Annotated in this window: 51 protein-coding genes (1 of these 51 running past the window's edge); 28 read left to right on the forward strand and 23 right to left on the reverse strand. The window is 73.1% G+C overall.

Features of this window, described 5'->3' with window-relative positions:
• Window positions 1-77: 77 nt before the first annotated feature.
• From BLT82_RS36200 to BLT82_RS02670, 3 genes are all read right to left on the reverse strand, one after another.
• Window positions 78-1007, reverse strand: coding sequence for an LPXTG cell wall anchor domain-containing protein (locus tag BLT82_RS36200; RefSeq protein WP_107490224.1), 930 nt, complete (start codon window positions 1005-1007; stop codon window positions 78-80).
• 591 nt (window positions 1008-1598) lie between these two features.
• Complete coding sequence (locus BLT82_RS02665) at window positions 1599-2591, reverse strand: GDP-L-fucose synthase family protein (RefSeq protein ID WP_093652117.1); 993 nt, start codon at window positions 2589-2591, stop codon at window positions 1599-1601.
• The gene (locus BLT82_RS02670; RefSeq protein ID WP_244291797.1) at window positions 2588-4171 is read right to left on the reverse strand and encodes a tyrosine-protein kinase domain-containing protein; all 1584 of its coding nucleotides are present in this window, start codon (window positions 4169-4171) and stop codon (window positions 2588-2590) included. Before BLT82_RS02670 ends, BLT82_RS02665 begins: the two co-directional genes overlap by 4 nt.
• Before the next feature lie 210 nt (window positions 4172-4381).
• On the opposite strand from BLT82_RS02670, the gene gmd reads away from it, so the two are divergent.
• From gmd to BLT82_RS02690, 4 genes are all read left to right on the forward strand, one after another.
• The gene (gene gmd / locus BLT82_RS02675) at window positions 4382-5422 is read left to right on the forward strand and encodes a GDP-mannose 4,6-dehydratase (protein ID WP_093652119.1); all 1041 of its coding nucleotides are present in this window, start codon (window positions 4382-4384) and stop codon (window positions 5420-5422) included.
• 4 nt (window positions 5423-5426) lie between these two features.
• Complete coding sequence (locus BLT82_RS02680; RefSeq protein WP_342029389.1) at window positions 5427-6356, forward strand: glycosyltransferase family 2 protein; 930 nt, start codon at window positions 5427-5429, stop codon at window positions 6354-6356.
• A gap of 96 nt (window positions 6357-6452) precedes the next feature.
• Entirely contained in the window at window positions 6453-7946 is a 1494-nt protein-coding gene (locus BLT82_RS02685; protein ID WP_143041467.1) for an O-antigen ligase family protein, read from the forward strand.
• Window positions 7947-7964: 18 nt separating this feature from the next.
• The gene (locus tag BLT82_RS02690; RefSeq protein ID WP_093652121.1) at window positions 7965-8726 is read left to right on the forward strand and encodes an FkbM family methyltransferase; all 762 of its coding nucleotides are present in this window, start codon (window positions 7965-7967) and stop codon (window positions 8724-8726) included.
• On the opposite strand, the gene BLT82_RS02695 is transcribed toward BLT82_RS02690, so the two are convergent.
• From BLT82_RS02695 to BLT82_RS02730, 9 genes are all read right to left on the reverse strand, one after another.
• Window positions 8727-10343 carry an oligosaccharide flippase family protein gene (locus tag BLT82_RS02695; RefSeq protein ID WP_167745940.1) on the reverse strand — a complete coding sequence of 539 codons (1617 nt, stop codon included), beginning with the start codon at window positions 10341-10343 and terminating at the stop codon, window positions 8727-8729.
• Window positions 10340-11419, reverse strand: coding sequence for a glycosyltransferase family protein (locus BLT82_RS37020; RefSeq protein WP_167745941.1), 1080 nt, complete (start codon window positions 11417-11419; stop codon window positions 10340-10342). The genes BLT82_RS02695 and BLT82_RS37020 overlap by 4 nt, the downstream gene beginning before the upstream one ends.
• Before the next feature lie 68 nt (window positions 11420-11487).
• Window positions 11488-12330: an FkbM family methyltransferase gene (locus BLT82_RS02700; RefSeq protein ID WP_143041468.1), complete on the reverse strand. Its 843-nt coding sequence runs from the start codon at window positions 12328-12330 to the stop codon at window positions 11488-11490.
• 133 nt (window positions 12331-12463) lie between these two features.
• Window positions 12464-13351, reverse strand: coding sequence for an FkbM family methyltransferase (locus BLT82_RS02705; RefSeq protein WP_093652124.1), 888 nt, complete (start codon window positions 13349-13351; stop codon window positions 12464-12466).
• Window positions 13338-14543, reverse strand: a complete 1206-nt coding sequence (locus BLT82_RS02710; protein WP_244291798.1) for a glycosyltransferase family 4 protein — start codon at window positions 14541-14543, stop codon at window positions 13338-13340. The genes BLT82_RS02705 and BLT82_RS02710 overlap by 14 nt, the downstream gene beginning before the upstream one ends.
• Window positions 14537-15775, reverse strand: a complete 1239-nt coding sequence (locus tag BLT82_RS02715; protein ID WP_093652125.1) for a glycosyltransferase family 4 protein — start codon at window positions 15773-15775, stop codon at window positions 14537-14539. Before BLT82_RS02715 ends, BLT82_RS02710 begins: the two co-directional genes overlap by 7 nt.
• Window positions 15776-15874: 99 nt before the next feature.
• A complete protein-coding gene (locus BLT82_RS02720) occupies window positions 15875-17212 on the reverse strand; it encodes a glycosyltransferase family 4 protein (RefSeq protein ID WP_093652126.1) in 1338 nt (445 codons plus the stop codon).
• On the reverse strand, window positions 17209-18072 hold the full coding sequence (locus BLT82_RS02725) for a WecB/TagA/CpsF family glycosyltransferase (RefSeq protein WP_244291799.1): 864 nt from the start codon (window positions 18070-18072) through the stop codon (window positions 17209-17211). The genes BLT82_RS02720 and BLT82_RS02725 overlap by 4 nt, the downstream gene beginning before the upstream one ends.
• A 59-nt stretch (window positions 18073-18131) precedes the next feature.
• Window positions 18132-19130: a UDP-glucuronic acid decarboxylase family protein gene (locus BLT82_RS02730; RefSeq protein ID WP_093652239.1), complete on the reverse strand. Its 999-nt coding sequence runs from the start codon at window positions 19128-19130 to the stop codon at window positions 18132-18134.
• A 200-nt stretch (window positions 19131-19330) separates the two neighbouring features.
• On the opposite strand from BLT82_RS02730, the gene BLT82_RS02735 reads away from it, so the two are divergent.
• Together BLT82_RS02735 and BLT82_RS02740 are read left to right on the forward strand one after the other, a co-directional pair.
• On the forward strand, window positions 19331-19972 hold the full coding sequence (locus BLT82_RS02735; RefSeq protein ID WP_167745942.1) for a sugar transferase: 642 nt from the start codon (window positions 19331-19333) through the stop codon (window positions 19970-19972).
• Window positions 19973-20014: 42 nt separating this feature from the next.
• Window positions 20015-21841 carry a DUF4012 domain-containing protein gene (locus BLT82_RS02740; RefSeq protein WP_093652129.1) on the forward strand — a complete coding sequence of 609 codons (1827 nt, stop codon included), beginning with the start codon at window positions 20015-20017 and terminating at the stop codon, window positions 21839-21841.
• A 106-nt stretch (window positions 21842-21947) separates the two neighbouring features.
• Here the strand turns inward: BLT82_RS02740 and BLT82_RS02745 are convergent, their stop codons facing one another.
• The 3 genes from BLT82_RS02745 to BLT82_RS02755 form a co-directional block, all read right to left on the reverse strand.
• Entirely contained in the window at window positions 21948-22553 is a 606-nt protein-coding gene (locus BLT82_RS02745; protein ID WP_280142441.1) for an arsenate reductase/protein-tyrosine-phosphatase family protein, read from the reverse strand.
• Between the two features lie 416 nt (window positions 22554-22969).
• A complete protein-coding gene (gene aceB, locus BLT82_RS02750) occupies window positions 22970-24592 on the reverse strand; it encodes a malate synthase A (protein ID WP_093652131.1) in 1623 nt (540 codons plus the stop codon).
• A gap of 362 nt (window positions 24593-24954) precedes the next feature.
• Entirely contained in the window at window positions 24955-25566 is a 612-nt protein-coding gene (locus BLT82_RS02755) for a nucleotidyltransferase family protein (protein WP_208867651.1), read from the reverse strand.
• Window positions 25567-25966: 400 nt separating this feature from the next.
• On the opposite strand from BLT82_RS02755, the gene BLT82_RS02760 reads away from it, so the two are divergent.
• Both BLT82_RS02760 and BLT82_RS02765 read left to right on the forward strand, forming a co-directional pair.
• On the forward strand, window positions 25967-26278 hold the full coding sequence (locus BLT82_RS02760) for a DUF5955 family protein (protein ID WP_093652132.1): 312 nt from the start codon (window positions 25967-25969) through the stop codon (window positions 26276-26278).
• A 61-nt stretch (window positions 26279-26339) separates the two neighbouring features.
• Complete coding sequence (locus tag BLT82_RS02765; RefSeq protein ID WP_244291800.1) at window positions 26340-27137, forward strand: class I SAM-dependent methyltransferase; 798 nt, start codon at window positions 26340-26342, stop codon at window positions 27135-27137.
• A 373-nt stretch (window positions 27138-27510) separates the two neighbouring features.
• Here BLT82_RS02765 and BLT82_RS02775 read toward each other — a convergent pair whose 3' ends face one another.
• Window positions 27511-28314 (reverse strand): IclR family transcriptional regulator, encoded by an 804-nt coding sequence (locus BLT82_RS02775; RefSeq protein WP_093652133.1) that lies wholly within the window; start codon window positions 28312-28314, stop codon window positions 27511-27513.
• Window positions 28315-28645: 331 nt separating this feature from the next.
• Here BLT82_RS02775 and allB point away from each other — a divergent pair, with 331 nt between their 5' ends.
• Window positions 28646-29998 carry an allantoinase AllB gene (gene allB / locus BLT82_RS02780; RefSeq protein ID WP_093652134.1) on the forward strand — a complete coding sequence of 451 codons (1353 nt, stop codon included), beginning with the start codon at window positions 28646-28648 and terminating at the stop codon, window positions 29996-29998.
• A 4-nt stretch (window positions 29999-30002) separates the two neighbouring features.
• Window positions 30003-31124: an allantoicase gene (alc, locus tag BLT82_RS02785; RefSeq protein WP_093652135.1), complete on the forward strand. Its 1122-nt coding sequence runs from the start codon at window positions 30003-30005 to the stop codon at window positions 31122-31124.
• 209 nt (window positions 31125-31333) lie between these two features.
• Here alc and BLT82_RS02790 read toward each other — a convergent pair whose 3' ends face one another.
• On the reverse strand, window positions 31334-32557 hold the full coding sequence (locus BLT82_RS02790) for a DUF418 domain-containing protein (RefSeq protein ID WP_093652242.1): 1224 nt from the start codon (window positions 32555-32557) through the stop codon (window positions 31334-31336).
• A 294-nt stretch (window positions 32558-32851) separates the two neighbouring features.
• On the opposite strand from BLT82_RS02790, the gene BLT82_RS02795 reads away from it, so the two are divergent.
• The gene (locus tag BLT82_RS02795) at window positions 32852-33472 is read left to right on the forward strand and encodes a dihydrofolate reductase family protein (RefSeq protein WP_093652136.1); all 621 of its coding nucleotides are present in this window, start codon (window positions 32852-32854) and stop codon (window positions 33470-33472) included.
• Between the two features lie 139 nt (window positions 33473-33611).
• On the opposite strand, the gene BLT82_RS02800 is transcribed toward BLT82_RS02795, so the two are convergent.
• Window positions 33612-35168, reverse strand: coding sequence for a glycerol-3-phosphate dehydrogenase/oxidase (locus BLT82_RS02800; RefSeq protein ID WP_093652137.1), 1557 nt, complete (start codon window positions 35166-35168; stop codon window positions 33612-33614).
• Complete coding sequence (locus BLT82_RS02805; RefSeq protein WP_093652138.1) at window positions 35165-35764, reverse strand: TetR/AcrR family transcriptional regulator; 600 nt, start codon at window positions 35762-35764, stop codon at window positions 35165-35167. Before BLT82_RS02805 ends, BLT82_RS02800 begins: the two co-directional genes overlap by 4 nt.
• Before the next feature lie 73 nt (window positions 35765-35837).
• Here BLT82_RS02805 and BLT82_RS02810 point away from each other — a divergent pair, with 73 nt between their 5' ends.
• Window positions 35838-37433, forward strand: coding sequence for an FAD-binding oxidoreductase (locus BLT82_RS02810; protein ID WP_093652139.1), 1596 nt, complete (start codon window positions 35838-35840; stop codon window positions 37431-37433).
• A gap of 28 nt (window positions 37434-37461) precedes the next feature.
• Window positions 37462-38343, forward strand: coding sequence for a YegS/Rv2252/BmrU family lipid kinase (locus tag BLT82_RS02815; protein WP_093652140.1), 882 nt, complete (start codon window positions 37462-37464; stop codon window positions 38341-38343).
• Between the two features lie 66 nt (window positions 38344-38409).
• Here the strand turns inward: BLT82_RS02815 and BLT82_RS02820 are convergent, their stop codons facing one another.
• Window positions 38410-39669, reverse strand: a complete 1260-nt coding sequence (locus tag BLT82_RS02820) for a saccharopine dehydrogenase family protein (RefSeq protein ID WP_093652141.1) — start codon at window positions 39667-39669, stop codon at window positions 38410-38412.
• 140 nt (window positions 39670-39809) lie between these two features.
• On the opposite strand from BLT82_RS02820, the gene BLT82_RS02825 reads away from it, so the two are divergent.
• Window positions 39810-40505, forward strand: coding sequence for a TetR/AcrR family transcriptional regulator (locus BLT82_RS02825; protein ID WP_093652243.1), 696 nt, complete (start codon window positions 39810-39812; stop codon window positions 40503-40505).
• Between the two features lie 27 nt (window positions 40506-40532).
• Here the strand turns inward: BLT82_RS02825 and BLT82_RS02830 are convergent, their stop codons facing one another.
• Window positions 40533-40766, reverse strand: a complete 234-nt coding sequence (locus BLT82_RS02830; protein WP_093652142.1) for a hypothetical protein — start codon at window positions 40764-40766, stop codon at window positions 40533-40535.
• Between the two features lie 144 nt (window positions 40767-40910).
• Here BLT82_RS02830 and BLT82_RS02835 point away from each other — a divergent pair, with 144 nt between their 5' ends.
• From BLT82_RS02835 to BLT82_RS02845, 3 genes are read left to right on the forward strand one after another with little or no spacing between them, the layout of a single operon-like run.
• Entirely contained in the window at window positions 40911-42140 is a 1230-nt protein-coding gene (locus tag BLT82_RS02835; protein ID WP_093652143.1) for a sensor histidine kinase, read from the forward strand.
• The gene (locus tag BLT82_RS02840) at window positions 42137-42808 is read left to right on the forward strand and encodes a response regulator (protein ID WP_093652244.1); all 672 of its coding nucleotides are present in this window, start codon (window positions 42137-42139) and stop codon (window positions 42806-42808) included. Before BLT82_RS02835 ends, BLT82_RS02840 begins: the two co-directional genes overlap by 4 nt.
• Window positions 42809-42817: 9 nt before the next feature.
• A complete protein-coding gene (locus BLT82_RS02845) occupies window positions 42818-44041 on the forward strand; it encodes a cytochrome P450 family protein (protein ID WP_093652144.1) in 1224 nt (407 codons plus the stop codon).
• Window positions 44042-44063: 22 nt separating this feature from the next.
• On the opposite strand, the gene BLT82_RS02850 is transcribed toward BLT82_RS02845, so the two are convergent.
• The gene (locus BLT82_RS02850; RefSeq protein WP_093652145.1) at window positions 44064-45068 is read right to left on the reverse strand and encodes a Gfo/Idh/MocA family protein; all 1005 of its coding nucleotides are present in this window, start codon (window positions 45066-45068) and stop codon (window positions 44064-44066) included.
• Between the two features lie 155 nt (window positions 45069-45223).
• Here BLT82_RS02850 and BLT82_RS02855 point away from each other — a divergent pair, with 155 nt between their 5' ends.
• From BLT82_RS02855 to BLT82_RS02875, 5 genes are all read left to right on the forward strand, one after another.
• A complete protein-coding gene (locus tag BLT82_RS02855) occupies window positions 45224-45943 on the forward strand; it encodes a GntR family transcriptional regulator (protein ID WP_093652146.1) in 720 nt (239 codons plus the stop codon).
• A 211-nt stretch (window positions 45944-46154) separates the two neighbouring features.
• Entirely contained in the window at window positions 46155-47150 is a 996-nt protein-coding gene (locus BLT82_RS02860; RefSeq protein ID WP_093652147.1) for a sugar ABC transporter substrate-binding protein, read from the forward strand.
• Window positions 47151-47245: 95 nt separating this feature from the next.
• Window positions 47246-48259, forward strand: coding sequence for a sugar ABC transporter substrate-binding protein (locus BLT82_RS02865; protein WP_167745943.1), 1014 nt, complete (start codon window positions 47246-47248; stop codon window positions 48257-48259).
• Window positions 48256-49311, forward strand: a complete 1056-nt coding sequence (locus tag BLT82_RS02870; protein WP_093652149.1) for an ABC transporter permease — start codon at window positions 48256-48258, stop codon at window positions 49309-49311. The genes BLT82_RS02865 and BLT82_RS02870 overlap by 4 nt, the downstream gene beginning before the upstream one ends.
• Complete coding sequence (locus tag BLT82_RS02875; protein WP_093652150.1) at window positions 49308-50120, forward strand: ATP-binding cassette domain-containing protein; 813 nt, start codon at window positions 49308-49310, stop codon at window positions 50118-50120. Before BLT82_RS02870 ends, BLT82_RS02875 begins: the two co-directional genes overlap by 4 nt.
• 238 nt (window positions 50121-50358) lie before the next feature.
• Here the strand turns inward: BLT82_RS02875 and BLT82_RS02880 are convergent, their stop codons facing one another.
• A complete protein-coding gene (locus tag BLT82_RS02880) occupies window positions 50359-51300 on the reverse strand; it encodes a YhjD/YihY/BrkB family envelope integrity protein (protein ID WP_093652151.1) in 942 nt (313 codons plus the stop codon).
• Window positions 51301-51537: 237 nt separating this feature from the next.
• Between BLT82_RS02880 and BLT82_RS02885 the strand changes: the two genes are divergently transcribed.
• From BLT82_RS02885 to BLT82_RS02910, 6 genes are all read left to right on the forward strand, one after another.
• A complete protein-coding gene (locus BLT82_RS02885) occupies window positions 51538-52212 on the forward strand; it encodes a GAP family protein (RefSeq protein ID WP_093652152.1) in 675 nt (224 codons plus the stop codon).
• Window positions 52213-52380: 168 nt separating this feature from the next.
• Window positions 52381-52845, forward strand: a complete 465-nt coding sequence (locus BLT82_RS02890) for a DUF6325 family protein (protein ID WP_208867654.1) — start codon at window positions 52381-52383, stop codon at window positions 52843-52845.
• A 109-nt stretch (window positions 52846-52954) separates the two neighbouring features.
• On the forward strand, window positions 52955-53293 hold the full coding sequence (locus tag BLT82_RS02895) for an SHOCT domain-containing protein (RefSeq protein WP_093652153.1): 339 nt from the start codon (window positions 52955-52957) through the stop codon (window positions 53291-53293).
• Window positions 53294-53305: 12 nt separating this feature from the next.
• Window positions 53306-54703 carry a chloride channel protein gene (locus tag BLT82_RS02900; protein ID WP_093652154.1) on the forward strand — a complete coding sequence of 466 codons (1398 nt, stop codon included), beginning with the start codon at window positions 53306-53308 and terminating at the stop codon, window positions 54701-54703.
• A gap of 8 nt (window positions 54704-54711) precedes the next feature.
• The gene (locus BLT82_RS02905) at window positions 54712-55626 is read left to right on the forward strand and encodes a cyclase family protein (protein ID WP_093652155.1); all 915 of its coding nucleotides are present in this window, start codon (window positions 54712-54714) and stop codon (window positions 55624-55626) included.
• A 171-nt stretch (window positions 55627-55797) separates the two neighbouring features.
• On the forward strand, window positions 55798-57001 hold the 5' portion of the coding sequence (locus tag BLT82_RS02910; RefSeq protein WP_093652156.1) for a GMC oxidoreductase. The gene runs 380 nt beyond the window's last position; 1204 of the gene's 1584 nt are visible here — the first part of the coding sequence; it begins with the start codon at window positions 55798-55800; its stop codon lies beyond the right edge, outside the window.

Consider the following 57001-nt stretch of genomic DNA (forward strand, 5'->3'; position numbering starts at 1 on the left):
CGGACAGGGGCGAGCTCCCGGACGGCGTGGCGCCGTCCGGGAGCTCGTCGTGCCTCTGTACGAAGCGGTCGGCCCGCTCAGCCTCGCTGAGAGGCGTTGCGCCGGCGCTTCGCGATCACCAGCGCGCCGCCGCCGAGCAGCAGCAGACCGCCGGTCGCGGTCAGCAGGGCCGCCGTGCCGTCGGACGATCCGGTGTCGGCGAGCGAGTCCTTGTCGTCGTCCGAGGAGTCGTCGTGGTCGGACTTTCCGCCGTCCCCGTCGTCGTCGTGGTCATCGGAGTCGTGGTCGTCGTGGTCGTCGTGGTCGCGACCGTCGTGGTCGTCGCTCCCGTTGTGGCCGTGGTCGTCGTCACCGCCGCCGGGGCGCCCGTGGTCGCCGTGGCCGTCACCGGGGCGCCCGTGACCGCCGTCCCCGTCCCCGTCGTCGTCGCCATCGCCGTCGCCGTCGCCGTCCACGGTCACCCGAACGGTGAGGACGAGCTCAGACTCCTCGCCGGCGAGCTGGAAGTAGTACGTGCCCTCCCTGGTGCTCTCGGGGATCGTGGCCGTCGAGTCCACGACCCCGTTCGCGTCGGCGGTCCACGTTCCGAGCGGCACGACGGGACGGTCGCCGTCGCCGTCACCGTCGCCGTCGCCGTCACCGTTCAACATGGTGTTGCTCGGGCTGGGAGAGGGAGAGGGCTTGGGCTTGGGGTCGGCAGCCGTGAAGGTCTGCGGGACCGCCGCGGACCGGCCGAGTGCCGCCGCGCCACCCGGTCCGCCGGCGCCACCGCCACCTCCGCCGACCGGCACGAGACGACCGGTGGTCTGCTCGAGCGGCTGGAAACCCCGTCCGAGGAAGTCGACCACCTGGCCGGGCTCCAGGACCAGGTCCCCGTCTTCGACGGTCAGATTGGGGGCGGGCGGGTACTGGGCGAATGCCGGCTGGGCGGCGATCAACGGAGCTGCGGCAACGAGGCTTGCGGCAGCGGCGGCCACGACGAGTCGCCGTACGGAGCGTCTGGGCATGGTTTCGGACTCCTTAGGGAGGACGCTTGACGAGTGGTGATCGTTGTTGCTTTTCGAAAGAGAAGTTCGAACCGCTTTGCATGACGGGTTTGTTCGCCGCACCCGCGGCGGGGCGTGGTCACTGCGGCGGCAGCCGGAGGGCGACCACGAGGCGGGCGAGCGCGCTGTGCCCGACCACCGGGGGCTCGTGGGCACCGGACCGGGCCCGTGTGCGGGTCCCGGGTCAGGCGCCTTCGGTTCGCCGTCGTTCGTTCACGTAGGTATGTCAAGAGCAGACACTGGCGTGCCCTCCGCACCGCCTCCACCGACACTCGTGCTCGTATTCCGTCAGACCGTTCGAGAAGATCAAGCGCTTCGATCCGTAGACATGAACCGGCCCATCCGAAACAGGCGCACCACGGTGTTCGGCAGGACGGTGTACGAGCAGCACTCGGATGGCCCTGACCGGTCGGCACGACGGGCCGGACCGCGGGTCCGTGAGCGGGGCCTTCGCACCGGGCGCGTGAGCGCGGGGCTGTGAACGCGGGTCAGCGAACGCGGGTCCGCGGGGCCGGTCCCGCCCGAGCCGGCGGGACCGGACCTCGCGGAAGGTCAGCGCCGCAGCGCGCCGGAGTCGAGGTGGTCCATGTACCAGGCGTACGTGTGGGCGAGGCCTTCGCGCAGGCCGATCCGCGGTTCCCAGCCCAGCGCGGTGATCCGGGAGATGTCCAGGAGCTTGCGGGGGGTCCCGTCCGGCTGCCCCGGGTCCCACTCGACGGACCCCCGGTAGCCGACGACATCCGCCACCAGCTCGGCGGCGTCCCGGATCGTCAGGTCCGTGCCGGTGCCGACGTTGACCGGGCCGTCCGCGTCGTAGCGCTCCAGCAGGTGGAGGCAGGCCCGGGCCAGGTCGTCCACGTGCAGGAACTCCCGGCGCGGCGCCCCGGAGCCCCAGTTCACGACCCGCGGTGCTCCCTCCTTGCGGGCCTCGTGGAAGCGCCGGATCAGCGACGGCAGCACATGGGAGTGCTCGGGGTGGAAGTTGTCACCGGGGCCGTACAGGTTGGTCGGCATCGCGCAGATCCACGGCAGTCCGTGCTGGCGCCGCACCGCCTGGACCTGCTGGATCCCGGCGATCTTGGCGATGGCGTAGGCGTCGTTGGTCGGCTCCAGCGGGCCGGTGAGGAGGGCTTCCTCCCGGATGGGCTGGTCGGCGAACTTGGGGTAGATGCAGCTGGATCCCAGGAACAGCAGCCGCTCGACCCCGTGCGCCTGCGCGGCGTCCAGCACATTGACCTGGATCCGCAGGTTGTCGGAGATGAACGCGGCGGGCCGGGTGGCGTTGGCCTTGATCCCGCCCACGCGTGCGGCGGCCAGGACCACCACGTCCGGACGGGCGGCGGCGAACCAGTCGAAGACCTGGCGGCGCTCGCGCAGATCCAGTTCCGCGGACCCGGGCCCCACCAGGTCGGTGAAGCCCTCCCGCGCCAGATGCCGCCAGACGGCCGAACCGACCAGTCCACGGCTTCCGGCCACGAGCACCCGGGCCGAGCGGTCCAGGGGGCGGTCGGCGACCCCGTACGGCTCCGTCACCACGGCGGTCATGACTGGACACTCCCTTCGACGGCCACCGGGCGCGGCGGTTCGTCGGCGAGCGCCGCCACCGGAGCGGTGAGCCGGGCGTCCGGTCCGCCGCCCGGAGTCGGCAGCGCCGGTGCGGTGCCGGCGGACGGCTTGCGCCGCAGCGCCCGCGCGATCCGCGCCAGGCGCGGGAGGCGGAGGATCCTGGCCAGGCGGGCGAACCGGCCCGCTGTGTGGCACTGCGGCCGGTACTCGTAGGCGTACCCGTGGGCGCCGCGGTCCTCCTTCGGCGACGCCATGTTCAGGACCGTGCCGACCACGGAGGCACCCACGTGCCGCAGGGCGCGCAGGGCCTCGGCGATCTGGTCGCGGCTGGTGCGGGAGGCTCGTACGACCAGGAGGTAGCCGTCCACCTCGGAGGCGATCACGGAGGCGTCGGCGACGGGGAGGACCGGTGCGGTGTCCACCACGACGTGGTCGAACTTCTCGGCGAGGCTGCGCAGTACGGCCTTCAGCTGGGCGCTGCCCAGCAGCTCGGTGGGGTTCGGCGGCACCGCGCCGCTGGTCAGTACGGAGAAGGACCCGGCGGACTGCAGCAGTTGCTGCACCTCGGCCCGGCCGATCAGCGCGGTGGTGAGCCCGGCGTCCCTGATCAGACCCAGGGCGCGGGCGGTGGAAGGACGGCGCAGGTCGGTGTCGACCAGGCACACCGAGGCACCGGTCTCGGCCAGGGTGGCGGCGAGGTTGACCGCGACACTGGTCTTTCCCTCGCCGGACAGCGGGCTGGTCACCGCGATCACCTTCGGCGGCCGGTCCACGTCCACGAACTGCAGGCAGGTGCGCAGCCGCCGGAAGCCTTCGGCGCGCAGGCCGTGCATGTCGTCCCGGAGCGCCAGCGGCCGGCTGGTCGCCTGGGGGTCGTGCACGATGCTGCCGAGAACGGGCGGTCCGCCGAAGCCCGCCAGCGCGTCGGTGAGCGCCTTGGACGTGCGTACCGACGAGTCGAGCGTCTCCCTCGCCAGGGCGAAACCGGCCCCGAGGATCAGACCGGCCAGGAGTCCGAGTGCGACGTTCACGGCAGGCCGCGGCGAGAAGGGCGCGGTGGGCACGGAAGCCGGCTCGGTGACGCTGAGCCGCACCGGCGACGACTCGGCGTCGACCGGGCGCTCGAGACCGCGGATCACCTCGGTGAACCGTTCGGCGACGGCGTTGCTGATCTGTGCGGCCCGGGCCGCCCGGGTATCGGTGACGGTGAGCTGGAGCAGCACGGTGTCGGGCTGGGCGGCCGCGCTGATCTTGCCGCTCAGCGCGGCCGGCGACATCTTCAGCTTCAGCTGCTTCACGACGTGCCCGGTCACCAGCGGGCTCGTCGCCACCTCGGCGTACGACCGCACACGGGCCTGGGTGAAGAGATTGCCCTGGGCGAGCTGTGCGGTGTCCTCGTCGGTGCTGCCCTGCAGCGAGACGAAGAGCTTGGCGGTGGCCCGGTACTCGGGGACGGCCGTGTAGGTGAGGAGTACACCGGCCGCCGTGCCGAGCAGCGTCAGCACGGTGATGGCGCGCCAGCGGCGAGAGAGGACTCGTAGGTAGTCGCGAAGGTCCAAGGTGACCGTCCCCGATCGGATCCGGTGAAGGGGTGGGTGGTGATGGGTGGGGCGGTGCCCCACCTTACGGCGAAAGGGGCGAAAGGCGACATAACGCCACATTGCATAAGAAATGCAGTAATTGTTCCCTACACTGGTGAGGTGCCGGGGCGCCCACCTGCAATGGAGCCTTCCGACGCCTCTTGAAACCACATCAGCCAAGGAGCGCGTGTGACCGCCAAAACGGCACTCATCACCGGCATCACGGGCCAGGACGGCTCCTACCTCGCCGAACTGCTGCTGGAGAAGGGGTACCGGGTGCACGGCATCGTCCGCCGCGCCTCCACCTTCAACACCGAGCGCATCGAGCACCTCTACCGCGACCCCCACGACCCGGAAGCGCGCCTCTTCCTGCACTACGGCGACCTCACCGACGGGACCCGGATGACGGGCCTGCTGGAGCAGGTGCAGCCGGACGAGGTCTACCACCTGGCCGCCCAGTCCCATGTGCGGGTGTCGTTCGACGAACCCGAGTTCACCGGGGACACCACGGGCCTGGGCACCACCCGGCTGCTGGAGGGCATCCGGAGGACGGGCCTGCCCTGCCGCTTCTACCAGGCGTCCAGCTCGGAGATGTTCGGCGCCGCCCCGCCGCCCCAGGACGAGGCCACCCCCTTCCATCCCCGCTCGCCCTACGGGGCGGCGAAGGTGTACGCGTACTGGGTCACCCGCAACTACCGCGAGGCGTACGGGATCCACGCCGTCAACGGCATCCTGTTCAACCACGAGTCCCCGCGCCGCGGCCCCACGTTCGTGACGCGGAAGGTGGCCGTGGCCGCCGCCCGGATCAAGGCCGGACTGCAGGACGTGGTCCACCTCGGCAACCTCGACGCCCGACGCGACTGGGGCTACGCCGCCGAGTACGTCGAGGCGATGTGGCTGATGCTGCAGCAGGACCGGCCGGACGACTACGTGATCGCCACGGGAGCCAGCCACAGCGTGCGCGAGTTCGTCGACCAGTGCTTCGCCCACGTCGGGCTCGACTGGCGCGACCACGTGCGCTTCGACGAGCGCTATCTGCGCCCGACCGAGGTCGACCACCTGATCGGCGACGCCTCCAAGGCGGAGTCGCAGCTCGGATGGCGAGCGACCGTCCGCGCACCCGAACTGGCCCGCCTGATGGTCGACGCGGAGCTCAACGTCCTCCGGAACGGCCTCGCGCCGGGAGACCAGGCCGCGCCGACCGCCGTCCCCGCCCCTGCCGCGCGGTGACCCGGTGCTCGCCGACCGGATTCCGCCCGCGGGAGCTCCGCGCGGCGTCGCCGTCCTGATGACCTGTCACAACCGCCGGGACCGGACGCTCGCGGCCATCTCCTCGGTGCACGCCCAGACCGGCCTCCCGGCCGGAACCCGCTGCACCGTCCACCTCGTCGACGCCGGCAGTGCCGACGGCACGGCCGACGAGGTGCGGGCCGCCTTCCCCGGCACCGACGTGGTGACGGTGGGCGCGGACGTGCACTGGGGCACCGGCACCGGGATCGCCGCCACCCGGGCCGATCCCGCCGCCCATGTGCTGTGGCTCAACGACGACGTGGTCCTCGACCCGGGCGCGCTCGCCGCACTGCTGCGCGCAGCCGCGCCCCTGGACCGCCCGGCCGTCGCCGTCGGCGCCATGCGCTCCGGCGACGGAACCCGCACCACCTACAGCGGCTACCGACTCGTCAGGTCCCGGCTGCGGCCCCCGGTACTGGAACGGGTCGAGCCGGACGCCCGGGACGCCACGCCGTGCGACACCTGCAACGGCAACGCGGTGCTGGTCACGGCCCCCGCCCGGCGGGTGCTGGGCGACCTCGACCCGGCCTTCCCCCACCGGATGGGGGACCACGACTACGGGCTCCGGGCCCGCCGGGCCGGCATCCCCCTGCTGCTCGCACCGGGCCACGTGGGCACCTGCGACGACAACTCGGGTGCGGTGGAAGGCACTTCGGCCGAACCCGGTCTCGACGCGCGCACGGCCCTGCGGCGTCTGGCCTCGGTGCGGGAGCAGCCGCCCGCGCCGTGGTGGCGGTACTGCCGCCGTCATCTCGGCCCCTGGGCCCCGCTGGTCTTCTGCTCCCCGTACGTGAAGACCGTCCTGCGAGCCGGCGTGCGCCGGCCGGGAGCCGTGCCGCGGCACAGGCAGTCGTCCCTCCGCGCGGATCCCTGAGCAACCGGTCCCGCGGCCGGACGGGCGAACCGACCGTGCCGCCGGCCGCGGGGACCGGTTCGGCCCGCGCATCCCCACACCCCAGAACGGATCACGGTGCGACCCCTACCCGTTGACCCGCAGACCCTGCTGATGCTGCTCACGGCGCTTCCGCTCGTCGGGCTGCTGCTGTGGGTCTTCGCCCGGCACTGCGGGATCGCGATCGGACTGCTGCTGGGCACCCAGGTCTGGGTCGTCGTCGCCGGGGGGCAGACGGCCGCCCTCGACGTCGGCGTTCGCGTGTACCCGACCGACATCCTGGACGTGTGCGCGATCTCCGTCGCCCTGATGCGCGTGCCCCGCCGCAACCTGAAGTCCCACGCCGGGTTGGCGGCCCTGCTGGCCATGGTCGTTCTCACTGCCTGGTCCACCCTCCGCGGGGCGGCCGCCTTCGGACTGCAGGCCGCGGGCAACGACTCCCGGACGTACTTCTGGCACTTCCTCGCCATCACCCTGTACCTGGCCACCGCACCGCTGAGCGCCTCCCTGAGCCGGATCGTCACCCGGGCCTGGCTGGCCACCGCGGCTGCGTACGCGCTGCTCAGTGTGGCCGGCTGGGCGGACCGCGGACTGCATGCGGCGAACGCCCATCTCGCCGTCGACGGTGTGACGGTGGACTCCCGGCCGGTGCCGGCCGCCGCGGCACTGGTCCTGGCCCAGGCCGCGATGCTGCTGCTGGCTCCGGGTGCACCCGCCCCGCCGGCCGCCGGTGTGCCGGACCGCGGCGGCCCGGCGGGCGGACTGCGGTTGAACGGCAGACATCTGACGGCTTTCCTGTTCCTCGTTCTCGTGGTACTGCTCCAGCACCGGACGGTCTGGGTGGCCACGGCGGTGATGGGGCTGGCCTGGTGGGTGCTGCGTCCCGCGCGCGGCGGACAGCGCTTCGTGTCGGCGGGCGCGGGAGCGCTCGCGCTCTCCCTGGCGGCGCTGCTCTACGCCGCCGGTGCCTTCGGTGCGATCGGCGGTTCCCTGACGGACTCGTTCAAGGAGACGCAGGGCACCCGCAGCACCTTCGTGTGGCGGATGCTCGGCTGGCAGGATCTGCTCGAGGCCCCGCGGACCTTCGCCCAATGGCTGGTCGGCGCGCCGTTCGGGTCGGGGTACGAGCGGTTCATCGGGGGCGGTCTCGTCACGGTGTCCCCGCACGACTACTACCTGCACATCATGCTGCGGCTCGGACTGGTGGGGCTGCTGGCGCTGCTCGTCGTCTACGTCCGGACCTGGAGGCGGCTCGCGCGCGGTGGCACCGCGACCCTGGCCCTCCGTGTCGTGATGGTCGGCCAGCTGGTGCTGTTCGTGTCCTACTCGGCGTTCCCGGAGCAGGCGGTGCTGCTCGGGTTCTGTCTGTGGCAGGCGCGGCTCCGGTCGGCCGACGGACTCCCGCCGGCGCCGGCGCCCGGCGCTCCCGCCCCCGTGGCACCCGTGCCGCGTCCCGAGCCGCCCGGCCGATCCGCCGTCGTGGAGCAGGAGGGCGCAGCCCCGTCGGAGACCGGCGGAACCCGTGAGGGCACGGCGTGTAAAACATCGCTATCAGTGACAAAGCAGACATAAGTCGATCACAATGGGCGGGTGACTCTTCTCCACCGGGCCCGCAAGGCCGTGCAGCGCTTCGGATTCGACGTGAACCGGTTTCCGGAGTGCTCCTACGACTACCGCACGGTGCGGCTGCTGCGTCATTCCGGCGCCGACGTGGTGCTGGACGTTGGGGCGAACCGCGGTCAGTACGGGCACAACCTGCGGCGATTCGGGTACCGAGGACGCATCGTGTCCTTCGAACCGCTGCGCGGACCGTTCGAGGCGCTGCGCCGCCGGGCGGCCGCGGACCCGCTGTGGACCGTGTTCCCGTACGCCGTCGGCGACGAGCGGACCTCCGTCACCCTGAACGTGGCCGGAAACAGCGGACTGAGCAGTTCCGTACTGCCCATGCTGCCGCGGCACGCCGAGGCGTGCCCGGACTCCCGGTACGTGGGCCGCCAGGAGGCCGAGCAGTACCGCCTCGACGACCTCTGGCCGCAGCTGGCGGAGCCCGAGGACCGCGTCTTCGTCAAGCTGGACGTCCAGGGCTACGAGGAAGCCGTCCTGAGGGGGGCCGAGGATCTCGCGCGACGATGCTGCGGACTGCAACTGGAGGCGTCCTGCGTCCCCTTGTACGAAGGCGGTCCCCTGCTGCACCAGGTGATGGACACCGCGCAACGGCGCTACGGCCTGACCCTGATGGCGGTGGTGCCCGGCTTCACCGACCGCCGGACCGGCCAGATGCTCCAGTGCGACGTGGTGTTCCTCCGCGACCGGGAGCAGTCGAGGCGGCCGGAAGCGGCACCCGGGCGCTGATCAGTGCGCCTGCGGCCGGGTGGTCCGGCCGCGGCGGAGGTCCGGTACCCGGAGGGGGAGCAGACCACGGGCGGCCGCCACCGTGTACAGCGGAAGCCGGGTGCGCAGCGGGCGGCAGAGGACCACGGCGAGCCCGACGGCCGGCAGCACCGGCAGGACGGCCGGGCAGGGCAGGCCGGCGGCCGTCCGGGACAGCGCGGCTCCCGCAGCGTACGCCGCGAGCCCCAGGGCCGCGTGCACCGCGTAGCCGACCCACAGACGACGTGCCTCGACCACGCCGTGACCGCGCCACTTCCACATCTGCACCGCGAGACCGCCCAGTTGACCTGCCAGGGCGGCCAGGGCCAGCAGGGTGAGGCTGCCTCCGGCGATGGCCACCACCGCCCCCGCCAGGGTCACGACCGCCGCCGCGGCCTGGGCGGCCGCCATCCGGCGGTGGGAGCCGCACACCGTGTCCACGGAGAGCCCGACCGCGTACACGACGGCGACGGCGGAGAAGAGGCACAGCGGGGGCACCAGCGCGGCCGCCTCGTCCCAGCCGGGTCCCAGGAGCAGTCGCAGCGCGCCGGACCCGGCCCCGGCGAGGAACGCGAACGGCAGGAAGGACAGCGCGGAGGCCGCGAGCAGGACGTCGGTCGCCGCGCGGCGGACGGCGGGCTCCTCCCGGCCTCCGGGCGGGCGCGTCTCAGGCGACGGCTCCGGCGCCTGCGTACGCACCCTGGTGAGGGCGGGGGTCGTGACACGGGTCAGGCCGGCCGCGAGCGTGGTGAGGAGCAGCCCGGTGAAGAGTGTCGCCCGCGAGTAGTACCCGGCCGCGACAGGACCGAGCATCGCCCCGGCCGCCCACAGCGGCACCGTGTTCGTGACGTACTGGGCGAGCTGGTGTCCGGCCAGGAACCCGGAGGATCCCGCGAGTTCGCGGTACCGGCCGGGCCGGCCGCCGGCCCGGCCGCCCGGCGGCGGCAGCCGCCGGGCGACCAGCACGCCGGCGAGGACCGCGATGCCCAGCTGGGTGGTCACCGAGGTGGCGGCCAGGCCCAGCGGGTTCCAGCCGGCCGCCAGGAGCAGGGTTCCCGTCAGCAGCCCGGCGGCCAGCGCCCCGGTCTCGACCAGGACCGCGGCCCGCTGCGCCTGCAGCCGCCGCAAGCCGGCGGCGCTCACCGCTCCCACGGGAAGGAACAGGAACTGGAGGCCCAGCACGCGCAACAGCCCCGTCGTCTCGGGGGCGTTCCACACCTCGGCCCACAGCGGGGCCGTCGCCTGCACGAGGGCGAAGCACACGAGTCCGCTGAGCAGGCCCAGCCGGACCGTCGCCACCAGCAGTCCGCGCGTGAGCTCTCGCGAACGCAGCACGGTCGTGGCGAGTCCGGCGTTGGCGAAGTAGCCCAGCAGCTGGGTGATGGACAGGGCGGACGCGAAGGCCCCGAAGGCCGCGGCGCTGACGGCGCGTCCGGTGTAGGCCGTGTAGCCGAGCTGGAGGAGGGACGCCACGACGGCCGCCGAGTAGTTCCACAGCGTCCCGCTGACCACCGCGTGGGAGTGCGGACGCTCCTCACCGGGGAGGGCGGTCCCCTTCCCCGTCCGCGCTCCACCCGCCGGGCCGCCGTCGATCCTCACCCCCGGTGTTCCTCCTGGGCAGCGATCCGCTGCCACGGGTCGGCGGGCGGCGAAGGCAGCGGCAGGAACGCGCCCAGCATGAACTGGACGGAGTGCAGATCGGTCAGGCGCGAGCGCACCCAGCGGCGCAGTCGCTCCGCGGCGGAGTCCAGCTCGTGCTGCTCCTCGCGCAGCAGGTCCCCCACGCGGTCCACCGCTTCCCGGGGAGTGCGCATGAGGTGCAGCCCGTCCTGCGGACCGGGCAGCCATTCCATCCCGGGCCGGCCCTGGCCGACGTGGACGCGGCCCGCGGCCCCGGAGATCGGCAGCCGGTCGGAGAAGTACCCGGGGTACCGCCCGTAGTGGTCCCATCCCACGCTCATCCGCGCGGAGCGGAGGACGGCGATCTGGCGCTCGAAGGGGACCGGGCCCCGGGCGTGCGGACCGTGCCAACCCGAGCCGAACACGCCGAGCCGGCAGCCCAGGCGTCCCAGCCCGCGGACGACCCGGACCCGCTCGCCTGCGCCCGGCAGGCGGGGGAGGATCCGGGCCCGCACCACGCTGTTGCCGATCGTCACCACGTCGAACACGGCTGCGTCGCCCGGTGGAGCGGGCTGGTCCTGTTCGGGAAAGCAGTCCAGCGGCAGGGTGTGCGGCACGTAGCGGACCGGCTTGCGCGCGATGCGCCGCAGCATGGCCAGTTGCGTGCCTCCGGCGACGCTGAACACGGCGTCCGCCGCGCGGAGCCACGAGCGGCTGGACGCGGGAAGCCGCTTGTTGCCGCCCCACGCGTCGCCCTCCTGGTACACCACGGGAGGTGAGCCCGCCAGCCGGAGCAGCCGGGCGATCTCCTCGTCGGAGAAGGGGAATCCGTGCGGAGACTGGACGAAGACCACGTCGGGTCGGGACTGGACGACCGTGGCCTCCAGCGATTCGACTGCGGCCCGGTGCCCACCGCGGAGCAGTTCGGCCCGTGGCGCGGCCGGTACGTGACTGAGGTGTCCTTCGGCCTGCAGTCTCCGGAAGGCGCCGGTGAACCGGCTGCGCCGCGTCAGCTCGGTCTCGTTGTTGAGGTGCAGCACCACCGGTGCGCTCACTTGTGCTCCTCGCGTCCAGGTCACCGTCGCCACGGACCTCCTGCGGCGTCTTCGACAGGCCGGGAACGTCAGTCCACGAGGAAGTTGGCGTACCGCGGCGGTGGCACGAATCCGGGCGGGGCCGGCACCACTCCGTCCCTCCCGAGGTGGCGGATCTGCCGGTAGCCGAGTTCGAGGACGGCCCCGCGCAGCCTCTCCAGGGCGGTTCCGTCGAGGCACTCGGCGATGATCGTCGGACGGTGGGCCGAGATCGTGCGGCTCATGCCGCTCAGCACCTCGGGTTCCAGCCCTTCGACGTCGATCTTCACCAGATCGACGGGAAGGTCCCCGATCGCGTCGTCCCCGGTGGTGACCTCGACTTCCACCGTGGCGTTCGAGGGCTCCGCCGCGAGCAGGGAGGCGGCGGTGGTGTCGGCCGGGATCCCGAGGACCGCGCGGCCGCGGGCGCTGGACAGAGCCTTCTCGACGAGGACGACCCGGTCCTGGAGGCGGTTGACCTCGATGTTGCGGCGCAGTTTGCGCATCGCGGCCGGATTGGGTTCGACGGCGACGGCCCGGAGGCGCGCGTTGGCCCGGCAGGCCAGCAGGGTGTAGATGCCGGAGAAGGCGCCGATGTCCACGAACCCCCGGGCGTTGCGGGCGAGGTCGAAGAAGACCGGGTGGGTGGTCTCCTCCCAGTGGCGCATGTTCGTCCAGATGAGGCTGCGGGCCAGAATGTCGTCGGCGTCGCTGGCGTAGCGGAACCCACTGCCGTCCGGGGCGCGCAGCGTCCATACGCCGGTGGGGTGCAGGCGCTTCCATACGGCGTTCGGCACGCAGCCGCGCATCGTGGCGAGTCGGACGGCCCGCTGCACACCGGGGAACCGGAACAGCGAATCGCGGGCACTACGCAAGGTGTCGTGCACTGTCACGCGGGTCAACGTACGGCAGCGGCCGCGGAGATCCGCGGCCAACGCCGAAGTGTCGGTGTTCTTCCCGACCGCTTCACTCCTCGGCACCAGTGACCCGGTGGGCGGCGGACTCTCCACGGCACCGGGCCGGGCGTCATCCGGCGACGGGCTCCGCCCGCTTCCGGCCGGCGGGTGTGCGCGGAGTGCGGGTCTCGGGCGTTCTCAGGGACGCCACGTAGTTGCTCACCCCGCGGAAGTGCTCGAGCTCCTCGGTGTACTCCCGCACGGGCAGCAGGAGGCCGCCCGGGCAGATGCGCCACAGGCGGTAGCCGAGCGGGGAGAGGAGGTCCCAGAAGTCGCGGAAGAAGGTGCGGGAGTACACGTTGGCCGAGCCGAACTCGAAGGCGATGGTCGTCACCTTCCCGTCCCCGAGACTGCCGGCCGCTCCGCGCAGCGCCTGGAACTCCGCCCCTTCGATGTCGAGCTTCAGCAGATCGATCCGCTCGATCCCCCACCGCTCCACCTCCCGGTCGATGGTGGTGACCGGCACCTTCTCCTGATGAGCCGTCATATCGCCGAAGTAGGAGTCCCTGCGCCGGTGGACGGACGCCACGCCCGAGCCTGGGGCGTCGGCGAAGATGGTCGCCGAGCCCTCCTCGTCGCTCACGGCCGCCGGAATGACCACCTGGTTCGGGACCTGCGCCCTCGCCAGCGCCGACTGGCACGCCGGCTGCGGTTCGAACAGGAAGAAGCGGCCGGTCCGCCCGCCGAGGGCGGTGCGCAGCCCGGCGGACCACTGGCCGTAGTTGGCGCCCACGTCGAAGATCACCGGGGCGTCGACGCCCCGGAGGCAGCGCCGCGCCGCGACGATCTCGCCGTGAAGGTCCCAGCCGGTCCCGGCGCCCCGTCCCTGGAGGATCTCCAGGTAGACCTCCAGCAGACGGGTCCCCTGGCGGATGCGCCGGCTGCTCGCCAGCCGGCACAGCTGGGGCGCCGCGGCCTTGGCGGTCCGGCCGAGGAGGCCGGCTTCATGTACCTGCATGGGGATTCCTTTGGTCTCGTTCCATCGCCTGCAGCAGCCCGTCGCAGAAACGCGCCGCCATGCCCTCCGTCGTGTACGCCGGGACGTCGTCCCGGCATGCCGTGCGGAGGGCCTCCAGCCGTGCGGGGTCGCGCAGCAGCGCGGTCACGGCGCCGACGTAGGCCGCGGGGTCGTCCGGTGCGACCAGCGCGTTTCGGCCGTCGGTCAGATACTCGAACTCGGGGGCGTGCCAGGGCCAGTCCGTGGTGACCACGGGCGTCCCCAGGGCGAAGGAGTCCACCGCGCAGAGTCCGACCCGGCCCGGCATCAGCATCACGTCGCTGACCGCCCCGAGCGGCGCGGTCCTCGCACCGGCCGTGTGGCCGACCGCGACCACCGGGCTGCCGGGCCGGTTCGCGGCGGCGTCGACGAGACGCCGGTCCGCGCCGTCGCCCGCCACCAGCAGCCGGAATCCCGGGAGTTCGGCGGCGATGCGGTCGGCGCAGTCCAGCAGGAACGGGATCCGCTTGGGCGCGTCCAGCCCGCCGAGGAAGAGGGCGGTGCGCCCCTCGGTCAGGCCGTACCGCTTCCGCAGCAGCGCGGCCTCGGCGAACTCCGCGGTCCCCGGCCGCGCGGCCCGGGCGCGCGAGGCCACGAGGTCCGCGGTGTCGACGGAGTTGCGCACCACGGTGATCCGGTCGCGGGGGAATCCCCGCGAGGCGACGTGCGCCGCTCCGCTCTCGGTGTAGGCGAAGAACCAGGATCCCAGCCGGGTCAGCGCGCCCTTCACGACGGCTCCCAGACGGCTCGGCGGCTTGGTGTAGGTCCGGCCGTGCCCCCAGAACGCGACCCGGGGGGCGTGCTCCGGGCGGCCCGCCGACCGGAGCAACAGGGGGTACGCCTCCAGGTTGTGCAGCGCCTGCTCCAGTACGACGAGGTCCGCGCCGGCCGCCCGGCCCTGCACCCGGCGCCAGAGCAGGGACCGCCCGCCGGGTACGGGAAGACGCCGGGTGGGGACCTGGGCCGCGCATGCGCAGGAGGCGGCGTCCCCGCGTTCGGCCTGGTGCGGGGGTGCGGGTCCGTGCAGCACCTCCAGATCCACGCCCTCGGACGCCAGACGGGCCTGCAGAAGGTCGAAGAAGGACGTGCGGTAGCCCGGGACGTACGGCTGCACCACGACCACGCGGCGCCGGGTGCCCTCGGCGGTCAGCACGCCGGCTCCGCGACGCCGGCCCGCGACAGGGCCTGTGCGTACACGGCCTCCATGCCGGCCGTCCAGGACCGTGCGCTGTACCGCTCGGCGTGCACCCGGCGGCAGCGCTCGCGCAGCAGGGGGAAGCGGTCGCGGGCCGCCGCGAGGGCGTACGGCAGTTCGTCGGAGCCGCCGTAGACCGACCCCGTACCGTCCCTGCGCACGCTGTCCGCCGCCGCCGATCCCGCGAGGGCCAGCACGGGCACTCCTGCCGCCAGCGCCTCCTGGCAGACCAGGGCCGTGGCGGACTCGGGGCAGGCGCTGGGGAAGACCAGACCCGTGTAGCGGGGCAGCCGGGCGGCGATCTCCCGGCGCGAGAGCGTGCCGAGCAGCCTGACCCCGCCGGGCGCGGCTTCCCTGCAGGCCGGCTCCAGCGGTCCGGAGCCGATCACATCGAGGGGTTCGCTCTCCGGCCAGCTCCGGAGCAGGGGCAGAATGCCCTTCTCCTCGCTCAGCCGGCCCGCGTACACCCATCGCGTGCCCGCGCCCGGGGCCGGCGCGGTCCGGTCCTCCGGGGCGGCCGGGCTCCCGCACGCGACGAAGTTGGGCAGCAGGGCCAGCTTTTCCGGCGGCACGCCGAACCGCAGGTACAGGTCCCGGCTCCGCTCGGAGAGCGCCACCAGCCGCTGGGCGCGCCGCAGCAGGGGATGGGCCGCGGCCCCGCGCCGGCCGGCCCAGGCGAGGGGGAGCGTCGCGCCGCGGCCGCCGCGGTAGCACCCGTGCCGCAGCCCGGTCCACCGGTCGCCGTCGGGGCACGCGGTGCACACCTTCCCGTCCCGGAAGAGCGTGGCGGCCGCGCACACCGGCCGGTAGTTGTGGAGCGTGGCGACCACCGCGCCCGGCCAGCGGTCCAGCCAGTCGGTGGCGAAGTTGGGAAAGAGATTGTGCACGTGCACCACATCGGGGTCGAGCCGGCGGAGGTCGGCGAGCGGCGACCGGCCGCGGCCCGTGGCGACCCGGACCGCCGCACGCAGGGTGTAGCCCCGCTCGGTCTCCAGAGCGTCGGTGTGGGCGGCGACCAGGGTGACGTCGTGCCCGGCGGCGCGCAGCGCCTCCGCCTGGTCGAGCACCGCGGCGTTCTCCCCGCTCGGCCGGCGCGAGGAGTAGAAGCTGTGCACCAGCGCCACGCGGTAGGCCGCCGGGTTGCTCGGGGGAGTGCCCGTACCGGGACGGGTTTCCTCTTGTGCTGGCATGCGCTGTGCTGCTCTTTCGGTTGCGGGTGGGCGGTTGCTGTTTCGGTGGGCGGAGTGGCGGAGGAGCGCCGGCCGCGGCCGACGGGGACCGCCGGCGCGTCAGCGACGGGCCAGTACGGCTTCGTACAGCCGCTCGGCGAGCTCCGCCTTCGAGGTCCAGGTGTGCTGCCGGGCCCACCGCGGCCCGGCCTCGGCCGAACGGCGGAGGACCTCCTCGTCGGTGAGCACTCCGGCGAGAGCGTGGGCGAGGCGCTGGGGGAGGTCCGCGGGGTCGCCCAGCGGCACGGGAGCCGCGCAGCCCGGCGCGGAGAAGTCCCCGACTCCCTGGTGGTCGAGATGCACCACCGGCAGCCCGCGTGCCCACGCCTCGAGGTTCTGCACGCCGAAGGAGTCCCGGAGGCTGGTGAAGAGCAGCACGTCCGCGTCGTCGTACGCGCCGAGCGTCTCCTTCCAGGGCAGCCGGCCCCGGAAGCACACGGACCCGGCGACCCCCAGCCGTTCCGTGAGCCGTTCGAGGTCACCGCGCAGCGGACCGTCCCCGAGCACCACGAGTCGGGCGCCGGGAACGCGGGCCGAGAGGTGCGCGAACGCTCTCAGGGCCAGCTCCGGGGCCTTGATGGCGGTGAGCCGTCCGACCCACAGCACGGTCGGGGGGCGTCGTCGCGCCTCCGGCGGTTCCCGCCGGGGCTCGCGCAGCAACGCGTCGGGCACGCCGTCGCTCAGGACCAGTCGGGGATCGGCGCGGCCCAGCCGGCGGGCCCGTCGCGCCGTGTCGCGATTGGTGGTCAGGACCAGAGCCGCCTCGCGGAGCGTCGCGCGGCACGTCGGACGCAGGCTCATGCCCCGCACCCACAGCAACTCCCGCACCATCTCCTGGAAGTAGGCGGGTCCCAGCCAGCGGCGATGGCTGTGCGGCGCGGTCTGCCCGCCGCCCACGGGGCCGAACACCAGCGGCGGTCCGAGCCGCCGCAGCGCGCTGCCGCCCACGAGCGAGCCGTACGAGACGTGGTGCACCAGATCGGCACGGTCCAGCCCGTTGGCACGCGCGTGTGCGAGCGCCCGCCGCTGCCATCCGTCGTAGTGGACGAACTCCAGGGCCTGGGCGCGCAGGAAGCCCGGCAGCACACGCACCCACCAGGGCCGGGGCGGGGTGGGGACGACGTGGGTCCTGATCCGCCGCCCCACCGCGCCGAGGGCCTCGATGCGCCTGCCGATGTGCTCCGTGTTGCCGCCGTGGGGGCGGGTCAGCAGCTCGACCGTGTGCCCGCGCCGCGCCAGTGCCTCGGCCCAGGCCCAGCCCATGCCCGGCTCGGTGCCGCGGCTCGGGTCGCACGCGTACGAGGCCAGCACGATGCGCAGCGCCCGCGCGGCGGGGGCGGGGGGTGGGACGTCGTGCCGGGGGCGTACGTCCGGGGCCTCGCCGGTCGGAGCCGTCAACGCGCCCTCTCCCGCCTGCCGGTGAGTCCTGTTCCGACGTCCGAAGGCAGCGCCGGCGGGGCGGACGCCCGCGGAGCCGGCCGGAGGGCCGCCTGCCGGACGACGCCCCCGACGAAGCGGGCGTTGCCGAACAGATAGCGCCGCCACAGCCGGCGCGGCTCGCAGCCCAGCCGGAACAGCCACTCCAGTCCGCCCTGTTGCATCCAGGACGGCGCCTGCCGCTTGCTGCCCGCGATGAAGTCGAACGCGGCGCCCACCGCCACGGTCACCACCGGCAGCGCGGCGCTGAGCTCGGCGGCCCGGTGGTCCTGCAGCGGGGTGCCGAGACCCACCCAGACGATGTCGGCCCCGCGTGCGCGGATGTCCTCCTCCTGGTCCCGCAGCTCCTGGGCGGTCAGCGACCGGAACGGCGGGGAACAGGAACCGGCGAGCACGGCCCGGGGGAAGCGGCGCCGCAGTTCGCGCTGCAGCGCGGCCAGCACCTCGGGTGTGGAGCCCAGCAGGTAGTGGCGCAGCCCCGTGCCCTGGCTCATGGAGAAGACGTCCAGCATCAGGTCGGGGCCGTAGACGCGCCTGCGCGGCAGCGCCGTGCCCCGGTGGAGGAGTTGGTTCGCCCAGACCACCGGCTGCCCGTCGGCGAGGTTGAGGAACGCCGACCGGAGGGTCCTGAGCAGCGCCGGGTCCCGGTCGCCCAGCGCGAGCGTGTAGGCGTTGCACAGGTGCACGTCGCTCCCCGCGGGGGCGACGGCGGCTGCGCCGGCCTCTGCCGCCCGGTGCGCCTCGCGTGCCTCCCGGGTGTGCAGGGCGCGGTGCACCACCCGGCGGGCGGCGCCCTCACGGGTGTGCGCCGTGACGGGCACGCCCAGACACGAGACGACGGGGACGGAGGCTGTGCCGCTCGCCGTTTCGCCGACCGCCGTCATCGACGGGCCGTGCCGTTCACCACGGTGACGGGGTGCCGCCGGGGCGTGGTGCCGAAGTCGTCGAAGTCGATGCGGCGGCGGAAGTCCTTGATGGTCTCGCGGAGGCCGTGCTCCACCGGTGTCGTGGGGTTCCAGTCCAGCAGTTCGCGGGCCAGCGCGATGGCGGGACGGCGCTTTCCGGGATCGTCCTGCGGCCGGGGGACCAGCACGATCTCGGACGGGGACTCGCTGAGCTTGCTGATCCACTGGGCCAGTTCGAGCATCGTGATCTCGTGGGGGTTGCCGAGGTTGACCGGGCCGCCGTGGCTGCTGCCGATCATCCGCATCAGCCCGTCGACCAGGTCGTCCACGTAGCACAGCGACCTGGTCTGGCTGCCGTCCCCGGTGACCGTGATCGGCTCTCCCCGCAGGGCCTGGCGGATGAACGTGGGGATCGCCCGGCCGTCGTCCGGCCGCATCCTGGGCCCGAAGGTGTTGAAGATGCGCACGATCTTCGCGTCCACGCCGCGTTCCCTGCGGTACGCCGTCGTCAGGGCCTCGCCGAAGCGCTTCGCCTCGTCGTACACCGCACGGGGGCCCACCGGGTTGACGTGCCCCCAGTAGCTCTCCGGCTGCGGGTGCACCTGCGGGTCTCCGTACGACTCGGAGGTGGACGTCAGCAGGAACCGGGCGCCCTTGTCGGCGGCCAGGTCCAGTGCGTGCCAGGTGCCGGCCGATCCCACGCGCAGCGTCTCCAGGGGCAGCCTCAGGTAGTCCGCGGGAGAGGCGGGTGAGGCCAGGTGGAACACGGCGTCCACCGGTCCGCTGACGCTCAGGCCCGCGGTGACGTCCCGGCACTCGAACCGGAAGCGCGGGTCGTCCATCAGGTGGGCGATGGTGTCCTCGCTGGACGTCACGAGGTTGTCCACGCACAGCACGGAGTGGTCTGTGGCGAGCAGGCGCTCGCACAGATGGGAGCCGATGAACCCGGCCCCACCCGTCACTACAGCACGCATGAAGGTCCTCTCGACCGCCACGTCGCGGGTCGGCGGCGGCAAGGTGATGTGTCATTGCCGAGGCCTGCCCCGACATCGTGTTTGCATCTATTTGTCGGTTATCGACTATTCGAGACGTGAGGTGACTGAATATGCCTCCGCGATGGGCAACTTTCCCCCGTTCAGTTGAAGAGGGGGACGGGGCCGCTTCACCCGTCGCAGTGACGGCCGCTCACGGTCACGCGTGGCCCGGACGGCCGAAGACCGGACGTCTGGCCGTCAAACGGACCATCGACGTGGTGGGGGCCGCCGTGCTGCTCCTGCTGCTCTCGCCGCTGCTGCTCGTGGCGGCCGTCGCGGTGAAGGCGGACTCGCCGGGCCCGGTCCTGTTCCGGCAGAAGCGCACGGGCCGGCACGGCCGGGAGTTCGAGGTGCTGAAGCTCCGGACCATGCACGCCGGGGCGGAGGGGATGAGGGCCGCGCTCGGCGCCCGCAACGAGTCCGACGGACACCTGTTCAAGATCCGTGAGGACCCCCGGATCACCACGACCGGCCGCTGGCTGCGCCGCTGGTCCATGGACGAACTGCCCCAACTGGTCAATGTGCTGATGGGGCAGATGTCGCTGGTGGGCCCGCGGCCGCTGCCGGTGGAGGACTCCGCCTTCACCGAGGAGGCCCGGCGCCGGCTGCTGGTCCGGCCCGGTCTCACCGGGCTGTGGCAGATCGGCGGACGGTCCGACCTCGGCTGGGAGGAAGCGCTCCGGCTCGACCTGGAGTACGTACGCGCCTGGTCGATCCGTATGGACCTGAACATCCTCGTGCGCACGCTGCCCGCCGTCGCGCGCGGCGACGGCGCCTACTGACACGGCGTGCGACACACCGCTGCCCGACGGAGGGAGACGCGAATGCCGCGTCCGGAACAAGGCTTCGCACTGCGCCACGCGGCCAGGGCGGGGCGGTGGTGCCGCCGCCGGCCCGCCCTGGCCGCGACGTGCGCCGCCGCGGGGCTGATCCTGGCCGGCGCCGTCTGGATCGTCGTCACCGGCGTCCTCGCCCGCCACGAACTGCTCGCCGCCCAGCGGAACCTGGAATCCCTGCGCCACCAAGCCGCCCCCGGCTCGCCGGCCGGGCGGGCCGCGGACACCCCCGAGGACGCCGTGCGGGAGGCGGCCGCCCGGGCGGCCGGAGCGCACCGCCTCACCACCGGTCCGGCCTGGTACGCCGCCGCGCACACGCCGGTCCTCGGCGGTCCCGTCCGTACCGTGCGCGGGGCGGCGGAGGCGGCCGACCGGCTGGCCCGCGACGTGCTGTCGCCGCTGGCGGACACGGCCGGCGAACTCGTCGCCGGTGCAGGGGCGGACGGCGGGCACCTCGACCTCTCCGCACTGCGCCGTGCCGCTCCCGCCCTCCACGAGGCCTCGCGCAGCGCCTCCGACGTACGCACCGACGTGGCCGGTCTGCCCCGGAGCACCTGGCTGCCGGCCGTCGACCGGGCCCGGGCGCGGCTCGCCGAACAGCTCGAGCGCATCGTCCCGGCCACGGTCGAGGCCGCGACCGCGGCGCGGGTGATGCCGTCCATGCTCGGCGAGAAGAGCCCGCGGCGGTACCTGGTGGTCTTCGAGAACACGGCGGAGGCGCGCGGGACCGGCGGGCTGCCCGGCGCGTTCGCGATCCTCACCGCGGACCGCGGCCATCTGGGATTCGAACGCTTCGGCAACGACAGCGAGCTGGGGAAGGTCCGCGCGTCCGTCGACCTGGGAGCCGAGTACAAGGCGATGTACGGCCGCCACGCGCCCACCGGCGTCTGGGTCAACTCCAACGTGAGTCCGCACTTCCCGCACGCGGCGCGCATCTGGAGCGCCATGTGGCGGGAGCACAGCGGCCAGGAGCTGGACGGCGCCTTCGCCCTCGATCCCGGCGCGCTGGCGGGGCTGCTCACCGCGGCGGGCCCCGCGAGGCTCCCCGACGGATCCGCCGTCACCGCTGCCAACGTGGTCGACCTGACCGAGCGCACCAGCTACGCGGCCTTCCCGGACACGGTGGAGCGGAAGGCGTACTTCCTCGACGTCGCGCGCGCCACGTCCCAGGTGCTGCTGGGCAGTGCCGACGACCCGGCGCGGCGCTCCGCGCTGTTCGCGGCGCTGCGCGGCCAGCTGCGGGAGGGGCGGGTCAAGGTCTGGAGCGCCCATCCGTCCGAGCAGCGGGAGTTGGCGTCGCACCCCTTCGGCGGCGTCCTGCCCGACGGTCCCGCGCCGTTCGCCGGACTGGTCGTCAACAACGCGGCCGGCACCAAGCTCGACTACTACCTGGACCGGCGCATGGACTGGAAAGCCGGGCGGTGCACGGCCGACGGACGCGAGGTGACGGTGACCGCGGCGCTGACGAACAGGGCGCCGGGCTCGGGTCTTCCCGGCTACGTCACCCAGCGGGTGGACCATCCGCCCTACCGGACCCGGCCCGGCGACAACCGCCTGCTGGTCTCGTACTACGCGACCGAGGGAGCGCGGCTGGCGAAGGCGACGGTGGACGGCCGGCCCGCCATGCTCAACCAGATGGTCGAACGCGGCCACCCGGTCTACACGGTCGACATGGAGCTGCCCCGCGGCGCCACGCGCACCCTGGTGCTGAAGCTCGTCGAGCGCCCCTCGGACCGCCTGCCGCTGCTGCTGAACCAGCAACTCGTGCAGCCCTTGAAGGTCACGGCACGGCAGCCCCGTCCGTGCGAGGACTGACCCTCCGGTCCTGCGGCCGGGCGGGCGAGGACGGCCGGCCGGTCGTCGAGGCGCGGCTCCCTCGGTGGTGGGGGAGCCGCGGCGGGAGGGCGGCGCGGCCGCCGGGTCAGCGGCAGGCGGACAGTACGGCGGCGGCGATGCGTTCCACCGGCTCGGCGATCCGCCGGGCCACCTCCCGGGCCGTCTCGGGAGGGGCGCCGTGCGGATCGGCCACGTCGTCGTCGTCCGCGCGGCCCGTGTTGCCCCGCCGTTCCGCAGCCCCTTCGACCAGCGCCGCGGCCCGCCCGGCGGGGTCAGCCACGCCCGCGGCGTCCTCCGGTCTCAGCAGCCGGGCGAACTCCCGCAAGGTGAAGGCACGCCGGAGTGCCCACAGCGGGGAGAGCCGCACGACCGCCTCGCGGTGTTCCGCCGCGGCGCCCAGGACCAGGTCGGAGTCCTCCACTTGGGCCGTGGTCAGCCGGCGGGCGAGTGCGCCGCGGGGATCGCCGCCCAGTTCGACGAGAAGGGACGCGGCGACGGGGTCCATGGGGGTCCCCGTGGTCCCGACGGTGCCCGCGCTGCTCACCTCGAACGATCCGGGCGAGGCGGCGAGTCTGGCTGTGAGCAGGCGTTCGGCCAGCGGTGAGCGGTGCAGATTGCCCGTGCAGACGACGAGCACGCGAAAGGGCCGGACCACCCGTTCCGGGTCCGGCGCGGAAGGGGAATGGAGCACGGCGGAATTATCTTGCCCGCCGTGGCCGTTCCGCCGTGCGCCTCGCCGGGCGAGGCGGCGCGGGCGGCCGGAAAGGGGAAGACCCCGGTCGGCGGGGGGACCGACCGGGGCCGTGTGCGGGGCTGCGGAGGGTGGTCGCCTCTCGGCGAAAGGCTCCATGGGGCTTCAGCCGAACGATCTTCCCCATGGGCAATGGGTGGGGCCCGGGGACACTGTCCCCTCCGCAGCCACGGTTAGATGAACGGTCAACCTCAGGGGATTGTTCCGGGCATAACCGGCGGACGGTGTGGTTCCGGTCACGCTGCCCGGCCCCCCGGCCGTCGCCTCCGAGCCGGACGACGGTCCGCTGCGCAGGCGGCCCGCCGCCCCCTGGCGCTGTGCGGTGCCAGGGGGCGGCGGGTCGTGACGGCGGGCGGTCAGCCGGCCAGCTGCTCGTACGCCGGCAGGGTCAGGAAGTCGGCGTAGTCCGCGTCGAGCGAGACGTGCAGCAGCAGGTCGTGGGCCTGCTGCCACTTGCCCGCCGCGAACGCCTCCTCGCCGACCTCTTCGCGGATCGCGGCCAGCTCCTCTGCCGCGACCCTGCGCGCCAGCTCGGGAGTCGCCGTCTCGCCGTTCTCGAAGACGACCCCGGCGTTGATCCACTGCCAGATCTGCGAACGCGAGATCTCGGCCGTGGCCGCGTCCTCCATCAGGTTGAAGATCGCGACGGCGCCCAGTCCCCGCAGCCAGGCCTCGATGTAGCGGATGCCGACCTGCACGGCGTTGCGCAGGCCCTCGTACGTGGGGTGCGCGTGCAGCGACGCGATGTCGATGAGATCGGCGGCCGTGACGTGCACGTCCTCGCGGAGGCGGTCCTTCTGGTTCGGCCTGTCGCCCAGCACCGCGTCGAAGGAGGCCATGGCGATGGGCACCAGGTCCGGGTGGGCGACCCAGGAGCCGTCGAAGCCGTCCCCGGCCTCGCGGTCCTTGTCGGCCTTGACCTTCTCGAAGGCGACCTTGTTCACCTCGGCGTCCCGGCGGGACGGGATGAAGGCCGCCATGCCGCCGATGGCGTGCGCGCCGCGCTTGTGGCACGTGCGGACGAGCAGTTCGGTGTACGCGCGCATGAACGGCGCGGTCATCGTCACCGCGTTGCGGTCCGGGAGGACGAACTTGGCCCCGCCGTCGCGGAAGTTCTTGACGATCGAGAAGAGGTAGTCCCAGCGGCCCGCGTTGAGGCCCGCCGCGTGGTCGCGGAGCTCGTAGAGGATCTCCTCCATCTCGTACGCGGCCGTGATGGTCTCGATCAGCACGGTGGCGCGGACGGTGCCCTGCGGGATGCCGACGTGGTCCTGGGCGAAGACGAACACGTCGTTCCAGAGCCTGGCCTCCAGGTGGGACTCCGTCTTCGGGAGGTAGAAGTACGGGCCCTTGCCGAGGTCGATCAGCCGGTGGGCGTTGTGGAAGAAGTACAGCCCGAAGTCGACCAGCGCACCGGGGACCGGGCGGCCGTCGACCAGCAGGTGGCGCTCGTCCAGGTGCCAGCCGCGGGGGCGCATCACGACGGTGGCGAGCTCCTCCGCGGGCCGCAGGGCGTACGACTTGCCCGTGCGCGGGTCGGTGAAGTCGATGCGGCGCTCGTAGGCGTCGATCAGATTGAGCTGACCGAGGACGACGTTCTCCCAGGTGGGCGACGACGCGTCCTCGAAGTCGGCGAGCCAGACCTTCGCGCCCGAGTTCAGGGCGTTGACGGTCATCTTGCGGTCGGTCGGCCCGGTGATCTCGACGCGCCGGTCGTCGAGCGCGGCCGGGGCGGGGGCGACCTTCCAGTCGGCGTCCTCGCGGATCCGCGCGGTCTCCGGGAGGAAGTCGAGCGTGCCGGTGCGGGCGATCTCGGCGCGGCGTTCGGCGCGACGGGCCAGGAGCTCGTCACGCCGGGGGGTGAACCGCCGGTGCAGCTCCGCCACGAAGGCGAGCGCCGCGTCGGTCAGCACCTCCTCCTGCCGGGGCAGTGGTTCGGCTTCGACGACGGCCAGCGGCGACGGCGCTGGTGCGGACATGAGCTGTCACTTCCTTCAGCGAGCTTCACGGGCGGTGCGGGCGGCCGCGGGGGCACAGCGGAGTGGCACTCGGTGCCAGGGCCTCTGCGACACGGCCGTGGGCGCCGTTCGATGGGGCGGGCGCTTCTGATCAGTGGATAGTAGTTACCGCATGGTGGAAGTTCAATGGTTTGTTGATGTCGAGATTCTTCCCCTCGACATATCGTGGCGCTCGGTGCCAGGTTCTTCACGCGACGCGACGCGACGCGACGCGCGTGGCGTTCGCGCCACGGGGCGACGGGCGCGCTGCGAGTCGGCGGCCAGGTGAGGGGCGAGGCCGCGGGCGCGAGGCGACGGGTTCCGGGCGCCCTGCCTCGCGCGGTTCACTCGAGGCGCTCCAGGTCCTCCGGTGTGTCGATGTCGTACGCCTCCGCCACATCACCGCACTCGACGAGCGCGATCTCCTTCTCGTGGTCCGCCAGGTAGTCCCGGGCGCCCCGGTCGCCCGTGGCGCGCTCCGCGACCGCCTCCCACCGGCGGGCTCCGAACAGCACCGGATGCCCCCGGCGGCCGCCGTACGCGGCCGACACCAGCGCGGACGGCGAGTCGCAGGCGGCCACGACCCGGGCCACCGCCGCGGCCCCGATTCCGGGCTGGTCCACCAGCGACACCAGGGCCGCGTCCCGGCCCCCGCCCGCGGAGGCGAGCGACGCCAGGCCCACGCGCAGCGAGGAGCCCATCCCCTCCTCCCAGTCCGGGTTCACGGACACGGCGCAGCCCGTGAGGTCGGCCCGCCGGAGCACCTCGTCCGCCGCCGCGCCCAGGACCACGTGCACGGACCGGCAGCCGCCGGCCCGCAGGACCCGTACCGCGTTCTCCACCAGGGGGCGCCCGCGGTGCTCCAGCAGCGCCTTGGGGCGGCCGCCCAGCCGGCGGCCCCCGCCCGCTGCCAGCACCAGCCCCGCGACCTGCGGCTTGTCTGAAGTGTGAGACATGCTCCCTGCTTACCCCATCGGGCGGCACTCCGGTGCGACGACCTCGGGCCGTGTGCCGTTCCGGTACCGGAGTCCACGCCCCCGGGGCGGGTGTCCGTGACGGGGTGCGGGCGCGCCGGGCCACCCCGTCGCAGGGCGCAGGACCGCAGGACGCTGGGCGCGCCGGGGCACGCCCGCGACGCGCGGGGCCGGCGTGCCCCGGTGGGCGGGGACGGGCAGGCCGGCGGCGCCGCTCCGAGCGGCGCGAGGCGCGGGAAGGGGACACGTCGAGCTGAATTTCGTACCGCGGAGTGGCGGAGCGCCTACGGAATGGCGTTAACTGGCCCGCGACCCCAGGCGTTCGACCACCGTCCGGCGGGTCGTTCACCGGGCAGCACACCGACGTGCGAGGGGGCAGAACTTGTTGCGGAGCGTGGGGCAGACGCGGAAGACGGAGAGCGGCGAGGACCCGAGAGTGACGGAGCTGCGTGCCGCCGTCTCCCGGCTCCGGCGCGAACTCGCCTGCCATCCGGCCGAGTTCGCCGACCGCGGGATCGCGGAGGACGAACTGGCGGCGATGGACGCGATGGCGCTGAGCGGTGTGCCGGAGATCCGGCGGCTCCGCCGGTCCCTGCTGCTGATCGCGGGCGCGGTGGGCTCGGTCAGCGCGCTGGCGGCCGGACTGACGAACGTACGGAACGCGGTCGAGCTGTTCGGCGAGCCGAAGACCTGAGGACCCGGCACGCGGGAGGCCTCTGCGGCCCGCCGCGCGTGCCGGTTGGATCGGCGGCGCCATGGCGGGTGGGCCTTCTCGTCGACACCAAGGGCTTGCAGGGAAGCAACACCTTGATTCCCTGCAAGCCCTTAGGCTGGAAGCCGATGTTCACTCCCCAGGCCCCACCCTCCGCGAACTCGCCGTACAGGCACTGTCGTCGGTCGAGCGCGGGTACGACCTGCTCGCGCCCAAGTTCGATCTGACCCCCTTCCGTACCCCGGACCGCATCCTCGACGAGACGGCGGGCGCGCTGCGGGCTCTCGGCCCCTTCCGCCACGGGCTGGACGTCTGCTGCGGTACGGGGGCCGGCGCGCGAGTGCTGCGCGAACTCTGCGGGGAGCGGGTCGTCGGAGTCGACTTCAGCGCCGGGATGCTGCGCGAGGCCCGGCGCGCCCACCCCGGCGCGGGCTGGGTCCGCGCCGATGTCCGCGCCATGCCCTTCCGTCCGGTCTTCGACCTGGCGGTGAGCTTCGGCGCCTTCGGGCACTTCCTGCCCCAGGAGCGCCCCGGGCTCTTCGCCCAGGTCCACTCCGCACTCCGCCCCGGCGGGGTCTTCGCCTTCCCCGTCGGCGCACCGCCGCACTTCGGGACCCTGCCGTACTGGGCGATGCTCGGCTTCGACACCGTGATGCGCGTACGCAACCGCGTGTGGCGGCCCCGCTTCGTCATGTACTACCGCACGTTCCCGCTCGGCGAGGTGCTCACCGAACTCCGACAGGCCGGTTTCGACGTGGAGTTGACGCCCCTCGACGGTCTCGGGCGACGTTCCGACGGCACCCCGCGCTGCGCAATGGTGGTGGCGCGGCGCCGGGCGTGAGCCGCCCCGCGGGGCGCCCCGCGTCGCATCACACCAAATGACGCACTGCTTTGCGTCCTTCTGCGGTGGTTCACCTCGGGCCGTCTGCCGTGGCTGGTCGCCGATCTGCTGGGCAAGCAGCGGCTGAACGTCGTCAGCGACGACATGACCGGCAGGACCCTCCAGGACCGGAAGCTGTTCACCGGGGAAAGCCCCCTCTCGCCTCGCACGCCCTGGGTCTCCTCGCGGCCGACGCCCTCGTCGAAGCCGGGTGGCCGGGCGGGGTGCGGCGACCGCCCGCAAGGGCGCGGGTGTATCGCGCGCGGGACGCGCGACCGTGGCCGGCCCTGCGGCGTCCCGCTCGCGGCTCTGCTCCCCGGGCGCCCTCGCGCGGCTACTCCCGGGGCGCCGAGGTGCTCGCCAGGGCCTCCGAGAGTTCCTGCGCCACCGTCCGGAGGACCGGGACGATCTTCTCCGTCGCGGCCTCCGTCACACGGCCGGCCGGGCCGGAGATGGAGATCGCCGTGGCGGTGGGGGAGTCGGGTACCGGCACGGCGAGGCAGCGCACCCCGATCTCCTGCTCGTTGTCGTCCACCGCGTAGCCCGCCCGCCGGACCTGCTCCAGCGCGTCCAGGAAGCCCTCGGGAGTGGTGATCGTCTTCTCCGTCGCGGCCGGCATGCCGGTGCGGGCCAGCAGTGCCCGCACCTCGTCGGCCGGGAAGTGGGCGAGGAGCGCCTTGCCCACGCCGGTGGAGTGCGGCAGCACCCGGCGCCCGACCTCGGTGAACATCCGCATCGAGTGCTTGGACGGCACCTGTGCCACGTAGACGATCTCGTCGCCGTCGAGCAGTGCCATGTTCGCCGTCTCGCCGGTCTCCTCGACGAGGCGGGCGAGGTACGGGCGGGCCCAGGTGCCGAGCAGCCGGGAGGCGCTCTCGCCGAGGCGGATGAGCCGGGGGCCGAGGGCGTAGCGGCGGTTCGGCTGCTGGCGGACGTAGCCGCAGGCGACCAGGGTGCGCATGAGGCGGTGGATCGTGGGCAGCGGGAGCCCGCTGCTCGCGGAGAGTTCGCTCAGCCCGACCTCGCCCCCGGCATCGGCCATCCGCTCGAGCAGGTCGAAGGCGCGCTCGAGGGACTGCACACCGCCGCTGTTCGCGGGCTTGGCGGCGTCGGTGGCGCTGGCGCTGGACGTCGGCACGTCAACGGTCCTTTCAGGCGGGCGGGCAAGGTAGCAGCCTACCGGGCGGTGCCGCGGCGCACACCGCTCGAGCGGAGGCGTCGAGGCCGGTCAGGGCGCCTTTGTCCGTGTGTAGCCGGTCGTCTCCGATGGTCCCGCCGCGTTGCCCCTGTGTATAGCTACCTTCTGTAACTCGAAATTGTAGTTCCACTTTGTGGAAACCTCCGATCGTGGCCCCTGAGGCCCGGAAGCCCGGGGAGGTCTTGACTGTCCGGAGCGGGAGGGGAAGACTTCTTCAACAGTTCGTTGAATTTCGCTGCGGAAGTACCGCGGTACGGAAGTGAGGGGCAGGGTGTCCGATACGCACGTCGCGGACGTGAATCTGGTGCTGCGCTCGACTCGTGTCATCACCCCCGGCGGCACGCGCCCCGCCTCGATCGCCGTCGCCGGCGGAAAGATCGCGGCGGTGCTCCCGTACGACGCCGAGGTGCCGGCCGGCGCACGGCTCGAGGACGTCGGCGACCATGTCGTCCTGCCCGGTCTCGTCGACACCCACGTCCACGTCAACGATCCCGGCCGCAGCGAATGGGAGGGCTTCCGGACCGCCACCCGCGCGGCCGCGGCGGGCGGCATCACCACGCTGCTGGACATGCCGCTGAACTCCCTGCCGCCCACGACGACGGTCGCCAACCTGCGCGTCAAGCAGGACGTGGCGCGGCCCAAGGCGCACGTGGACACCGGGTTCTGGGGCGGGGCGATCCCCGGCAACGTGAAGGATCTGCGCCCGCTGCACGACGCCGGCGTATTCGGCTTCAAGTGCTTCCTCTCGCCGTCGGGCGTGGACGAGTTCCCCGAGCTCGACCAGGAGGGGCTCGCCGGTTCCCTGGCGGAGATCGCCGGCTTCGGCGGACTGCTGATCGTCCACGCGGAGGACCCGCACCGGCTTGCCGCCGCCCCGCAGCGGCCGGGCCCCAGGTACGCCGACTTCCTCGCCTCCCGACCCCGAGACGCGGAGAACACGGCGATCGCGAACCTCATCGCCCAGGCCCGGCGCCTGAACGCCCGGGTGCACGTGCTGCACCTGTCCTCCGGCGACGCGCTGCCGCTGATCGCCGCCGCCAAGGCCGAGGGCGTGCGGATCACCGTCGAGTCCTGCCCGCACTTCCTCACCCTCACCGCCGAGGAAGTCCCCGACGGCGCCACCGAGTTCAAGTGCTGCCCGCCGATCCGGGAGGCGCGGAACCAGGACGTGCTCTGGCAGGGGCTCGCCGACGGCACGATCGACTGCGTCGTCTCCGACCACTCGCCCTGCACCGGCGACCTGAAGACGCCGGACTTCGCCTCCGCCTGGGGCGGGATCTCCTCGCTCCAGCTCGGCCTGCCCGCGGTCTGGACCGAGGCCCGCAGGCGCGGCCGCACCCTGGAGGACGTCGTCCGCTGGATGTCCTCGGCCCCGGCGGAACTCGCCGGACTGACACAGAAGGGAGCCGTCGAGGCCGGACGGGACGCCGATTTCGCGGTCCTCGCCCCCGACGAGACCTTCACCGTCGACCCCGCCGAACTCCACCACCGCAACCAGGTCACCGCCTACGCGGGCAGGACCCTGCACGGCGTCGTCAAGTCGACATGGCTGCGCGGCACGCGGATCGTGGAGAACGGCACCGTCGCCGAGCCCACCGGCCGGCTGCTCGAAAGGAACGACTGACACCGTGGCGATACCGTCCTTCACCGGCAACGCGAACCCGTACGGGGGCGGCGACCCGTACGCCGACTACCGCACCGCGGACTTCCCGTTCACCGGTCTCGCGAACCTCGCCGACCGCCGGCTCGGCGCGGGTGTGATCGCCGCGAACGACGAGTTCTTCGCCCAGCGGGAGAACCTGCTGGTGCCCGAGGCCGCCGAGTTCGACCCCGAGCACTTCGGCCACAAGGGCAAGATCATGGACGGCTGGGAGACGCGGCGCCGCCGCGGGGTCTCCGCCGAGCAGCCCTGGCCCACGGCCGACGACCACGACTGGGCGCTGATCCGCCTCGGCGCGCCCGGTCTGGTCCGCGGCATCGTCGTCGACACCGCGCACTTCCGGGGCAACATGCCGCAGGCCGTGTCCGTCGAGGGAACCACCTGGGAAGGGGCTCAGGGCGCACCCACCCCGGAGGAGCTGCTCTCGGAGGGCGTGAAGTGGACGACCCTCGTGCCCCGGACCCCGGTGGGCGGGCACGCCGCGAACGGCTTCGAGGTCACCGCCGAGCAGCGCTTCACGCATCTGCGCGTCAACCAGCACCCCGACGGCGGTATCGCACGGCTGCGCGTGTACGGCGAGGTCGTCCCCGACCCGAAGTGGCTCGCCACGCTGGGCACCTTCGACGTCGTCGCGCTGGAGAACGGCGGAGCGGTGCAGGACGCCTCCGACCGCTTCTACTCGCCGCCCGCCAACACCATCAACCCGGGCCGCTCCCGCAAGATGGACGACGGCTGGGAGACCGCGCGCCGCCGCGACCGGGGCAACGACTGGATCCGGTACCGGCTGGCCGCCGAGTCCGAGATCCGCGCCGTCGAGATCGACACGGCGTACCTCAAGGGCAACTCCGCCGGCTGGGCCGCGCTGTCCGTCAGGACGGGCGAGGACGGCGAGTGGACCGAGTTCCTGCCGCGCACCCGGCTCCAGCCCGACACCAACCACCGCTTCGTGCTGGACACTCCGGCGGTCGGCACGCACGTCCGCATCGACATCTTCCCGGACGGGGGCTTCTCCCGGCTGCGTCTCTTCGGCTCGCTCACCGAGCCGGGCGCGGCGGCGCTGACGGCCCGTCACCGGGAACTGGGCGGCTGACGCGTCCTTCCGGCACGGAGGCGGCCAAGGCAACCGTGGCCCACGGGGTGCACCGGACCGGACGGCACCGGTGCACCCAGACGTCCCCGGTCGTGCGCGGCCCCGGGGTGGCCCTGCCCCTCACCAATAGGGGCGGCTGCGAGGCGGACCCGCCCCCCCCTCGCGGTCGTGTGCGGCTCCGGGGTGGCCCTCCCGGTGAGGGGGCCCGGTCACGAGAGGCGCCCCTCTCGCGGTCGTGCGCGACCTCGGCGTCGCAGGATGCGGCTCTGCACCGACTCCAGCGGGCCCTTGGGGAACCTCCGCAGCCACAGCGCGGAGCCCGCCATCAGCACCGAGCACACCACCGCCCACAGCCCCATCACCCACCACGGCCGGCCGGAGTCGCCGAGCCGTGCCGCGAGGCCGAGACCGATGCCGTACGAGACGAGCACGCACAGGACGTTCTGCAGGACGTAGGCGGACAGCGCCGTCCGACCGACCGAGGTGAGTCCCTTCATGAGCGGGCCCTCGCGGCGGACCCGGTCCACGACGGTGCCGATCAGGCCGATGTAGCCGACGGCCACCAGGGGCGCGGCGCAGTAGCGCCCGAGCAGGAAGCCGTCGGGTGCGGCGACGACGGACAGCGCGGTCAGGGGTACGCCCAGCCCCAGTCCCCAGCCGAGCATGCGGGTGCGGATGCGCCGGCCGGCCGCGTCGGCGCCGAACGCCCCCGCCCGGTACAGCCGCACGCCGAGCAGGAACAGGAAGAGCAGCAGACCGAACGTCAGCAAGGGCTCCATGCGCAGGGCGACGGCGTTCTCCAGGCGGAAGGCGATCTGGTCCGCGTAACCGCCGTGCGCGTACAGGTCGACGACCTCACGCGGGACGCCGCCGTCGCCCCCGCCGCCCTCGTTCCCGAGCGCGACCAGGGCCGCGGTCAGCCCGGCCATCAGCAGCAGGTGCAGACCGCCGGCCCACCACATCACCCGGCCGCGGGCCCGGTCGGAGCGGGTCAGCAGCCAGGCGACGAGCAGAGCCGTGACCGCGTACCCCATCAGGACGTCCCACGCGAAGACCAGGATGAAGTGGACGGTGCCCTCGGCGAGGAGGAACAGCGCCCGCCCCCGGTACGTGCCCGGCCAGGGCAGGCCGCGACGGGCGGCGGAGTCGAACTGGATGGCGATGCCGACGCCGAAGAGGATCGTCAGCATGGACAGGAACTTCCCGTCCGCGGCGAGCCGGAAGAGGGTCTCGGCCCCGCCGGGCAGGGAGGTGAACCCCGGCATGCCGCCGGAGCCCGTGAGGATTCCCCACTCCGCGCCGGGTGCGGTGAAGACCCACACGTTCGTCATCAGCGTGCCGAGGACGGCGGTCCCGCGCAGTACGTCGAGCAGCGCCAGCCGGCCGCCCGGGGTGTGCCGCGTGCCGGCCGGGGTGGACAGGGTCTCGGTCATGTCCTCATCGTCGGCGGCGCCATGCGGCGATGCGTCATGGCACGTGACGAACGGGCCGTACACCGAAGGATGCAGGGGCGACGGCGCCGGCTACGACTTCCCGGCAGGCGCGGCTCCCGGCCGTGTACGACTTCCGGATGGCCGCGACCACGGCGCGCGTACCGGGTGTATTGCCTCCCGGTGGCCGGTGGCCGGTGGCGGGTGAATGCCGGTGCGTGCCGGTGGATGCCGGCGCGATGACTTCCGGGCCCGGGCGGAGTCAGAGCCTGTGACACCCACGAAAGGTCTCGCACCATGGCCAAGCTCACCCTCACCCAGTTCATGACGCTCGACGGCGTCTGCCAGGGACCCGGTGGCCCCAAGGAGGACACCCGCGGCGGCTTCGGCCACGGTGGCTGGAGCCATCCCTACGCCGACGACGACTTCGGCGCCTTCATCACCGGCGTCTTCGACCGCGCGGGCGCGTTCCTCCTCGGCAGGCGCACGTACGAGATCTTCGCCGGCGCCTGGCCGAGGGTGACCGACGAGGACGACCCGATCGCCTCGCGCCTCAACAACCTGCCCAAGTACGTGGTCTCCACGACCCTGGACCGGGCCGACTGGCACAACTCCACGATCGTCTCCGGCAACGTCGCCGAGGAGGTCGCCCGGCTCAAGCGGGAGACGGACGGCGAACTGCAGATGCACGGCAGCGGCACGCTCGCCCGCTCGCTGATGGCCGACGGGCTCGTCGACGAGTTCCACCTGCTGGTCTACCCCGTCGTCCTCGGTTCGGGGCTGCGGCTGTTCGCGGACGGCACGCCGCCCACCCGCTTCGAGCCGGCCGCCTCGTCGGTCACCGGCAGCGGCGTGGCGATCCACACGTACCGCACCGCCGGCCTGCCCGAGTACGGCGCGTTCGAACTCGCCGAATGAGGAAGGCGCCACGAGGCTACGAGGCACCGCGGGGGCGGCCCCGGCCCGGACCCGACCGCCGGCCCCCCTGCCGGGCGACCAGCCGACCCGGCCCGGAGAGGGTCCGCCGGCGCGCCCCCCTTGCCCGGCGCCCCCCGTGTCAGCCGACCCGGGCGGCCAGCGCCTCGCGCGCGGCCTGCCGCGCGGTCTCCCGGTCGTGCGGCACCAGGCCGATCCGGGTACGGCGGTCGAGGACGTCCGACTCGTCCAGGGCGCCCTCGTGCCTTACGGCCCACAGGAGTTCGGCGCCGGTGACGGGATGGCCGGGGACGACGGGCCGGGCCAGCTCGGGGTCGGCGAGGCCGAGGGCGTGGACGGCCGGGGCCTCGGACCCGTAGCGGCCGACCAGCCGGCGGGGTGCGTCGAGCGCGGCGAGCACATCCGGACGCGCTGCGCCGACCAGCGGCAGTGAGGCGGTCCGGCACCGTCCGGCGCGCAGCCCGCGCGCCGCGACCGCGGCGTCCACCGCGTCCTGGGCCATCCGCCGGTAGGTGGTGAGCTTGCCGCCGACGACGGTGACGACACCGTCGCCCGAGGTGAGGACGGCGTGCTTGCGGGAGATGTCCGCGGTGCGGCCCGGCTCTCCGGCGCCGGAGGTGTCCAGCAGGGGACGCAGCCCGGCGAACGCACCGACCACGTCGTCGCGGCCCACGGACACGTCGAGCGCGGAGCCGAGGACGTCGAGGAGGAAGCCGATGTCGGTCTCGGGCACCTCCGGCACGTCGGGGACGTCGCCGTCGATCGGCTCGTCGGTCAGGCCCACGTACACCCGGCCGTCGCCCTGCGGCAGGACGAGGACGAAGCGGTTGGTCTCGCCGGGGACCGGGATGTGCAGCCCGGCCGAGAGGCCGCCGAGGACTTCGGAGCGGAGCACCAGATGGGTGCCCCGGGAGGGCCGCAGCCGTACGTCGTCGACGAGTCCCCCCGCCCAGACGCCGGTGGCGTTGATCACCGTGCGGGCGCGGATCTGCAGTTCCTCGCCGGTCAGTTCGTCGCGTACGGCAGCGCCCCAGCCGCCGACGGACAGCGCGCGCACCCGGGTGAGGATCCGGGCGCCGTGCGCCGCCGCGGTCCTGGCGACCGCGGTCACCAGCCGGGCGTCGTCGGTGAGCCGGCCGTCCCAGGAGAGCAGCCCCCCGCGGAGCCCGGTGGGCCGCAGTGCGGGCGCCATGTGGCGGGTCTCCACCGCGGACAGGGTGCGCGGCGCCGGCAGGGTCGTCCGCGAGGTGCGGGCGGAGACCCGCAGCAGGTCTCCGGCCCGGAAGCCGGCCCAGGCCAGCGCGGCCTGGGCACGCGGGACCAGTGGCGTCAGCGGGAGGACGAACGGCTGGGCGCGCACCAGATGCGGGGCGGTGTGCTCCATGAGGATGCCGCGTTCGACGGCGCTCTCGTGGGCGACGTCCAGCTGGGCGCTCGCGAGGTAGCGCAGTCCGCCGTGGATGAGCTTGGAGCTCCACCGGGAGGTGCCGAAGGCGAGGTCGTGGGCGTCGATCGCGGCGACCGACAGTCCACGTGAGGCGGCGTCGAGAGCGGCGCCGGCGCCCGTCGCGCCGAGGCCGACGACGAGTACGTCGACCTCGGCCCCGTCGGCGAGTGCGGCGAGCTCCCGCGCGCGGCGCGCCGCGTTCAGGGAGGAGGCGGGACTCGGAGTGCTCATGGCGTGAGGGTCCTCTCCAGAAGGGTCCGCAGCTCTTCGAGGAAGGCCGCGTCGGTGAGCTCGGGGTCGTCAGGTTCGGTCATCGTGCGCAGCGACATGGCGAAGGACTGCACCACGAGCAGCAGTGACCGGGCCTGCAGATCGGGGTGCAGCTGCCGGACGGATCCGTCGGCATGGCCCTCCGCCAGGGCGCCCGTGATGAGCCCGAGGAGGGCGTCCTGGCTGGCGCCGCGGCGGTCGAGCACATACGGCAGCAGCAGTTCCGGGTCGACGTCGACGATCTTGTCGAACAGGGGGTGCGACCGGAAGGCCGCGACTCCGGCGACGAGCCCGTCGACCAGCCGGGTCCGGGTCGGGACGTCCTGGTCGGCCGGGGGCATGGCGCCCACGGCGAGCGCGATCCACTCCCGGGTCATCAGATCTCCGACGAGGGTCCGCACGTCCGGCCAGCGGCGGTACAGGGTCATGCGTGACACACCGGCGCGCCGGGCCACGTCGGTCAGGGTGGTCCGGCGTACGCCGACGGCCAGGACGCAGTCTCGTGCCGCGTCGAGCACGGCGTCTCCGTCCGCATGGTTGTGACGAATGGGCGTCATCTGTCACAGTGTAATGCCAGTGCAGGCCGCGCGGCACCGCGCCCCGCGAAACCGACGGTGAAGGACAGACGAAGTGGACATGTTGTGGAGCGGCTGGGGCGACCCGGCCAAGGCGGCCCCGCTGCCCGACTCGGTGATCGGCCTGCTGCGCGATCTGCTCGGCGTCACCCCCCGCGAGAGCGGCCCCGCCGGCCTCGGCGACCTCGCCGTACCCGATTCCGGGCTGAGCGACGCGGCCCGCCGGGCGCTCGCCGCCGCCGTCGGCGACACCGCGCACGTGCGCACCGACGCGGAGGCCCGGATCCGCCACACCCGCGGCAAGTCCACCCCGGACCTGCTGCGGATCCGTGCCGGCGAGGTCGACGACATCCCCGCGGCGGTCGTCCTGCCCGCGAGCCACGCCGAGGTGCTGGCCGTGCTGCGGGCCTGCGTCGAACACGGCCTGGCCGTCGTGCCCTTCGGCGGCGGCACCTCCGTCGTCGGCGGCCTCGCCCCCGAGGCCAAGCACGGCTTCGTCGCTCTGGACCTGCGCCGGCTCGACGCACTCGTCGCCCTCGACGAGGTCTCCCGCACCGCCGTGCTCCAGCCCGGACTGCGGGCGCCCCAGGCCGAGGCGCTGCTCAACGAACGGGGCTTCACCCTGGGCCACTTCCCCCAGTCGTACGAGTGGGCCTCGATCGGCGGGTTCGCCGCCGCCCGCTCCAGCGGCCAGGCCTCCGCCGGCTACGGCCGCTTCGACGAGATGGTCCTCGGCCTGACCGTCGCCACCCCCGAGGGCACCCTGGAGGCCGGCCGCGCCCCGCGCTCGGCCGCCGGCCCGGACCTTCGCCAGCTGGTCCTCGGCTCCGAGGGCGCACTCGGCGTGATCACCTCCGTCACCGTCCGGATCCGCCCGCTCCCGCAGACCCGGGTCTACGAGGGCTGGCGCTTCGAGTCCTTCGAAGCGGGCGCCGCCGCCCTCCGCGCGCTCGCCCAGGACGGCCCGCGCCCGACCGTGCTCCGGCTGTCCGACGAGACCGAGTCCTTCATCGGCCTCGCCCAGCCCGACCGGATCGGCAGCGCGGACGCCCCGCAGTCCGTGGGGTGCATGGCGATCGCCGGGTACGAGGGCACCGCCGAGGACACCGCCGACCGGCGTGCCCGCGCCCGCGAGGTCCTCCTCGCCCACGGCGGCGAGTTCGTGGGCGAGGAGCCGGGCGAGCGCTGGGCCCACGGCCGCTACAACGCCCCGTACCTGCGTGACGCGCTCCTCGACGCCGGAGCCTTCGCCGAGACCCTGGAGACCGCCGCCTTCTGGTCCGCGCTGCCCGGCCTCTACGACGCGGTGCGCCAGGCGCTCACGGCCGCCCTCACCGAGGCGGGCACCCCGCCGCTGGTCATGTGCCACATCTCGCACGTGTACGAGAACGGTGCCTCGCTCTACTTCACCGTCGTCTCCGCCCAGGGCGAGGACCCCGTCGCCCACTGGGCGCCCGTGAAGCGGGCCGCCAACGACGCGATCCTGGCGGCCGGCGGCACGATCAGCCATCATCACGGCGTCGGCACCGACCACCGCGACTGGTTCGCCAGGGAGATCGGCCCCGTCGGCGTCCGCGTGCTGCAGGCCGTGAAGGCCGAGCTCGACCCCTCCGGGATCCTCAACCCCGGTGTGCTCATCCCCGTCCGCTGACCGGCCCCAGCCTTCCGGAGGCGCATTCATGCGACAGTTCACAGCCGTCGTCAACCCCACCGCGGGCGGCTCCAGCGGTACGGCGGCCCTGCTCCCGCTGGCCCGCCTCCTGAGGGAGGCCGGAGCCGGACTCGACACCCAGTACAGCCGCAACCTGGAGCACGCCAGGGAACTGGCGCTGGAAGCCGGACGCAAGGGGCACGTCGTGCTCGCCGTCGGCGGCGACGGGATGGCGGGCGGCGTCGGCGGTGCCCTCAGCGGCACCGACACGGTGCTCGGTCTCGTGCCCGCCGGGCGAGGCAACGACTTCGCCCGGGCGCTGGGCCTGCCCACCGACGCCGCCGCCCTCGCCGCGGTGCTGCTCGACGGATCGCCCCGGGCCGTCGACACCATCCAGGTCGAGTCGTCCGCCCACGCCGGGGTGTCCGTCCTGGGCAGTGTCTACGCGGGCGTCGACGCCGTCGCCAACCAGCACGCCAACACCTCGAAGCTGCTGCGCGGCGCTGCCTCGTACTACGCCGGCGGGCTGCGGGCCGTGGTGGCCTGGCGGCCGGCGGAGTACCGCATCACCGTGGACGGGGTGCTCCACGAGCGGCGCGGCTACACCGTCGTCGCTGCCAACTCCGGCTACTACGGCTTCGGCCGCAACGTCGCCCCCGGGGCCAGCCTCGACGACGGCGTCCTGGACGTCGTCGTCATCCGGCACGCGCCGAAGCGGCTCTTCTTCGCGATGATGAACGAGCTCAAGACCGGCGCGCACCTGAAGCGCCCCGAGGTGGAGATCCTGCGCGGCAAGGAGATCCGCATCGAGGCCGACCGCCCCCTGCCGTACGGGGCGGACGGCGAGGTCGACGCGACGCTGCCGGTGACGGTGCGGGTCCAGCCCGGAGCGCTGAACGTGCTCGCCTGACGGGAGGCGGCGCGGCCGGCCCCCGGGCCCGCCGCGCCGCCTCCCGCGCACGCCCCGGCCGCCGTCTCACTGCTCGCGCATGCCCCAGGGCGACCCGTACTCGGCCAGCAGGTCCAGGAAGGGGCGCGCCCCGAAGGCCTCCGGGCCCAGGATTCCCGTACCGGACCACGCCCCGGTCGCCAGCAGCTCCAGCGCGACGACCGGGTTGACCGCGGTCTGCCACACCACGGCCTGGCTGCCGTACTCCTTCATCGACCACTCGTTGTCGACCACGTGGTACAGGTACACCTCGCGCGGCCGCCCGTCCTTGACGCCCTTCACCCACGTCCCTGCGCACGTCTTGCCCCGCATCCGGTCGCCGAGCGTGGCCGGGTCGGGCAGGCAGGCCGCGACGACGTCACGCGGCGACACCTGCACCGGTCCGCCGGCGCTGCGCACCGCGACCGGTTCCGTACGGTCCAGGCCGATCTGGTGCAGCACCCGCAGGGTGTTGATGAAGTCGGAGCCCAGGCCGTACTTGAAGGTGACGCGGTCCGCGTCGACCCAGCGCGGGATCAGCAGCACCTCCTCGTGCTCCACGTTCACGCACTCCACCGGCCCGATCCCCTCCGGGAAGTCGAACACCTCCGGCTCGCTGAACGGCGGCGTCGTGAACCAGCCGCGTCCCGTCTCGAAGACCACCGGAGGATTCAGGCACTCCTCGATCGTGGTCCAGATGCTGAACGAGGGCGCGAAGTCGTAGCCGTCCACGGTGAGGTTCGCGCCGTCGCGGACACCGATCTCCTCGATCGAGTCGAAGAGCTCGTCCGCCGCGTGCCGGGCGAAGACGTCCGACAGACCGGGCTCCACTCCCATGCCGACGAGCGCGAGCCGGCCGGACTCCGCCCAGTCCTCGCCCAGTGAGAACTGCTCGTCGCCGAGCTTCACGCCGCACTCCTCGTACGGCCGCCGGGGATGCGGCCGCGACAGGGACATCGCCATGTCGAGGTAGTTCGCGCCCGCGGCGAGCGACGCGCGGAACAGCGGCATGACGAACCGCGGGTCCGTCGCGTTGAGCAGGACGTCGCAGCGCTCCCGCTCCAGGAGTTCCTTGACGGCGGCCTCGTCGGAGGCGTCGATCCGGGCGGCGCTGAACCGGTCGTCGGCGGTCGCGCCGTCGCCCGGCCCGGTCCCGCCGCCTCCGGCCCGTGAGACGCCGGCCACGGCGGCCCGGGCCCGGCCCTCGTCGTAGTCCGCGACGACCATGTGCTCGAAGAAATCGCGGCGTGCGGCGATCCGGGTGACTGCTGTCCCCACTCCGCCGGCGCCGACCAGCAAGATGCGCATGACCTCTTCCCTTCCCTCTTCACCGGGACTCTTCCGGGGTCCTGATGAAACTCACCGCCCGCTGATAGCGTCAATGGCGTTGGCATAAGGACGCAGTGCCCGGTCGGGGCCGGCGCCAACGACGCGAAAGGGTGGGGAAGTTGCCGAAGAAGGTGGTTCCGGAAGGGGCGCGCCGGCGCCGCAGACCCACGAAGACCGGTGTGGTCCTTTCGGAGCAGCTGATCGTGACGACGGCGCTGCGGATGCTGCGCGAGCACGGCGGCGAGGGGCTCACCGCGCGCCGGCTCGGCGCGGCCCTCGGAGCCGACCCGAGCACCCTGTACCGCTACTTCCGCGGCATGGACGAACTGACCCTCGCCGTCGGCGACGAGCTGATCGGCCGGGCACTGAGGGGCTGGAGCGCCACCGACGACTGGGCCGCGGACCTGCGTGAGCTGGGGCTGCGCATCCACGCCGCGTATCTGGCCCACCCGCAGGCCGCGGTGCTCACGGCCAGCCGCGTCTCGGGACGGGCGCACGAGATCGCCGCGGACGAGACCGTCCTCGGGGTGCTGCACCGCGCGGGCTTTCCCGTGCCGGTGGCGGTGCGGATCTACCACTGCTTCATCGACCAGACGCTCGCCTTCGCGGCGCTGGACGCGGCGGCGCTCGCTCTCCCGGAAGCGGCGCGCCGTGCCGACGAGGCGGTCTGGCAGGCGACGTACGCGCGGCTGCCCGAGGAGACGCACCCGCACATCGCACCGGCTGCGCCGTACCTCGTCGCCGAGATGAACGTGAGCGCGTACCCGGCGGCGCTGGACATGCTGATCGAGAGTGCGGCGTCGCAACTGGCGTAGGCGGCCGCCCTGCTCCGAAGCGCGGTCTCACGTCTCCCGGGAGGCGGGCCACGCGCGGTTCACCCTTGCCAGGGCCGCGACGCCCAGGGCCGCCAGCACGAGGTGGACGTACAGCTCCCTGCCGTTCAGGAAGCCGATCGGCTCGATGAGCCATCGGGTGAAGCCCATGATCGCGAACCAGCCGCCGGTCAGTTCGCGCAGGACCCCGCACACGCCGACGACGAGCAGGGCCATGCCGGCGAACTCCAGAATCTTCCGCATGTGGTGATCGTGTCCCGTGCCGAGGACACCGCGCGTCGGCCGTCCGCACACGTCCCGTCGACGAAAGTCGCGTGTTCCGCGACTTTGGTCTCGTCCCTCCGGAGCGGGCCTCCGTCCCCCGTCCCCCGTGCGTAGATTTGTCGAATGACCCGCACGGAATACCCCTGGCTGCTCCCGTCGGCCCTCGCCGATCCGCTCGTCCAGGAGCTTCCGGGCGACCGCGGCCGGGAACGCCCCCGCCGCACCGTGCGCGACTGGATCGTCGACACGGTCGCCTTCCTGTTCGCCCTGCTCATCGGCGCGCTCGTGGCGGAGGCGAGCGAGGAGGCCGGCAGCCCGGAGACCCTGCTCCTCGCCGACCTGGCGGCCGGCCTGCTGGCGTGCTGCTCCGTGTGGCTGCGGCGGCGCTGGCCGGTGGGGCTCGCCGGCACTCTGATCGTGGTCTCCCTGATCATGCCCGCCGCGGGCGGGGCGATGCTCGTGAGCCTGTTCAGCCTCGCGGTGCACCGGCCGTTCCGCCCGGTCGCCGGGCTCGGATCGCTCGCCGTGCTCGCCGCCGCCGCGCAGCCCTTCGTGCGCCCCGACCCCACGACCTCCACCCTGACCAATGTCATCGCCGGGGTGCTGCTCGTGCTGACGGTCCTCGGCTGGGGCATGCTCGTACGCTCCCGCCGCCAGCTCGTCGTCGCCCTCAGGGAGCGGGCCGACCGCGCCGAGGCCGAGGCCGGCCTGCGCGCCGAGCAGGCCCAGCGGCTGGCCCGGGAGGCGATCGCCCGGGAGATGCACGACGTCCTGGCGCACCGGCTGACGCTGCTGAGCGTGCACGCCGGGGCCCTGGAGTTCCGGCCCGACGCGCCCCCGGCCGAGGTCGCCAGGGCAGCGGGCGTCATCCGCGACAGCGCCCACGAGGCGCTGCAGGACCTGCGCGAGATCATCGGTGTGCTGCGCGCTCCGGACGACGGCGAGGAGGGGCACCGGCCGCAGCCCACCCTGGCGACGCTGGACGCGCTGGTCGCCGAGTCACGGCAGGCCGGGATGCGGGTCGTCCTCGACAACGCGATCGCGGAGCCGGCCGCGGTGCCCGCCTCGACCGGCCGTACCGTCTACCGCATCGCGCAGGAGGGCCTCACCAACGCCCGCAAGCACGCCCCCGGCGCCGAGGTCACCGTCACCGTGCGCGGCGGACCGGGCGAGGGGCTCACCGTCCACGTGCGCAATCCCGCCCCGGGCGGCCCGGTGACCGGCGTCCCCGGCTCCGGCCAGGGGCTGATCGGGCTGACCGAACGCGCCACACTCGCCGGCGGCGGGCTGGAGCACGGAAGGACCGAGGACGGAGGGTTCGCCCTGCGATCCTGGCTACCGTGGCCCTCATGACCATCCGGCTGCTCATCGTCGACGACGACCCGCTCGTCCGCGCAGGACTCACCTTCATGCTCGGCGGGGCCGAGGACATCGAGATCGTGGGGGAGGGCGCCGACGGTGCGGAGGCCGTCGAACTCGCGGAGCGGCTGCGGCCCGACGTCGTCCTCATGGACGTCCGGATGCCGCGGGTGGACGGGCTGACCGCCACCGAGCGCCTCCGCGCCCGCCCCGACGCCCCCGAGGTCGTCGTCCTCACCACCTTCCACGCCGACGAGCAGGTGCTGCGGGCGCTGCGTGCCGGGGCGGCGGGGTTCGTCCTCAAGGACACCGCGCCGGCCGAGATCGTCGCCGCGGTCCGGCGGGTGGCGGGAGGGGAGCCCGTGCTGTCCCCGGCCGTGACCCGGCGGCTGATGACGCACGTGGCGAACTCCGCACCCGACGAGCGCCGGGGCCGGGCCCGTGCCCGGCTGAACCCCCTCGCCGAGCGGGAGCTCGCGGTCGCCGTGGCGGTGGGCCGCGGCCACTCCAACGCCGAGATCGCCGCCGGCCTCTACCTGAGCGTGCCGACGGTGAAGACCCATGTCTCCCGGATACTGGCGAAACTCGGCCTCAACAACCGCGTCCAGATCGCGCTGCTGGTCCACGACGCGGGGCTGCTGGACGAGGGAGCCGCCTCGTAGGCTGGCCCCATGGCCGTCATCGATCTGGGGGAGTACGGGGCGGACTTCACCGCCGACCCGTATCCGTACTACGAGGAGCTGCGTGAGGCCGGCCCCGTCCACGAGGTGGTCTCGCCGTACGGTGACCGCGTCTGGCTGGTCGTCGGACACGAGGAGGCCCGGGCGGCGCTCGCCGATCCGAGGCTGTCGAAGTCGCCCGGGACGCTCGGCCTGAAGATGCTGGACGAGGAACTCATCGGCCCGTATCTGCTGGTACTGGACCCACCGGACCACACCCGGCTGCGCCGGCTCGTCTCCCGTGAGTTCACCGCGCGCCGCGTCGAGGCGCTGCGCCCGCGTATTCAGAGCATCACCGACGAGCTGGTCGGGGCGATGCTCCCCGCGGGGCGCGCCGATCTCGTGGACGCGCTCGCGTTCCCGCTGCCCATCACCGTCATCTGCGAGCTGCTCGGCGTCCCGGCCGCCGACCGGGACCGCTTCCGCGCCTGGTCGACCGAGATCGTGGCGCCGACCGCGGCCGACCACGAGCGCACCGCCGTCGAGGAACTCGCCGCCTATCTCGACGAACTGATCGAGGACAAGCGGTGCAGCGGGCCGGCCGACGACCTGCTCTCCGCGCTGCTGCGCACCCTCCCCCATAGCCCTGCGGGCATGGGAAGTACCCCCACCGACGACGGGGACCGGCTCTCGGCGGCCGAACTGCGCGCCATGGCCTATCTGCTGCTCATCGCCGGCCACGAGACCACCGTCAATCTGATCTCCAACGGTGTACGGTCCCTGCTCCGGCACCCGGACCAACTGGCGGCGCTGCGCGCCGACTTCGGCCTCGTGGACGGCGCGGTCGAGGAGATGCTGCGCTACGACGGCCCGGTGGAGACGGCGACGATGCGGTTCACGACGGAACCGGTCCGCTACGGCGACACGGTCGTCCCGGCGGGCGAGCCCGTCCTCGTCGGCCTCGCGGCCGCGGACCGGGACCCGGCCCGCTTCCCCGGCCCCGACCGCTTCGACATCCGCCGCACCGCGACGGCGGGGGGCCAGGGGCACCTCGCCTTCGGCCACGGCATCCACTACTGCCTGGGCGCTCCGCTGGCCCGGCTGGAGGCCCGGATCGCGGTCCGGACGCTGCTGGAACGCTGCCCCGATCTCGCCCTCGACCCGGCCGGAGCCCCGCTCGACTGGCTCCCCGGCCTGCTGATCCGCGGCGTGCGCCGGCTGCCCGTCGTCTGGTGACGGGCAGCCGGCGCAGGCGCCCTCACAGCCCCGGGATCTCCTCGAGGCGCACCGGGCGGTGCTCCCGCCGCGAGAGCTCGCACGCCTCGGCGACGCGCAGTGCCTCCAGCGCCTCCCGGCCGTCGCACGGGTTGCCCAGTTCACCGGTGGCGACCCGGACGAAGGCGTCCAGCTCGGCCTCGTATGCCGGGGCGAAGCGTTCCAGGAAGCCCGGCCACGGCTTGTCGGCGGGCGGCGGGCCCTGGGGTTCGGTCGAGGTGATCGGCGTACGGTCGTCCAGGCCGACGGCGACCGTGTCGTCCTCGCCGCACAGCTCCATGCGGACGTCGTAACCCGCGCCGTTGCAGCGCGTGGCCGTGGCCGACGCCAGCGTTCCGTCGTCGAGGGTCAGCACGGCCGCCGCCGTGTCGACGTCGCCCGCCTCGCGGAACATCGCGTGACCGGCGTCGGAGCCGGTGGCGTACACCTCCACGATGTTCCGCCCGGTGATCCACCGCAGGATGTCGAAGTCGTGGACCAGGCAGTCGCGGTAGAGCCCGCCGGACAGCGGCAGGTACGCGGCGGGCGGCGGGGCCGGGTCGGCGGTGATGGCGCGTACGGTGTGCAGCCGGCCGAGCCGGCCCGAGCGCACCAGCTCGCGCGCCTTGGCGTACCCGGCGTCGAAACGCCGCATGAAGCCGAGCTGGAGCTCGGTGCCGGCGCTGTCGACCTCCCGCAGCGCATCGAGCGTCCCCGGCAGGTCCAGCGCTATCGGCTTCTCGCAGAAGGCGGGGAGTCCGGCGCGCGCGGCCCGGCCGATGAGCTCGGCGTGGGCGGCGGTGGCCGAGGCGATGACGACGGCGTCCACGCCCCACTTGAAGACCTCGTCGACGGAAGGGGCGGCGGTGGCGTCGATCCGGGCCGCGACCTCGCGTGCCCGCTGGGCGTCGGTGTCCGCGACCACCAGGGCGCCGACGTCACGATGACTGCTGAGGACGCCCGCGTGGAAGGCGCCGATACGTCCGGTTCCGATGAGTCCGATGCGCATGGCCCAAAGGTGGAGGCCGCCGAAGGGCCCTGTCAAGCATTTGTCCTGACAATCGAACGACACAACTTCCCGTCATCAGGCCCGGCGACTACCCTCGCAGCGTGCCCAAGCAGCCGAGAGAAACGACGGACGCCACCGCGCCGCTCCAGCTCAGTGTGGACCGCGCGAGCCCGGTCCCGCTGTACTTCCAGCTGTCCCAGCAGCTGGAGGCGGCCATCGAGCACGGCACCCTCACGCCCGGCAGCCTCCTCGGCAACGAGATCGAGCTGGCGGGCCGGCTCGGACTCTCCCGGCCCACCGTCCGCCAGGCCATCCAGTCCCTCGTGGACAAGGGGCTGCTGGTGCGCCGCCGGGGAGTGGGCACCCAGGTCGTGCACAGCCAGGTCAAGCGCCCGCTGGAGCTGAGCAGCCTCTACGACGACCTGGAGGCGGCCGGGCAGCGCCCCGCCACCCGGGTCCTGCGCAACGTCGTCGAGCCGGCGAGCGCCGAGGTGGCGGCCGCCCTCGGGGTGCCGGAGGGCAGCGACGTGCACCTGGTGGAACGGCTGCGCTCGGCGCACGGCGAGCCCATGGCCCACCTGCGCAACCATCTCCCGGCGGGACTGCTGGCGCTGGACACCGGTCGGCTGGAGTCCACCGGGCTCTACCGGATGATGCGCAACGCCGGCATCACCCTGCACAGCGCCCGGCAGTCGGTCGGGGCACGGGCCGCCGGCGGCGAGGAGGCCGGGCTGCTCGGCGAGGAGGAAGGCGCCCCGCTGCTGACGATGCAGCGGACGACGTTCGACGACACCGGGCGGGCGGTCGAGTTCGGCTCGCACGTCTATCGGGCCTCGCGTTACGCCTTCGAGTTCCAGCTCCTCGTGCGCCCGTGACGTGCCGGCGCCTCGTGCGCCCGCGGCGTTCCGGCTCCCCGAACGCCCGCAGCGCGCGGGCGGGACGCTTCGGGGTCCGCGACCGGGGCCGCTCCGCCCGCACCCTCTCTGCGTAAGAATGTTCGGACAAAGTATTGACGGGCTGGCGCCGCCCCCGTAAAAACTCACCCAGCCGCAACCGGGCGGCCGGGAGAGAAGGCGGACCCCAACCATGCGCACACCCCGCACGGCAGCAGTCCTGCTCGCCGCACTCGCACTCGCCGTGGCCGGATGCAGCAGCTCCGGCGGCAAGGGCTCCGAGGAGAAGGCCGAAGGCGGCACGGGCGGCGGGAAGCCCGCCACCACCGAGCGACTGAAGATCGCCATGGTGACCCACTCCGGCGAGGGCGACACCTTCTGGGACATCGTCCAGCGCGGAGCGAAGGACGCGGCGGCCAAGGACAACGTCGAGTTCCTGTACGCCGCCAACAAGGAGGGCAAGGAGCAGGCCCAGCTGGTCCAGACGTACATCGACCAGAAGGTCGACGGCATCGTCGTCACCCTCGCCAAGCCCGAGGCGCTCAAGGACGTCGTCGCGAAGGCCGTCGCCGCCGGCATACCCGTCGTCACCATCAACTCCGGCGGCCAGTTCTCCCAGGAGGTCGGCGCGCTCAGCCACATCGGCCAGGACGAGTCGGTCGCCGGCGAGGCCGTCGGCGAGGAGCTGAACAAGCGAGGGAAGAAGAAGGCCGTCTGCGTCATCCACGAGCAGGGGAACGTCTCGCTGGAGGAGCGCTGCGCGGGCGTGAAGAAGACCTTCGGGGGCACCGTCGAGAACCTCAACGTGGACGGCACCAACATGCCCGCCTCCACCTCCTCCATCGAGGCGAAGCTGCAGAGCGGCAAGGACATCGACGCGGTCGTCACCCTGGGCGCCCCGTTCGCCGCCGCCTCCGTGCAGGCGAAGCAGAACGCCGGCAGCGAGGCCGAGATCGACACCTTCGACCTGAACGCCGAGGTGGTCAAGCGCCTCAAGGCAAAGGAGGTCGGGTTCGCCGTCGACCAGCAGCCCTACCTCCAGGGCTACCTCGCCGTCGACGAACTGTGGCTCAACAAGACCAACGGGAACGTCATCGGCGGCGGCAAGCCGGTGCTCACCGGCCCCGCTCTGGTGACGGAGAAGGACGTCCCGGCGCTGGAGAAGCTCACGGCCGACGGCACGCGATGACCTGCGTCACCACCCACCCGCCCACCGCCTCGGCAGTCGTGCTCAGGGATACTTGCGCCGGAGTACAACAGGCACAGCAAGAGGGGCACGGCGTCGTGGCAAGGGTTCGGACAGGAGTACGTGCGATCGGCGCGGTGCTGGCGGCGGTGCTCGGGGCCTCCCTCGCGGGGTGCAGCGCCACCGGCGGCAAGCGCGCCGAGGACGCCCGCAGGGCGGCGGAGGCGCAGGGCCGGGCCGCGGTCGACACACCGCGCTGGACGTTCGCCATGGTCACCCACTCGGGAGACGGCGACACCTTCTGGGACATCGTCCAGAAGGGCGCCCGGCAGGCCGCGGTCAAGGACAACGTCAAGTTCCTGTACGCCCACAGCGACGAGGCGCAGCAGCAGGCCCAGCTCGTCCAGACGTACATCGACCAGAGGGTCGACGGGCTGATCGTCACGCTCGCCAAGCCCGACGCCATGAAGGACGTCGTCGCCAAGGCCACCCGCGCCGGGATCCCGGTGATCACCGTCAACTCCGGCTCGGCCGAGTCCAAGGTGTACGGAGCACTGACCCACATCGGCCAGGACGAGACCGTCGCCGGCGAGGCCGTCGGCGACGAGCTCGACCGGCGGGGCCGGAAGAAGGCGCTGTGCGTCCTCCACGAACAGGGCAACGTCGGCCACGAGCAGCGCTGCTCCGGGGCCGAGAAGACGTTCGACGGCGACCTGCAGAACCTGTACGTCGACGGCACCAACATGCCCGACGTCCAGGCCGCGATCGAGGCCAAGCTCCAGACCGACCCGTCCATCGACGCGGTCGTCACCCTGGGCGCGCCGTTCGCCGACGCCGCGGTCCAGGCGAAGAGGACCGCGGGCAGCGAGGCAGAGATCGACACCTTCGACCTGAATGCCAAGGTCGCCGCCGGACTCGAGGCCGGCGACCTCGGCTTCGCCGTCGACCAGCAGCCGTACCTCCAGGGCTACGAGGCCGTGGACCTGCTGTGGCTCTACCGCTACAACGCCGACGTGCTCGGCGGCGGACGGCCCGTCCTGACCGGCCCGCAGATCATCACCGAGAAGGACGCCGCCGAACTGCAGGACTTCACCGAGCGGGGGACCCGATGACCGCGACCGCACCACCGGCGCACGACAGGACAGGCCCCTCCGACGAGCGGCTGCTGCACACCTCGCCGTGGAAGAAGCTCCTCGGCCGCCCCGAACTCGGCTCGGTCGTCGGCGCTGCCGCCGTGTTCCTCTTCTTCTCGATCGTCGCCGACACCTTCCTGCGCACCTCCAGCCTGAGCACCGTGCTGTACGCGGCGTCGACGATCGGCATCATGGCCGTGCCCGTCGCCCTCCTGATGATCGGCGGGGAGTTCGACCTCTCCGCCGGTGTGCTGGTGACCAGCTCCGCGCTGATCTCCTCGATGTTCAGCTACCAGATGACGGCGAACGTCTGGGTGGGCGCCCTGGTGTCGCTGCTGGTCACGCTGGCGATCGGCGCCTTCAACGGCGTCATGCTGGTCCGCACGAAACTGCCCAGCTTCATCATCACGCTCGGCACGTTCCTGATGCTCACCGGCATGAACCTCGGCTTCACCAAGCTGATCAGCGGCACGGTGTCGACGAAGACCATCGCCGACATGGAGGGCTTCGCCGCGGCCAAGAAGGTCTTCGCCTCGTTCACCGTCGGCGGTGTCGACGTCAAGACGACCATCCTGTGGTGGATCGCCCTGGTCGCCCTCGCCACCTGGATCCTGCTGCGCACCCGCTTCGGCAACTGGATCTTCGCGGTCGGCGGAGGCTCGGGCGCGGCCCGTGCCGTCGGCGTCCCGGTGGCCAGGACCAAGATCCTGCTGTACACGGGGGTGGCCTTCTGCGCCTGGGTCTCCGGCCAGCACCTGCTGTTCTCGTTCGACGTGGTCCAGTCCGGCGAAGGCGTCGGCAACGAGCTGATCTACATCATCGCGGCCGTCATCGGCGGCTGTCTGATCACCGGCGGCTACGGTTCGGCGATCGGCTCCGCCGTCGGCGCCTTCATCTTCGGCATGACCAGCAAGGGCATCGTGTACGCGGAGTGGAACCCGGACTGGTTCAAGTTCTTCCTCGGAGCGATGCTGCTCCTGGCGACCCTGCTGAACGCATGGGTCCGCAAGCGTGCGGAGGCGACGACATGACGGCCCTCGTGGAACTCGACGACGTCAGCAAGTACTACGGGAACATCCGCGCGCTGGAAGGCGTGTCGCTGGAGGTCCACGCGGGTGGCATCACCTGTGTGCTCGGCGACAACGGCGCCGGCAAGTCCACGCTGATCAAGATCATCGCGGGGCTGCACCGGCACGACGGCGGCACCTTCTCCATCGAGGGGGAGGAGACCTCGCTGGGCTCCCCGCGAGAGGCCCTCGACCGCGGGATCGCCACGGTCTACCAGGACCTCGCGGTCGTCCCGCTGATGCCGGTCTGGCGCAACTTCTTCCTCGGCTCCGAGCCGACGAAGGGCAAGGGCCCCTTCCGCCGCCTCGACGTCCGGACCATGCGCGAGACCACCCGCGCCGAGCTGCTGCGCATGGGCATCGACCTGCGCGACGTGGACCAGCCCATCGGCACCCTGTCCGGCGGCGAGCGGCAGTGCGTGGCGATCGCCCGGGCCGTGTACTTCGGCGCGAAGGTGCTCGTCCTCGACGAGCCGACGGCGGCGCTCGGCGTCAAGCAGTCCGGGGTCGTGCTCAAGTACGTGGCCGCCGCGCGCGACGCGGGACTCGGGGTGGTGCTGATCACCCACAACCCGCACCACGCCTACCTCGTCGGCGACCGGTTCGTCCTGCTGAAGCGGGGAGTGATGGCCGGCAGCCACAAGAAGTCGGAGATCACCCTGGACGAGCTGACCCGGCAGATGGCAGGCGGCAGCGAGCTCGAGGACCTGCGCCACGAACTGGAGCGCGCTCCGGCTCCACGGCATGTCGGCGGGCACGACCTGGGGCACTGACCCGGCCCGGAGAACCCGCAGGGCCTGGGGACCCACAGGGCCTGGGGAACCCGCAGAGCCTGGGGACCCACAGGGCCTGGGGGATCTGCGGGGGCATGAGGAGCCGACCTCGCCGGGGCCGCCGCACACGGCTGCCCCGGCGAGCCGGACGCTGCCGGCGAGCCGGTCGGTCCCGCCCGGCAGGCCGGACATTGCGGCCCCGGCTCACGGCCCCGCCCCGGGGCCCGTCGCCCACCCGTCACCCGTCCCCGTCCGCCCTGCCGCGCGGCCCGGCTTCGGCCGCGGCCCAGCGCGGACCGGCGTCGCCGAGCCGCCGTGCGAGCCACGGCTCCCGCGCCAGCACCGCCCCGGTCGTCACACCCAGCGCGATCGCGACACAGAGCACGATCAGCCAGGACAGCAGGGTGAAGACCGTGCCCACCGAGCCGTACTCGGTCAGGCTCTTGTCGATGGCCCGGGGCATGTAGTACTTGCTGCCGATGAACAACGCCGTCACGGCGAAGCCCGTCAGCACGGCGCCCGGCAACAGCGGCCGCCATCCGACGAGGCCGCCCAGGAGCAGGTGCTGGGACCACCACCAGAGCAGGATCTGCGACAGCATGGTGACCGGGACGGCCAGCCACAGCCCGAGCCCGAACCCGTCGCGCACCGGGCCCTGGATCATCAGCAGGCACAGCCACACGCCGATCCACGCCAGCCAGCGCCACGGGGCGATCCGCACCCCGGACCTCGGGACGAGCCAGGCCCGCTTGCACAGCCGCTGCATGGCCCGGCTGCAGGCCGTCGCGGACAGCAGCACCATCAGCGCGCCGATCAGGCCGGTGGCCTCCCGCAGATTGTCGTCGGTGGCCCGGTAGACCTGCTCGAGGAGGTCCTGCGAGGCTCCGGTCAGCCCGAAGATCGCCGAGACGGAGCTGATCAGCTGATCACGCACCGCCTTGGGCGCGAAGGCCCCGACCACGAACAGCAGCGGCACGGCGGTGAGGAAGCACTGTGCGGCGAGCCGGGTGGCGGAGTCGAAGATGTTGACCGAGATCATACGGGCCGTCAGATGGGTGACGACGGGGAAGCGGGTCTCGGCGCGCTCGGCCGCCGACCGCGCGGAGGCGCCCCATGACGCGAAGCGTCCCGACCACCACGACGGGCGGAGGAAGAGCGGAGCCCGGCGCCGCGTGGTCATGGCGTGCTCCTTCCCTGGGACCCAGAGTGGAGGACCCCGTCCGCCCCGGCATCTCGGCGCGGGCGCGCGCCCGCCGCCGGGGGACGGCCGCGCTCTGTTTGCGGGGGGCCGTCACGGGAGGTGACCATGGACGGTGAGCGGGCCGGACACGGCCCGCGTTCGAGCGGGACGGCCGGTGGCCCCGGGTCCGGCCCGCGAGCGGCCCGCACGGCGTGGCAACCCGCCGGAGGGAGCGTCATGGTCCTCGACTTGCTGCTCATCGCCGTCGCCATCACCCTCGACCCGCTGCCCATCATGGCCTTCGTGCTCGTGCTGTCCTCGTACAAGGGCGTCTGGCGGGGACTGGTCTTCATCCTCGCCTGGCTGGCCTGCCTCGTGGCCGTGATCGCGCTGGTGCTGCTGTTCACCGGCGGTCAGCCGCCACCGCCGAGGTCGGCGCCCTCCACGGCCGCCCTCGCGGCCAAACTCGCCATCGGCATCGGGCTGGTCCTCTACGGCGAGTACCGCCGGCGCAAGCGCGGGGCGCCCCACGAGGCCGCCGAGGGGCAGGGCCGGGCCAAGCACGCGTCGGACCCGCACGGCGGTTCGGGCCGGATGTCGCCGTGGTCGGCGGCCGCGCTCGCGGTCTTCCTGCAGCCCTGGGGCCTCGTCGCGGCCGCCGCCACCGTCGTGGTGCGCGCGGACCTCTCCCACGTCGCCACGTACGCGGCCCTGTTCGGGTTCTGCATCCTCGCCACCGCCAGCCTGCTCGCCGCCGAGCTGTACACCGTGTTCGCGCCCGAGGCGGCGGGGGCGCGGCTGAAGCGGCTGCGTACCTGGCTCCAGGAGCACGAGGAGCCGGCCATCATCGTCGGCTCTCTGGTGATGGGCCTGTGGCTGACGGGGAACAGCATCTACCAGCTCACCAGCTGACCCGGCCCGCTCGCGGCGGCCCGCCCGAGGGCCCGGCAGGCCGCGCCGCCGGAGGTGCGAAGCAATCGGGCGAGTGCTCCAATGGCTTACGGGACGCCCCCGGAGGGCGCGCCGAGCGTTCGGCAGGCGAGCCGCCCCGGACCGCTGATGCGCTCGCAAGGAGTGGTCATGAGCGATGACTTCGAAGAAATGGGACCCGTCGACTACCTGGTGGTGGAATTCCCCGGAAACCGCATGACGGGCGAGGGATTTCCGCTGCTCGTCGACCTGGTCGACCGAAAGATCATCCGCATTCTCGACCTGCTGTTCGTCCGCAAGGACACCGACGGCAGCGTCACCGCGCTCGAGCTCACCGACCTGGACGGTGACGGGACACTCGACCTGACCGTCTTCGAAGGGGTGTCCTCCGGCCTGCTGGGCCAGGACGACGTCGAAGAGGCGGCCGCGGCCGTCGAGCCGGGCAACTCCGCCGCCGTCCTGGTGTACGAGAACACCTGGGCCGCACCGCTCGCCCGCGCCATGCGGCGCAGCGGCGCGCAGCTGGTGGCGGGAGGGCGAATCCCCGTCCAGGCACTGCTCGCCGCGCTGGACGAGGTCGAGGGCGTGTCCGGACAGGGAACGTCGGCGGCCTGAGCGTGCTGCCGGTCCCCGGCCGGCGTCCGCCCGCCCCGCGGCGTCACCCGCACGGCCCCGCGCCGTCGCACACACCGGAGACTTCCCCTCACCCGTACGGGAGGACGACATGCCCCGTCTCATCCGCAGTGTGGTCCGCACGGCCGCCATCGCCGGCACCGCGACGGCGGTGTCCAACCGCGTGTCACGCCGGCAGTCGGGCCGGTGGGCACAGCAGGACGAGCAACAGCAGGACCAGCAACAGCAGGCCCAGCAGCAGCAGGCCCAGCAGCAGCCCCAGCAACAGGCCCCCGCGGGTGCTTCGCAGGAGGCGGTGCCCCCGCCGATGCCGCCCGACGACGACATGGGCAGGAAGATCGACAGGCTGAAGGAACTCGGCGAGCTGAAGGCCCAGGGCCTGCTGACCGAGCAGGAGTTCGCGGTCGAGAAGCAGAAGGTCCTCGGCTGAGGGCCGCCGCCGATGACGCAGCCGCAGGCCGGGCCCGAGCGGGAGAACGCCGCGCCGGGGAGCTCCCGGCCGGAGCCCGACGTGCTCCACGGTCTCCTCCTCAGCGCCTCGTACCGACGGGTGCTGCTGTTCTCCGCGCTGATCGGGATCCCGATCTCGCTGATCGCCTTCTGGTTCCTCGTCGCCCTGCACCAGCTCGAGCACCTCATGTGGGACCACCTGCCGAACGCGCTCTTCGGCAACCCGGTCCCGCCGTGGTGGTGGCCGCTGGTGCTGCTGCCGATCGCCGGTCTGATCGTCGGCCTGGTCGTGGCCCGGCTGCCCGGCGCTGGCGGCCACGTCCCCGCGTACGGGCTCCAGCCCGGCGGCGCCTCGGCCAAGGCCCTGCCCGGCGTGGTCATCGCGGCGGCCGCGAGCCTCCCGCTCGGCGCCACACTCGGTCCCGAGGCGCCGCTCATCGCCCTCGGCGGCGGTCTCGCGCTGCTGTTCCGCAACCTCGCGCGCGGCAATGTGACGTCCCAGAACACCGCGCTGCTGGGCGCGGCCGGGGCCGGGGCGGCCATCGCCGTGGTCCTCGGAAACCCGGTGATCGCCGCCGTACTGCTGATGGAGATCATCGGCGTGGGCGGCCCCCGGCTGGTCGCGGTCATGCTGCCGGCACTGCTGTCGAGCGGTGTCGGCTCGCTGGTCTTCACGGGCTTCGGCCGGTGGACCGGACTGCAGACGGGCAGTCTCCGGCTGCCGCTGTCCGGGCCGTTCCCCCACCTCGACGCCGGGGACGTGGGCTGGACCCTGCTCATCGGCGCGGTCGTCGGCGTGCTGGTGCACATGATCCAGGTCGGCGGCCGGCTGGCGGCCGGGCTCGTACGCACCCGGCCCGTCCTCTTCAGCGTCCTGTGCGCCTTCGGAGCGGGCGTCTGCGCCGCCCTCTACACCGGGATCACCGGCCGGACACCCGCGGACGTCGCCTCGTCCGGCCAGAGCACGATGGTGCAGCTGGCGTCCGAACCGGCCTCCTGGGGGGTGGGGGCGCTCGTCGCCGTGCTCGCGTTCAAGGGCCTCGCGTACGCGCTGTGTCTGGGCAGCCTCCGCGGTGGTCCCATCTTCCCCGCCCTGTTCCTCGGCGCCGCGACCGGCGTCCTGCTGGCGCCGCTGCCCGGCCTCGGCGTCATCCCGGGCATGGCGGCCGGCATGGCCGCATCGGCCGGCGCCGCCCTGCGGCTGCCGGTCAGCAGCGTGGTGCTCGTGGCCCTGCTGCTCGGCAGCATCGCCATGACGCCCGTGGTGATCCTGGCGGCCGTGGTCGCGATCATCACCACCGAAGTGCTGCCGGGCGCCCACGGCGCGCCGCCCCCGGAGCCGGCACCGGTGCGTCCGGCCAAGGCCGGCGCGGGGCGGGGAGCGCCGTGAGCGGGGCGTTGAGCACCGAGGAGTTCCGGGCCCTGTGCGAACGGGTCCGCGAGCGGACCCGGCGCGGCCCGGACGACCGGCGCGGCACACTGGGCCACCTCACTCCCGCCCGGGTGGTGGCGGCGACCCGCGAGGTCCTGACGGGACGGACGGTGTCGCTCGGCACGCCCGTCGACACCCGGCCCGGCCCGGACAACCCGGAGCCCGCCCGGCACCGGATGACGGCGCCCGAACCCGGCCGGCCGCTCTCCGACCCGCTGGACTTCGCCCGCGACCGCTTCGCGATGAACGTGCACGGGGACGTCGACAGCCATCTGGACGCCCTGTGCCATGTCATGTACGACGGAACGCTGTACAACGGCGTACCGGCCGGCAGTGTGACTCCGGACGGCGCCACCGAGCTCACCGTGGACGTCGTACGCGACGGAGTCGTGGGCCGCGGCGTGCTCCTGGACATCCCCCGGCTCAGGGGAGTTCCCTGGCTGGAGCCGGGCGAACAGGTCACCGCCGCCGATCTGGCCGCGGCCGAGGCGGCCCAAGGGGTGCACACCGGACCGGGGGACGTGCTGCTGGTCCGGGTGGGGCACCGGCTCAGACGCCGGGAACACGGTCCCTGGAACACGGCGGAGGCCCGCGCCGGACTCCACCCGGAGGCCGTCGAGTTCCTCGTCGACCGGCGCGTCGCGATGCTCGGCAGCGACGGCAACAACGACGCCGCGCCGAGCGCCGTCGCGGGAGTCGGCTTCCCCGTCCACGTCCTGACCGTCCACGCCATGGGGATGCACCTCATGGACTATCTGCAGTTCGAGGAGCTGGCACCGGTCTGCGAGCAGGAGGGCCGCTGGAGCTTCCTCTGCGCGGCCGCGCCGTTGCGTCTGCCGGACGCCACCGGCTCACCCGTCAACCCGATCGCCGTCCTGTGACCGCCGGCCCAGTGACGCCGTGGCGAACCCCGGTTCCCGACTCCGGCCCGCGACCGATCCGAACCCCCGACCCCGAAGCCCCGACCCCCACCCGCCCCCCGAGCCCGAATCGCCCGTACCCGGGCCGGAATCCCGACCCCCCGACCCGGAACCGCGAGAACGGTGGCTGCCATGACCGAATCCCCGCACTACGACGTCATCGTCATCGGCACCGGAGCCGGCGGCGGCACGCTCGCCCATCGCCTCGCGCCCACCGGGCACCGCGTCCTCCTCCTGGAACGCGGCGGCTACCTCCCCCGGGAACGCGACAACTGGGACTCCACGGCCGTCTTCGTCAAGGGCAAGTACCGCGCACCGGAGTTCTGGTACGACAAGTACGGCAACACCTTCCCGCCCGAGGTCAACTACTACGTCGGCGGGAACACCAAGTTCTACGGCGCCGCCCTCTTCCGGCTGCGCCCCCAGGACTTCGGCATCCTCCGCCACCACGACGGTGAGTCCCCGGCGTGGCCGCTGAGCTACGAGGACCTGGAGCCCTACTACACCCAGGCCGAGCACCTCTACCTCGTGCACGGCAGGCACGGGGAGGACCCCACCGAGGGCGTGGTCAGCGGGCAGTACCTCCATCCGCCCGTCGAACACGAGCCGCGCATCCAGCAGTTGAGCGACGACCTCGAGAAGCAGGGCCTGCACCCCTTCCACCTGCCCATCGGGGTCAACCTGAGCCAGGACCGCGACGGCCGGGCCACCCACTCCAGCGTCTGCATCCGCTGCGACCGGGTCGACGGCTTCCCCTGCCTGGTGCGCGGCAAGTCCGACGCCCAGGTCATCTGCGTCGAGCCCGCGCTGGAGCACCCCAACGTGGACCTGATCACCAACGCCCGGGTGACACGGCTGGAGACGGACCCGACGGGCCGCACGGTCACCACCGTCGTCGCCGAACTCGACGACGGCACCCAGGCCCGGTTCTCGTCCCACCTCGTCGCCGTCGCCTGCGGCGCCGTCAACACGGCGGCCCTGCTGCTGGCCTCGGCCGGCGACCGGCACCCCGACGGGCTCGCCAACGGCTCGGGCGTCGTGGGACGCCACTACATGCGGCACAACAACCTGGCGCTGATGGCGGTGTCGAAGGAACCCAACGACACCCGGTTCCAGAAGACCCTCGCCCTGCACGACTGGTACCTGGGCGCGGACGACTGGGAGTACCCCCTCGGCGGCATCCAGATGCTCGGCAAGTCCGATGCCGAGCAGATCCACGGCGAGGCCCCGCGCTGGGCCGGCGCCGTGACGCCCGACATGCCCTTCGAGGTGCTGGCCCACCACGCCGTCGACTTCTGGCTCTGCGGCGAGGACCTCCCCGACCCCGGCAACCGCG

This window comes from Streptomyces wuyuanensis (assembly GCF_900103455.1).
In the GTDB taxonomy this organism is placed as follows: domain Bacteria; phylum Actinomycetota; class Actinomycetes; order Streptomycetales; family Streptomycetaceae; genus Streptomyces; species Streptomyces wuyuanensis.

What these genes read in the sequence shown, in the direction of transcription:
- BLT82_RS02840 (WP_093652244.1), top strand. Translation starts at nt 42,137, where the DNA reads ATGACCATCCGGCTGCTCATCGTCGACGACGACCCGCTCGTCCGCGCA.
- BLT82_RS02890 (WP_208867654.1), top strand. Translation starts at nt 52,381, where the DNA reads ATGAGCGATGACTTCGAAGAAATGGGACCCGTCGACTACCTGGTGGTG.
- BLT82_RS02860 (WP_093652147.1), top strand. Translation starts at nt 46,155, where the DNA reads ATGCGCACACCCCGCACGGCAGCAGTCCTGCTCGCCGCACTCGCACTC.
- BLT82_RS02790 (WP_093652242.1), bottom strand. Translation starts at nt 32,557, where the DNA reads ATGACCGAGACCCTGTCCACCCCGGCCGGCACGCGGCACACCCCGGGC.
- BLT82_RS02845 (WP_093652144.1), top strand. Translation starts at nt 42,818, where the DNA reads ATGGCCGTCATCGATCTGGGGGAGTACGGGGCGGACTTCACCGCCGAC.
- BLT82_RS02830 (WP_093652142.1), bottom strand. Translation starts at nt 40,766, where the DNA reads ATGCGGAAGATTCTGGAGTTCGCCGGCATGGCCCTGCTCGTCGTCGGC.
- BLT82_RS02885 (WP_093652152.1), top strand. Translation starts at nt 51,538, where the DNA reads ATGGTCCTCGACTTGCTGCTCATCGCCGTCGCCATCACCCTCGACCCG.
- BLT82_RS02705 (WP_093652124.1), bottom strand. Translation starts at nt 13,351, where the DNA reads ATGCAGGTACATGAAGCCGGCCTCCTCGGCCGGACCGCCAAGGCCGCG.
- BLT82_RS02730 (WP_093652239.1), bottom strand. Translation starts at nt 19,130, where the DNA reads ATGCGTGCTGTAGTGACGGGTGGGGCCGGGTTCATCGGCTCCCATCTG.
- BLT82_RS02795 (WP_093652136.1), top strand. Translation starts at nt 32,852, where the DNA reads ATGGCCAAGCTCACCCTCACCCAGTTCATGACGCTCGACGGCGTCTGC.
- BLT82_RS36200 (WP_107490224.1), bottom strand. Translation starts at nt 1,007, where the DNA reads ATGCCCAGACGCTCCGTACGGCGACTCGTCGTGGCCGCCGCTGCCGCA.
- BLT82_RS02820 (WP_093652141.1), bottom strand. Translation starts at nt 39,669, where the DNA reads ATGCGCATCTTGCTGGTCGGCGCCGGCGGAGTGGGGACAGCAGTCACC.
- BLT82_RS02800 (WP_093652137.1), bottom strand. Translation starts at nt 35,168, where the DNA reads ATGAGCACTCCGAGTCCCGCCTCCTCCCTGAACGCGGCGCGCCGCGCG.
- BLT82_RS02875 (WP_093652150.1), top strand. Translation starts at nt 49,308, where the DNA reads ATGACGGCCCTCGTGGAACTCGACGACGTCAGCAAGTACTACGGGAAC.
- BLT82_RS02755 (WP_208867651.1), bottom strand. Translation starts at nt 25,566, where the DNA reads ATGTCTCACACTTCAGACAAGCCGCAGGTCGCGGGGCTGGTGCTGGCA.
- BLT82_RS02815 (WP_093652140.1), top strand. Translation starts at nt 37,462, where the DNA reads ATGCGACAGTTCACAGCCGTCGTCAACCCCACCGCGGGCGGCTCCAGC.
- BLT82_RS02835 (WP_093652143.1), top strand. Translation starts at nt 40,911, where the DNA reads ATGACCCGCACGGAATACCCCTGGCTGCTCCCGTCGGCCCTCGCCGAT.
- BLT82_RS02880 (WP_093652151.1), bottom strand. Translation starts at nt 51,300, where the DNA reads ATGACCACGCGGCGCCGGGCTCCGCTCTTCCTCCGCCCGTCGTGGTGG.
- BLT82_RS02765 (WP_244291800.1), top strand. Translation starts at nt 26,340, where the DNA reads ATGGCGGGTGGGCCTTCTCGTCGACACCAAGGGCTTGCAGGGAAGCAA.
- BLT82_RS02870 (WP_093652149.1), top strand. Translation starts at nt 48,256, where the DNA reads ATGACCGCGACCGCACCACCGGCGCACGACAGGACAGGCCCCTCCGAC.
- BLT82_RS02715 (WP_093652125.1), bottom strand. Translation starts at nt 15,775, where the DNA reads ATGCCAGCACAAGAGGAAACCCGTCCCGGTACGGGCACTCCCCCGAGC.
- BLT82_RS02665 (WP_093652117.1), bottom strand. Translation starts at nt 2,591, where the DNA reads ATGACCGCCGTGGTGACGGAGCCGTACGGGGTCGCCGACCGCCCCCTG.
- BLT82_RS02895 (WP_093652153.1), top strand. Translation starts at nt 52,955, where the DNA reads ATGCCCCGTCTCATCCGCAGTGTGGTCCGCACGGCCGCCATCGCCGGC.
- aceB (WP_093652131.1), bottom strand. Translation starts at nt 24,592, where the DNA reads ATGTCCGCACCAGCGCCGTCGCCGCTGGCCGTCGTCGAAGCCGAACCA.
- BLT82_RS02900 (WP_093652154.1), top strand. Translation starts at nt 53,306, where the DNA reads ATGACGCAGCCGCAGGCCGGGCCCGAGCGGGAGAACGCCGCGCCGGGG.
- BLT82_RS02850 (WP_093652145.1), bottom strand. Translation starts at nt 45,068, where the DNA reads ATGCGCATCGGACTCATCGGAACCGGACGTATCGGCGCCTTCCACGCG.
- BLT82_RS02805 (WP_093652138.1), bottom strand. Translation starts at nt 35,764, where the DNA reads ATGACGCCCATTCGTCACAACCATGCGGACGGAGACGCCGTGCTCGAC.
- BLT82_RS02740 (WP_093652129.1), top strand. Translation starts at nt 20,015, where the DNA reads ATGCCGCGTCCGGAACAAGGCTTCGCACTGCGCCACGCGGCCAGGGCG.